This is a genomic window from Kluyvera sichuanensis, from assembly GCF_014218705.1.
GTDB lineage: Bacteria > Pseudomonadota > Gammaproteobacteria > Enterobacterales > Enterobacteriaceae > Kluyvera > Kluyvera sichuanensis.
Genome location: NZ_JABBJF010000017.1, coordinates 1 through 57,671, shown reverse-complemented (window position 1 = coordinate 57,671; position 57,671 = coordinate 1). Strand labels below are relative to the sequence as shown.

48 protein-coding genes (1 of these 48 running past the window's edge) are annotated in these 57,671 nt (G+C 56.0%); 14 read left to right on the top strand and 34 right to left on the bottom strand.

The genetic code is table 11. The features are described 5' to 3' along the window. On the top strand, positions 1 to 477 hold the 3' portion of the coding sequence (locus tag HII27_RS16460; RefSeq protein WP_185668901.1) for an HD domain-containing protein. The gene continues 165 nt to the left of window position 1, outside the view; only the last 477 of its 642 coding nucleotides appear in the window; its start codon lies beyond the left edge, outside the window; its stop codon occupies positions 475 to 477. A gap of 94 nt (positions 478 to 571) precedes the next feature. On the opposite strand, the gene der is transcribed toward HII27_RS16460, so the two are convergent. The 10 genes from der to HII27_RS16410 all read right to left on the bottom strand — a co-directional run bounded on the left by der (position 572) and on the right by HII27_RS16410 (position 17,053). Further along, positions 572 to 2,047, bottom strand: coding sequence for a ribosome biogenesis GTPase Der (der, locus tag HII27_RS16455; protein WP_185668900.1), 1,476 nt, complete (start codon positions 2,045 to 2,047; stop codon positions 572 to 574). 97 nt (positions 2,048 to 2,144) lie between these two features. Continuing rightward, positions 2,145 to 3,323 (bottom strand): outer membrane protein assembly factor BamB, encoded by a 1,179-nt coding sequence (gene bamB / locus HII27_RS16450; protein ID WP_185668899.1) that lies wholly within the window; start codon positions 3,321 to 3,323, stop codon positions 2,145 to 2,147. A gap of 10 nt (positions 3,324 to 3,333) precedes the next feature. After that, entirely contained in the window at positions 3,334 to 3,951 is a 618-nt protein-coding gene (locus tag HII27_RS16445) for a YfgM family protein (RefSeq protein ID WP_185668898.1), read from the bottom strand. Positions 3,952 to 3,984: 33 nt separating this feature from the next. Then, positions 3,985 to 5,259 (bottom strand): histidine--tRNA ligase, encoded by a 1,275-nt coding sequence (gene hisS, locus HII27_RS16440; protein WP_185668897.1) that lies wholly within the window; start codon positions 5,257 to 5,259, stop codon positions 3,985 to 3,987. Positions 5,260 to 5,350: 91 nt separating this feature from the next. Continuing rightward, positions 5,351 to 6,469, bottom strand: coding sequence for a flavodoxin-dependent (E)-4-hydroxy-3-methylbut-2-enyl-diphosphate synthase (gene ispG / locus HII27_RS16435; RefSeq protein ID WP_185668896.1), 1,119 nt, complete (start codon positions 6,467 to 6,469; stop codon positions 5,351 to 5,353). Between the two features lie 26 nt (positions 6,470 to 6,495). After that, positions 6,496 to 7,512, bottom strand: coding sequence for a cytoskeleton protein RodZ (gene rodZ, locus HII27_RS16430; RefSeq protein WP_185668895.1), 1,017 nt, complete (start codon positions 7,510 to 7,512; stop codon positions 6,496 to 6,498). Positions 7,513 to 7,791: 279 nt separating this feature from the next. Continuing rightward, positions 7,792 to 8,958, bottom strand: a complete 1,167-nt coding sequence (locus tag HII27_RS16425; RefSeq protein ID WP_185668894.1) for a bifunctional tRNA (adenosine(37)-C2)-methyltransferase TrmG/ribosomal RNA large subunit methyltransferase RlmN — start codon at positions 8,956 to 8,958, stop codon at positions 7,792 to 7,794. Positions 8,959 to 9,125: 167 nt separating this feature from the next. Continuing rightward, on the bottom strand, positions 9,126 to 9,557 hold the full coding sequence (gene ndk, locus HII27_RS16420; protein ID WP_185668893.1) for a nucleoside-diphosphate kinase: 432 nt from the start codon (positions 9,555 to 9,557) through the stop codon (positions 9,126 to 9,128). A 229-nt stretch (positions 9,558 to 9,786) separates the two neighbouring features. Beyond that, on the bottom strand, positions 9,787 to 12,105 hold the full coding sequence (pbpC, locus tag HII27_RS16415) for a peptidoglycan glycosyltransferase PbpC (protein ID WP_185668892.1): 2,319 nt from the start codon (positions 12,103 to 12,105) through the stop codon (positions 9,787 to 9,789). Between the two features lies 1 nt (position 12,106). After that, a complete protein-coding gene (locus HII27_RS16410) occupies positions 12,107 to 17,053 on the bottom strand; it encodes an alpha-2-macroglobulin family protein (RefSeq protein WP_185668891.1) in 4,947 nt (1,648 codons plus the stop codon). Positions 17,054 to 17,256: 203 nt separating this feature from the next. Here HII27_RS16410 and sseA point away from each other — a divergent pair, with 203 nt between their 5' ends. Continuing rightward, entirely contained in the window at positions 17,257 to 18,102 is an 846-nt protein-coding gene (sseA, locus tag HII27_RS16405; protein ID WP_185668890.1) for a 3-mercaptopyruvate sulfurtransferase, read from the top strand. A gap of 68 nt (positions 18,103 to 18,170) precedes the next feature. Here the strand turns inward: sseA and sseB are convergent, their stop codons facing one another. The 11 genes from sseB to trmJ form a co-directional block, all read right to left on the bottom strand. After that, positions 18,171 to 18,947, bottom strand: a complete 777-nt coding sequence (sseB, locus tag HII27_RS16400; RefSeq protein WP_035891377.1) for an enhanced serine sensitivity protein SseB — start codon at positions 18,945 to 18,947, stop codon at positions 18,171 to 18,173. 117 nt (positions 18,948 to 19,064) lie between these two features. After that, positions 19,065 to 20,351: an aminopeptidase PepB gene (pepB, locus tag HII27_RS16395; protein ID WP_185668889.1), complete on the bottom strand. Its 1,287-nt coding sequence runs from the start codon at positions 20,349 to 20,351 to the stop codon at positions 19,065 to 19,067. A gap of 52 nt (positions 20,352 to 20,403) precedes the next feature. Further along, on the bottom strand, positions 20,404 to 20,604 hold the full coding sequence (gene iscX, locus HII27_RS16390; protein WP_185668888.1) for a Fe-S cluster assembly protein IscX: 201 nt from the start codon (positions 20,602 to 20,604) through the stop codon (positions 20,404 to 20,406). A 9-nt stretch (positions 20,605 to 20,613) separates the two neighbouring features. Continuing rightward, the gene (gene fdx / locus HII27_RS16385; RefSeq protein WP_035891374.1) at positions 20,614 to 20,949 is read right to left on the bottom strand and encodes an ISC system 2Fe-2S type ferredoxin; all 336 of its coding nucleotides are present in this window, start codon (positions 20,947 to 20,949) and stop codon (positions 20,614 to 20,616) included. A gap of 1 nt (position 20,950) precedes the next feature. Further along, positions 20,951 to 22,801, bottom strand: a complete 1,851-nt coding sequence (gene hscA, locus HII27_RS16380; protein WP_185668887.1) for a Fe-S protein assembly chaperone HscA — start codon at positions 22,799 to 22,801, stop codon at positions 20,951 to 20,953. Positions 22,802 to 22,816: 15 nt separating this feature from the next. Continuing rightward, positions 22,817 to 23,332, bottom strand: a complete 516-nt coding sequence (gene hscB, locus HII27_RS16375) for a co-chaperone HscB (RefSeq protein WP_185668886.1) — start codon at positions 23,330 to 23,332, stop codon at positions 22,817 to 22,819. A gap of 78 nt (positions 23,333 to 23,410) precedes the next feature. Then, positions 23,411 to 23,734, bottom strand: a complete 324-nt coding sequence (gene iscA, locus HII27_RS16370; RefSeq protein WP_035891367.1) for an iron-sulfur cluster assembly protein IscA — start codon at positions 23,732 to 23,734, stop codon at positions 23,411 to 23,413. Positions 23,735 to 23,752: 18 nt separating this feature from the next. Continuing rightward, positions 23,753 to 24,139, bottom strand: a complete 387-nt coding sequence (gene iscU, locus HII27_RS16365; protein WP_005120408.1) for a Fe-S cluster assembly scaffold IscU — start codon at positions 24,137 to 24,139, stop codon at positions 23,753 to 23,755. A gap of 25 nt (positions 24,140 to 24,164) precedes the next feature. Continuing rightward, entirely contained in the window at positions 24,165 to 25,379 is a 1,215-nt protein-coding gene (gene iscS, locus HII27_RS16360; protein ID WP_185668885.1) for a cysteine desulfurase, read from the bottom strand. A 164-nt stretch (positions 25,380 to 25,543) separates the two neighbouring features. Continuing rightward, entirely contained in the window at positions 25,544 to 26,035 is a 492-nt protein-coding gene (gene iscR, locus HII27_RS16355) for a Fe-S cluster assembly transcriptional regulator IscR (RefSeq protein WP_035891361.1), read from the bottom strand. A gap of 243 nt (positions 26,036 to 26,278) precedes the next feature. Beyond that, positions 26,279 to 27,010 carry a tRNA (cytosine(32)/uridine(32)-2'-O)-methyltransferase TrmJ gene (gene trmJ / locus HII27_RS16350; protein WP_185668884.1) on the bottom strand — a complete coding sequence of 244 codons (732 nt, stop codon included), beginning with the start codon at positions 27,008 to 27,010 and terminating at the stop codon, positions 26,279 to 26,281. 120 nt (positions 27,011 to 27,130) lie between these two features. Here trmJ and suhB point away from each other — a divergent pair, with 120 nt between their 5' ends. Continuing rightward, positions 27,131 to 27,934, top strand: coding sequence for an inositol-1-monophosphatase (gene suhB, locus HII27_RS16345; protein WP_185668883.1), 804 nt, complete (start codon positions 27,131 to 27,133; stop codon positions 27,932 to 27,934). A gap of 142 nt (positions 27,935 to 28,076) precedes the next feature. Continuing rightward, entirely contained in the window at positions 28,077 to 28,505 is a 429-nt protein-coding gene (locus HII27_RS16340; protein ID WP_185668882.1) for an OsmC family protein, read from the top strand. Between the two features lie 55 nt (positions 28,506 to 28,560). Here HII27_RS16340 and HII27_RS16335 read toward each other — a convergent pair whose 3' ends face one another. Next, positions 28,561 to 29,541, bottom strand: a complete 981-nt coding sequence (locus tag HII27_RS16335) for a nickel/cobalt transporter (RefSeq protein ID WP_185668881.1) — start codon at positions 29,539 to 29,541, stop codon at positions 28,561 to 28,563. Further along, positions 29,532 to 30,170 carry a DUF1007 family protein gene (locus HII27_RS16330; protein WP_185668880.1) on the bottom strand — a complete coding sequence of 213 codons (639 nt, stop codon included), beginning with the start codon at positions 30,168 to 30,170 and terminating at the stop codon, positions 29,532 to 29,534. Before HII27_RS16330 ends, HII27_RS16335 begins: the two co-directional genes overlap by 10 nt. A gap of 116 nt (positions 30,171 to 30,286) precedes the next feature. Here HII27_RS16330 and csiE point away from each other — a divergent pair, with 116 nt between their 5' ends. Beyond that, a complete protein-coding gene (csiE, locus tag HII27_RS16325) occupies positions 30,287 to 31,564 on the top strand; it encodes a stationary phase inducible protein CsiE (protein WP_185668879.1) in 1,278 nt (425 codons plus the stop codon). On the opposite strand, the gene HII27_RS16320 is transcribed toward csiE, so the two are convergent. Beyond that, a complete protein-coding gene (locus HII27_RS16320; protein WP_185668878.1) occupies positions 31,561 to 32,697 on the bottom strand; it encodes a 3-phenylpropionate MFS transporter in 1,137 nt (378 codons plus the stop codon). The two genes, csiE and HII27_RS16320, sit on opposite strands and share 4 nt — an antisense overlap. A 360-nt stretch (positions 32,698 to 33,057) precedes the next feature. On the opposite strand from HII27_RS16320, the gene HII27_RS16315 reads away from it, so the two are divergent. Continuing rightward, positions 33,058 to 33,480, top strand: a complete 423-nt coding sequence (locus HII27_RS16315) for a DoxX family protein (RefSeq protein ID WP_185668877.1) — start codon at positions 33,058 to 33,060, stop codon at positions 33,478 to 33,480. Positions 33,481 to 33,560: 80 nt separating this feature from the next. On the opposite strand, the gene glyA is transcribed toward HII27_RS16315, so the two are convergent. Continuing rightward, positions 33,561 to 34,814, bottom strand: a complete 1,254-nt coding sequence (glyA, locus tag HII27_RS16310) for a serine hydroxymethyltransferase (RefSeq protein WP_035891344.1) — start codon at positions 34,812 to 34,814, stop codon at positions 33,561 to 33,563. A 330-nt stretch (positions 34,815 to 35,144) separates the two neighbouring features. Between glyA and hmpA the strand changes: the two genes are divergently transcribed. From hmpA to dtpD, 5 genes are all read left to right on the top strand, one after another. Then, positions 35,145 to 36,335, top strand: a complete 1,191-nt coding sequence (gene hmpA, locus HII27_RS16305; RefSeq protein WP_185668876.1) for an NO-inducible flavohemoprotein — start codon at positions 35,145 to 35,147, stop codon at positions 36,333 to 36,335. Positions 36,336 to 36,469: 134 nt separating this feature from the next. Continuing rightward, on the top strand, positions 36,470 to 37,987 hold the full coding sequence (cadC, locus tag HII27_RS16300; RefSeq protein ID WP_185668875.1) for a lysine decarboxylation/transport transcriptional activator CadC: 1,518 nt from the start codon (positions 36,470 to 36,472) through the stop codon (positions 37,985 to 37,987). Positions 37,988 to 38,340: 353 nt separating this feature from the next. Next, positions 38,341 to 39,672, top strand: a complete 1,332-nt coding sequence (gene cadB, locus HII27_RS16295; protein ID WP_185668874.1) for a cadaverine/lysine antiporter — start codon at positions 38,341 to 38,343, stop codon at positions 39,670 to 39,672. Positions 39,673 to 39,760: 88 nt separating this feature from the next. Next, a complete protein-coding gene (cadA, locus tag HII27_RS16290; RefSeq protein ID WP_185668936.1) occupies positions 39,761 to 41,905 on the top strand; it encodes a lysine decarboxylase CadA in 2,145 nt (714 codons plus the stop codon). 67 nt (positions 41,906 to 41,972) lie between these two features. Further along, positions 41,973 to 43,436: a dipeptide permease DtpD gene (dtpD, locus tag HII27_RS16285; RefSeq protein ID WP_185668873.1), complete on the top strand. Its 1,464-nt coding sequence runs from the start codon at positions 41,973 to 41,975 to the stop codon at positions 43,434 to 43,436. Positions 43,437 to 43,468: 32 nt separating this feature from the next. Here dtpD and glnB read toward each other — a convergent pair whose 3' ends face one another. The 5 genes from glnB to purL all read right to left on the bottom strand — a co-directional run bounded on the left by glnB (position 43,469) and on the right by purL (position 51,832). Then, positions 43,469 to 43,807 carry a nitrogen regulatory protein P-II gene (glnB, locus tag HII27_RS16280; RefSeq protein WP_002914032.1) on the bottom strand — a complete coding sequence of 113 codons (339 nt, stop codon included), beginning with the start codon at positions 43,805 to 43,807 and terminating at the stop codon, positions 43,469 to 43,471. A 68-nt stretch (positions 43,808 to 43,875) separates the two neighbouring features. Continuing rightward, entirely contained in the window at positions 43,876 to 45,213 is a 1,338-nt protein-coding gene (gene glrR / locus HII27_RS16275) for a two-component system response regulator GlrR (protein ID WP_185668872.1), read from the bottom strand. After that, positions 45,206 to 45,898, bottom strand: coding sequence for a two-component system QseEF-associated lipoprotein QseG (qseG, locus tag HII27_RS16270; RefSeq protein WP_396401474.1), 693 nt, complete (start codon positions 45,896 to 45,898; stop codon positions 45,206 to 45,208). The genes glrR and qseG overlap by 8 nt, the downstream gene beginning before the upstream one ends. A gap of 17 nt (positions 45,899 to 45,915) precedes the next feature. Then, positions 45,916 to 47,352, bottom strand: coding sequence for a sensor histidine kinase (locus HII27_RS16265; RefSeq protein ID WP_185668870.1), 1,437 nt, complete (start codon positions 47,350 to 47,352; stop codon positions 45,916 to 45,918). Positions 47,353 to 47,944: 592 nt separating this feature from the next. Continuing rightward, the gene (purL, locus tag HII27_RS16260) at positions 47,945 to 51,832 is read right to left on the bottom strand and encodes a phosphoribosylformylglycinamidine synthase (protein ID WP_185668869.1); all 3,888 of its coding nucleotides are present in this window, start codon (positions 51,830 to 51,832) and stop codon (positions 47,945 to 47,947) included. Positions 51,833 to 52,077: 245 nt separating this feature from the next. Between purL and mltF the strand changes: the two genes are divergently transcribed. Next, positions 52,078 to 53,616 (top strand): membrane-bound lytic murein transglycosylase MltF, encoded by a 1,539-nt coding sequence (mltF, locus tag HII27_RS16255; protein WP_185668868.1) that lies wholly within the window; start codon positions 52,078 to 52,080, stop codon positions 53,614 to 53,616. Here the strand turns inward: mltF and tadA are convergent. After that, the gene (tadA, locus tag HII27_RS16250; RefSeq protein WP_185668867.1) at positions 53,613 to 54,146 is read right to left on the bottom strand and encodes a tRNA adenosine(34) deaminase TadA; all 534 of its coding nucleotides are present in this window, start codon (positions 54,144 to 54,146) and stop codon (positions 53,613 to 53,615) included. The two genes, mltF and tadA, sit on opposite strands and share 4 nt — an antisense overlap. A 32-nt stretch (positions 54,147 to 54,178) precedes the next feature. Continuing rightward, positions 54,179 to 54,814, bottom strand: a complete 636-nt coding sequence (gene yfhb / locus HII27_RS16245; protein WP_185668935.1) for a phosphatidylglycerophosphatase C — start codon at positions 54,812 to 54,814, stop codon at positions 54,179 to 54,181. A 214-nt stretch (positions 54,815 to 55,028) separates the two neighbouring features. Between yfhb and HII27_RS16240 the strand changes: the two genes are divergently transcribed. After that, positions 55,029 to 55,877: a MurR/RpiR family transcriptional regulator gene (locus tag HII27_RS16240; protein WP_185668866.1), complete on the top strand. Its 849-nt coding sequence runs from the start codon at positions 55,029 to 55,031 to the stop codon at positions 55,875 to 55,877. A 282-nt stretch (positions 55,878 to 56,159) separates the two neighbouring features. Here the strand turns inward: HII27_RS16240 and HII27_RS16235 are convergent, their stop codons facing one another. Beyond that, positions 56,160 to 56,540, bottom strand: coding sequence for a HumD family translesion DNA polymerase (locus tag HII27_RS16235; protein ID WP_185668865.1), 381 nt, complete (start codon positions 56,538 to 56,540; stop codon positions 56,160 to 56,162). 78 nt (positions 56,541 to 56,618) lie between these two features. Between HII27_RS16235 and HII27_RS16230 the strand changes: the two genes are divergently transcribed. Continuing rightward, entirely contained in the window at positions 56,619 to 56,861 is a 243-nt protein-coding gene (locus HII27_RS16230) for a DinI-like family protein (RefSeq protein WP_149384873.1), read from the top strand. 93 nt (positions 56,862 to 56,954) lie between these two features. Here HII27_RS16230 and HII27_RS16225 read toward each other — a convergent pair whose 3' ends face one another. Further along, entirely contained in the window at positions 56,955 to 57,506 is a 552-nt protein-coding gene (locus tag HII27_RS16225; protein WP_185668864.1) for a recombinase family protein, read from the bottom strand. Positions 57,507 to 57,671: the final 165 nt, after the last annotated feature.

Below are 57,671 nucleotides of genomic sequence, written 5' to 3'. Positions count from 1 at the left end.
GAACTGCTGTACGTCGGCTGTATGTTCCATGATATTGGCCTGACACATGAGCATTGCAGTTGCGATAAGCGATTTGAAGTCGACGGCGCCAACGCCGCCCGCGCTTTCCTTGAGGGCCACGGTATTGCGACTGCTGATATTGATAAAGTGTGGACGGCGATAGCCCTGCACACCACGCCCGGTATTCCGGAATTTATGGCCCCGGAGATCGCACTGTTAACCGCAGGTGTGGAAATGGACGTGCTGGGAATTGGCTATGACGAGGTTAGCGATGCGAGTCGTGAAGCGGTCGTTCAGCAGCACCCGCGCCTGGATAACTTTAAAGAGAATATCATTAGTGCGTTTTATGATGGGATTAAAGGTAAAACCCAGACCACCTTCGGCAACGTGAAGGCTGATGTTATCTGCGATAAAGACCCTGGCTTTGTGCCCGGCAATTTCTGCAGCGTGATTCGTCAGTCGCGCTGGAAATCATAATAGCGCCGGATGGCACTTTGCTCATCTGGCCGACAACGGCCATAAAAAAACCCGCTCTCGCGGGTTTTTTGCTATTCGGCGCTTAAAGCATCGCTTATTTGCTTTTCTTAATGTGTCGAATCAGACGCTGACGCTTACGCATCTGGGTTGGCGTCAGCGTATTACGTTTGTTCGCATACGGGTTCTCGCCTTCCTTGAACTGAATGCGGATAGGCGTACCCATCACATCCAGCGATTTGCGGAAGTAGTTCATCAGATAGCGCTTGTAGGAATCCGGCAGGTCTTTCACCTGGTTACCGTGGATAACCACAATCGGTGGGTTATAACCACCGGCGTGCGCATATTTCAGCTTCACGCGACGACCGCGAACCAACGGCGGCTGGTGATCTTCCGTCGCCATGGTCATGATGCGGGTCAGCATCGCGGTACCCACGCGACGGGTCGAGCTGTCATACGCTTCACGGATAGATTCGAACAGGTTACCTACGCCGCTGCCGTGCAGTGCGGAGATAAAGTGCACGCGAGCAAAGTCGATAAAGCCCAGACGGTAGTCCAGGGTCTCTTTCACCTGCTCTTTCACTTCCATGCTCAGGCCGTCCCACTTGTTGACGACAATAACAAGTGAGCGCCCACTATTGAGGATAAAGCCCAGCAGCGACAGGTCCTGGTCAGAGATACCTTCACGGGCATCAATCACCAGCAGACAAACGTTCGCATCTTCAATAGCCTGCAGGGTTTTGATTACGGAGAACTTCTCAACCGTATCCGTTACCTTACCGCGCTTACGCACGCCTGCGGTGTCGATGAGGACGTATTCGCGCTCATCGCGTTCCATTGGAATATAGATACTGTCGCGGGTGGTACCCGGCATATCGTATACCACTACGCGGTCTTCGCCGAGGATACGGTTAGTAAGCGTAGACTTACCTACGTTCGGACGGCCCACGATAGCGATTTTGATTGGCAAGTCCTGCGGGTTGAAGTCGTCTTCCGGCTCTTCAACCGCTTCGCCATTCTCGGCTTCAAACTTCGCCCAGTACTCGGCATCTTCGTCCACTTCTTCCGGCGGGTTGACGTCGTCAACAAACGGCAGCAGAACGGTTTCCAGCAGCGTGGTTACGCCACGACCGTGGGAGGCCGCAATCGCGTGAATTTCACCGAGGCCCAGCGACCAGAAATCGGCAATTGCCTGATCCGGGTCAATCCCGTCGGTTTTGTTCGCCACCAGGAAGGTTGGCTTTTGACGAGAACGCAGATGTTTGGCGATACCTTCGTCCGCAGGCATCAGCCCCGCACGCGCATCCACCATAAACAGCACGACGTCAGCTTCTTCAATCGCCATCAGCGACTGTTCCGCCATGCGGGTTTCCACGCCCTCTTCCGTGCCATCGATACCGCCGGTATCGATACAGATAAACTCACGCCCTTCAACTTCAGCACGACCGTACTTACGGTCACGAGTCAGACCCGGGAAATCCGCAACCAGCGCATCACGAGTGCGCGTCAGGCGGTTAAAAAGCGTGGATTTTCCAACATTAGGGCGCCCGACAAGCGCGACCACAGGTACCATGTTAAAGCCTCATATACTCAAAATTTTGACAAAATCTATAAATAGCAAACGGCCCCTGAGCATTCAGGAGCCGTCCATTGCTGAATCAACGCCGCCGTTAACGCGTAATCGCGTAAACCGTACCGTCTTTCGCCTGAATCAGCAGTTTACCGTCAGCCACCACCGGCTCCGTCAGGAAGCCCGCGCTGTCAACCTTCTGCTGAGCGACGAAACGCCCATCTTCCGGGTTAATCCAGTGCATGTAACCTTCCGCATCACCCACCACCAGGCTGCCATTATACAGCGCCGGAGAGGTCAGCAGACGGTGCAGCAGATCGCTCTGCGTCCACAGGGTCACGCCACCGTCGGTGGTCAGCGCCAGCAGACGGTCGTTCTGGTCAACGATGTAGATACGGTTGCCGTCAACGATGAAGTCATTCACCGAGCCCAGCTCACGTTTCCACATGATCTGACCGCTGCGCAGATCCAGCGCCGTCAGGTTACCATTGTAGGCTAACGCGTAGACAACGCCATTCACGATAACCGGCGTAGTGTCTACATCGCTCAGACGATCGATTTCGGTTGAGCCAGTCGCCTGAGAAATACGCTGCTGCCAAATCATCTGGCCCTGCTGCATCAGTACCGCGCTCACGCGACCGTTATCGCCGCCAACAATCGCCGCGCCGAAGGCCACAGCCGGTGCAGATTCACCGCGCAGAGAGAGCGCAGGCATATCCAGGTTCACCGTCCATTTCACGACGCCGCTGTTTTCATCCAGTGCCTGCAGCTGACCGTTGCTGGTATGCACCAGCACCAGGCCATCGCTGACGGTTGGACGAGACAGTACTTCGCCTGCTGCCGTGGTTTTCCAGACAACGGAACCATCACCCGCATCCAGCGCATAAACCTGCGCTTTTTCGCTACCCACATAAACGTGGCCGCCGGCAACGGTCAGGCCACCGGAGAGCAGCGCTGGCTTACGAGAGAACCAGCCATCTTTTTCTGCCAGGTTGACGGACCACACTTCTTTGCCGTCATCCGCGTTCAGCGCTTTCACGGTACCTTTACGGTCAGCCGCGTAAACCACGCTGTCCGCATAAGCCGGATGCAGGTTAGAGTAGAAGTCACCGATACCGCTGCCGACGGAGACATCCCATGCGGTAGACGGCGTAAACTGGTTTTCTACGGTTGGCAGAGGAGACATTTTAACCACATCTTCTTCGCCGCTAAACAGTGAACAACCACTCAACAGAGTGACAGAAAGCAGTCCTGGCAAAAGTAATTTACGCAATTGCATCGGGTCCCTCTCAGACGGACAAATTATTAATTTTCATGCGCATCATTTCGCTCAGCGCGGGCGATGCATCGCTCTTAGCGCCAGCTTCCCACGCCGCACGTGCACCCTGCTTGTCACCTTTACTGAGCAGGATTTCCCCGCGTAAATCAGCAACAATCGCCGTCCAGCCTTCGCCCTTCACGCCTTCCAGCGTTTTCAGAGCAACGTCAGGCTGCTTCAGCTGTAGCTGAACGCGCGCCAGACGCAGGCTGATGACGGATTTCAGATTATCATCAGATGCGGCAGCCAGGCCCTGCTGCAGCTGTTTTTCAGCCTGAGCAAGGTCGCTTTTATCGACGAAGACCTGAGCCAGTTCCAGAGAAGCAAACGCACCATAGGTGTTTTTACTGTCGGCGGCAAATTTCTCCGCGGCGGCCAGCGCTTCCGGTTTCCCTGAACTCAGAGAAGAGACGGCGTTTTCATAAGCCGCAGAGGACTCACGGGCCGAATCTAACTGATGCGAGTTCCAGTAACGCCAGCCAACCAGCGCACCAATCCCCAGAATGACCCCAACGGCCAGCGCTTTACCATTTTCGGCAAAGAAGCTTTTAATCGCCTCAACCTGATCGTTTTCGTTATTAATTTCCACGCAGCCCTTCTCCTGATAATAATGTCCTGGAGATTAACCCAGAATAGTGCGCAAATGCGCGGCAACGCCTTCCTGCGTTACGGTTGTCTGCTCACCAGAGCGCAAATCCTTCACGACAACAGTGGCTTGCTCAACCTCAGACTCACCCAGAACCAGGGCAATACGGGCGCCCCATTTATCAGCGCGGGCAAACTGCTTCTTAAAGTTGCCGCCGCCGTGGTTGGTCATCAGCTTCACGCCCGGTAACGCATCACGCACCTGCTCTGCCAGACGCATGGCGGCTGACTGAGTATCGGTGCCTGAAGCGACCAGGTATATATCGACAACAGGATCGGCTTTAAATTCCGGATTAACTGCCTGAACTAATAAAACAAGACGTTCCAGACCCATCGCGAAGCCTACCGCTGGGGTAGCACGGCCGCCCAGTTGCTCAACCAGACCATCATAACGGCCACCTGCACAAACGGTACCCTGCGAGCCGAGGCTGTTGGTCACCCATTCGAAAACGGTGCGGTTGTAGTAGTCCAGACCGCGAACCAGACGCTGGTTAACGGTGTAGGCAATTCCAGCGGCATCCAGCTGTGCGCACAGGCCAGCAAAGTGCTCACGGGACTCTTCGTCCAGATAGTCGCCCAGCGCAGGAGCGTTGTTCAGCGGCGCCTGTACGTCTGGGTTTTTGGAATCCAGCACGCGCAGTGGGTTGCTGTACATACGACGTTTGCAGTCTTCGTCCAGCACTTCTACGTGCTGTTCAAGGAAGGCCACCAGCGCGTCACGATAGTTGGCGCGGGCTTCCAGAGAACCGATGGAGTTCAGCTCCAGATTCACGTGTTCTGCCATGCCCAGCGCACGCCACCAGCGCGCGGTCAGCATGATAAGCTCGGCGTCGATATCCGGCCCCTGCAGGCCAAACACTTCGACACCCAACTGATGGAACTGGCGGTAACGTCCTTTTTGAGGGCGTTCGTGGCGGAACATCGGCCCGATGTACCACAGACGCTGCTCCTGATTGTACAGAAGACCATGTTCGATGCCGGCGCGTACGCAGCCCGCAGTACCTTCCGGACGCAGCGTCAGGCTATCGCCATTGCGGTCTTCGAAGGTATACATCTCTTTTTCAACCACGTCGGTCACTTCACCGATAGCGCGTTTGAACAACGGGGTCTGCTCTACAATCGGCAAACGGATTTCGCTATAACCGTAGCTGCCGAGCACCTGCTTGAGTGTGCCTTCAATGCGCTGCCAGATGGCGGTCTCGCCAGGCAGATAATCGTTCATGCCGCGAATGGCTTGAATGTTTTTTGCCACGTTAATTCTCTTTATATATAAAAATGAACCCTCGGCGCGTTCGGCACCTGGGGTTCAATCATACACAGGAAGCAAGCCGCTTCCCATCTCGTTATTTTTCAACCTGCTGAACGTCGATACGGCGCGCTTCATCAAGCACCGACGCTTTCGCGCGGATCCTTGCTTCAAGCTGGCTAATCATATCGTCGTTATCGACGCGATCTTTACGCACGCCGTCTTCATACAGGCCGCTTTTTTTGTTGCCGCCGGTCACGCCGAGCGTTGACACCAGCGCTTCGCCAGGGCCGTTAACCACGCAGCCGATGATCGATACGTCCATCGGGGTGATGATATCTTCCAGACGCTGCTCCAGCGCGTTGACCGTCCCGATAACGTCAAACTCCTGACGTGAACAGGTTGGGCAGGCGATGAAGTTGATCCCACGAGCGCGGATGCGCAGTGATTTCAGAATATCGAAACCGACTTTGATCTCTTCAACCGGATCCGCCGCCAGCGAAACGCGCAGCGTATCGCCGATCCCTTCAGAGAGCAGCAGGCCCAGGCCAATGGCAGACTTCACGGAACCGCTACGCAGACCGCCCGCTTCGGTGATCCCGAGGTGCAGCGGCTGATCGATCTGTTTAGCCAGCAGGCGATAAGATTCCACCGCCAGGAAAACGTCGGACGCTTTCACGCTGACTTTAAACTTGTCGAAGTTCAGACGATCGAGGTGATCCACGTGACGCATTGCTGATTCCAGTAGCGCCTGCGGCGTAGGTTCGCCGTATTTTTCCTGCAGATCTTTTTCCAGCGACCCGGCGTTCACGCCGATACGGATAGGGATATTTTTGTCGCGAGCGCAGTCAACGACCATGCGAATACGCTCTTCGTTGCCGATGTTGCCCGGGTTAATACGCAGGCAGTCAACGCCATACTCCGCCACTTTCAGAGCGATACGGTAGTCGAAATGGATATCAGCAACCAGCGGGACGTTAACCTGCTGTTTGATAAGTTTGAAGGCTTCTGCGGCGTCCATCGTCGGCACGGATACACGAACGATATCCGCCCCCACGCGTTCCAACGCCTTAATTTGATTAACCGTCGCTTCAACGTCTGTTGTGCGCGTATTGGTCATCGACTGTACGGCGATAGGAGCCCCATCGCCGATCGGCACGTTCCCAACGTAAATGCGTGTGGATTTTCTACGTTGAATTGGAGCCTGGTTGTGCATGAAAAATCTCCCGCATTACGCGTCTGTTATTGTGCTGGTGATTGTTCAGCACTCACGGTCAGGCGCGCAACCTGGTTAGTTCTGATAAAGCGGCTCAGATCGACCGGTTTACCCTGGTAGGCGATCTGTACTGCGGCCGGTGCACCAATTTTCAGTTTGTAAGGCGCCTGGCCGCTCAGGTTCAGGTTACCACCTTTACGCTGCAGGCCGCTGAACAGCTTTTTACCGGTAGCGTCGGTCACTTCCAGCCAGCAGTCGGCGGAGAAGTTCATCACCAGCGCGTTAGCATCAGCAACCGGTGCGGCAGTTTGCGCCGGGTCGGTTGGCAGTGCGCCCGGCGTTGCGGTCTGCGGTGCAGGGGTGGTGGTTTGCGCTGCGGTACCGTCGACGTTAGCCTGAGACGGTGCCACAACGGCGTTGTTCTGTGCGGTCGCTACAGGTGCATCTGGAGCCGGGGTGGCATCCGCTGGTGCGGCAGTAGCGCTATCTGGGGTTGCTGCAGTATCGGTCGTAGCAGGAGCCTGCGCTGTATCCGCGCCGGTGTTCAGCGGGATATCCTGCGAGTCGTTGCCGCTCGCTTTCAGCTCAACGGAAGATTGATCGGCCATGGTGGTGATCTCTTCCTGCTGCGCTTTATGGTTCTGCCACCACCAGGCGACGGTTAACCCGACAACCACGAAGAGGACAAGCCAGGTAAAGCTCATCAGCCAGCCATCACGTTTTTTGCGACGCTTGCCCAGGGAGAAGGTCTGCATCGGAGCGACTTTCGCCGCGCGTACCGGTGCTTGCTTTTCCATCATTGGCAGCAGCTCTTCCTCGGGGATATGCACAAGGCGAGCGTAGGAGCGGATATAACCACGCAAGAATGTTGAAGCGAGTTCAGCAGGCGCCTTATCTTCTTCAATATCACGAACGGTGGAAACCTTCAGGCACAAGCGTTCTGCAACGGCTTGCTGGCTGAGTCCGAGTTGTTCACGGGCAGTACGCAGACGGACACCCGTGGTTTGTGCTTCTTGTTGGTCGTGGTTGGTTTCAGTATTCATTCGCTACAACTGCTGATTCGTGAAATTTAAGGTTCTGATGCGGAACCGTACCCGCACCGCGAAACATCCGATCGTTGCTATCGGACAGACCGACAAGCTGCCCGGTATACCCAACTTCAAAACAGCGTCAAAGGCCGTCGCTACGCTGTTGTTGCAACGCTACATACTGCCTCAATACTCATCGAAACGCACCGTAATTATTATCCAAATCAGTACGTTTCGCCTAATCCTTAAGCACTTGGCTTTACGTGCGCCTTTTCAGGCGCACGCCACGCTGAATTACAGCGCTTTCACGTCGATCGCTTCACCCTGCATACGCTTACGCATTGTACGCTTGGTGCGGTCGATAACGTCACCGGCCAGCTGGCCGCAGGCGGCGTCAATATCATCACCGCGCGTTTTACGCACAATGGTGGTAAAGCCATAGCCCATCAGCACTTTACAGAAACGGTCGATACGGCTGTTCGAGCTGCGGCCATACGGCGCGCCCGGGAACGGGTTCCATGGGATCAGGTTGATCTTACATGGCGTATCTTTCAGCAATTCCGCCAGTTCATGCGCATGCTCGGTACCATCGTTGATATGGTCCAGCATCACGTACTCGATAGTCACACGGCCCTGGTTGGCGTTGGATTTCGAGATATAGCCGCGAACAGATTCCAGGAAGGTGGCAATATTGTACTTTTTGTTGATAGGTACAATTTCATCACGGATGGTGTCGTTCGGAGCGTGCAGGGAAATCGCCAGCGCCACGTCAATCATATCACCCAGCTTATCCAGCGCAGGCACAACGCCTGAGGTAGACAGGGTTACACGACGTTTGGAGAGACCAAAGCCGAAATCGTCCAGCATGATTTCCATCGCTGGAACCACGTTGGTCAGGTTCAGCAGAGGCTCGCCCATGCCCATCATCACCACGTTGGTGATAGGACGTACGCCGGTCGCTTTGACGGCACCGACGATTTTCGCCGCGCGCCAGACCTGGCCGATGATTTCCGATACCCGCAGGTTACGGTTGAAGCCCTGCTGAGCCGTAGAGCAGAATTTACACTCTAACGCGCAGCCGACCTGTGAAGAGACGCACAGGGTCGCGCGGTCGTCTTCCGGGATATAGACAGTTTCAACGCGCTGATCGCCAACGGCAATCGCCCATTTGATGGTGCCGTCAGATGAACGCTGCTCTTCCACCACTTCAGGGGCGCGAATCTCAGCGACTTCTTTGAGCTTGCCACGCAGGACTTTGTTGATGTCAGTCATCTCATCAAAGTCGTCGCAGCAGTAATGATACATCCACTTCATCACCTGATCGGCGCGGAAGGGTTTTTCGCCTAAGTCTTTAAAAAACTCGCGCATCTGCGGACGGCTAAGATCCAGCAGGTTAATTTTTCCATCTTTGTTGGGAACCGCCGGGATGGCGCTCTCAGGCGTGACAATTTGTTCAGACATTTTCTATTCCGGCCTCGTTGTTACACGTTATGGCCCCTGGAGGGTTGATAAAAAGAAGCGCCCCAGGAAAGCGGTCTGCTCGTCCGGGGGCGCTGCATTGTACAAATTCTGGCGCATGGATGCCACGTCTGCACGCGGCATTCGCTAAATAAAGTGTAAACGTGCCCTTAGCGGGTACGTGGGCACACTTCGCCTTCTGCGAAGAAGAACGCGATTTCGCGCGCGGCGGATTCTACGGAGTCAGAACCGTGGGTGCCGTTTTCGGTGAAGCTGTCCGCGTAGTCAGCACGCAGGGTGCCAGCCAGCGCGTTGTCTGGGTTGGTTGCGCCCAGCAGGTCACGGTGACGCTGAACGGCGTTTTCGCCTTCCAGTACGGAAACCACGATTGGGCCGGAGGTCATGAACTCAACCAGACCGTCGAAGAACGGACGACCATCGTGCTCAGCGTAGAAGCCACGAGCCTGCTCAACGGTCAGGTGCAGCATTTTGGTGCCAACAATCTTAAACCCTGCTGATTCAAAGCGAGCGAAGATGCTGCCAATAACGTTTTTTGCCACCGCGTTTGGCTTGATGATGGAAAAAGTACGTTCAATAGCCATGATTACCTCTAATTTTATGTTGTCGTGCATACAGCTGTTGTATGACCTGGCGCGGATTATAAAGACCGGATGCGTCGTTGCCTATGGATGAAGGTAACATTTTTTTAAAATAAAACACTTTTAGGCAACACATTTTGTAACAAGCCCGGTTTGGCTATTGTGCGCCGGTTTTGCCCGATGGCGCTACGCTTATCGGGCCTACATCACGCTATCCACCCGGCAATATCACTCACTGCAGCGTAAAGTTCACCACCGACGTCTGCCCGGTTTCATCCATCACCACCAGTTGATAGCGCGTCGGGTTCGTCAGCGTTAAGGTCAGGCTATTCCCTGCGCTCATCTGTGGTTCACCGTTGAGAAACCACCAGCGTCGCCCTTCTCCACCACTCGCCTGTAGCACTATTTTTGCGTTCGGCTCCCCGGGCAAGCGCCGGATCACCGCGTCTTCACGAATACCGGAAAGCATCAGCGGGGCGGCATTCTGCAATTGACGCGGTGGGCAACGTGTCGAAACCGGCGGCAATCGCGCGGCACGTCGCTCACCGACGGGCAACCACGGCTCCAGCGGCAGCGGCCAGACGTCGAGCGTGATTTCACGAGCATCCGGGCAATCCGCGGCGACGCGCTTACCTTCGCCATCCAACCACAGTGGGAAGCGAATCCCCTGCATCCCTTCCTGCTCTGGCAGCAGCAGCGTCGGCGGCAGGCTGTTATCCAGTACCCAGGTGGACAGACGTCGACGGCAGTTGCTGTCTCCGGCAGGTAACGGCTGCCCGCCCGGCCAGCAAATTTCCGCTGAACTGACCGAGGTAGGGCGCGGATCGCGACCTTCCTGCTGGCGCGCACTATTCGCAAGCAGCAGGTTACTCACCTGATTGAGCAGCGGGATCGCGCTGGCAAACCCGAACTGCCCGGCAACCGGCGTGCCGTCTGGTCTGCCCGTCCAGATCCCGATGCTGTAGCGAGCATTTACGCCAATAGCCCATGCGTCGCGATAGCCATAGCTGGTGCCGGTTTTCCACGCCAGCGGCACCACTTGAGGCAACGACGCGTCCGGCACCGGCTGGGCTTCGCCGGCGAGGATACGGCGAATGATCCACGCCGCGCCGGGCGAAAGCAGCGGGCGTTCCACCAGCGGGTCACTCGCCAGCATACGTAATTTTCCGACCTTGCCGTGGCGAGCCAGAGCGCTATAGGCCGCGGTGATATCCGCCAATCGCGCGCCCGCACCGCCGAGGATCAGCGACAGATTCGGCTCCGCACCCGCAGGCAACATCAGCGGCAGCCCGGCATTACGCAAACGCGCGGCAAACTGTTTTGGCCCGTAGGCGTCCAGCACCTGTACCGCCGGGAGATTCAGCGAGCGCACCAGCGCCTCGCTCATGCTGACCGGACCGTGGAAACCGCTATCAAAGTTGCCGGGACGATAGTCGCCCACGCGCCGGGGGACATCCTGTAGCAGCGATTCAGGGTGAATCAGCGCGCTGTCGAGCGCCAGACCGTACAAAAATGGTTTCAGCACCGAGCCCGGTGAACGTACCGCCGTCACCATATCGACATGGCCAAAACGGCTGTCGTCAGTGATATCTGCCGAACCCACCCAGCCACGCACTTTCATATTGTGGTTATCCACCACCACCATCGCCAGCGAGCTGCGCGGCGGCAGGCGCGATTTCCAGTTCAGCGCCATCTCTTCCAGTTGACGCTGCAGCCCGGCATCCAGAGTGGTGACGACTTTCTCATCCCGGCTCTGCGCAAGTATATGGCGAGCAAACAGCGGCGCGAGCTGCGGCATCTGCCGAGGAAACAGCCACACCGGCTCCTCTTTGGCTTCTTTCACCAGCGCGGCGGACCAGACCTGCTGGGCCTGCATGCGGTCCAGCACTTTGTTACGTGCGGCCTGAGCCCGTTCGGGCCAACGGTCCGGGCGCAATCGGCTCGGCGCCTGCGGCAACACGGCCAGCAATGCAGCGTCGGCATAGCTTAGCTGGACGGGCGGTTTTCCGAGATAGGCCCAGCTTGCCGCACCAATGCCCTGCAGCGTGCCGCCAAACGGGGCGCGATTAAGATAAAGGGTAAGAATGTCACGCTTAGAGAGGTGCCACTCCAGCTGCATCGCGCGCCAGAGCTGACGAAATTTACCGCCGAAGGTTCGCGGGTGCGGGTCAAGCAGACGCGCGACCTGCATGGTCAGGGTGCTGCCGCCGGAGACGACGCGGCCAGAGGTCACATCCTGCCAGGCCGCACGGGCAATAGAAAACGGATTCACACCGGGATGATCCCAGAACCAGCGGTCTTCATACTGAATCAGGGCATCAAGATAGCGCGGCGACACCTCTTCGATGGTCACCGGGTAGCGCCAGATCCCCTGCGCATCGGCAAAACGCCACAGCGGGCTGCCATCCTCCGCCACCACCACCCTAGCGGGGGTGACTTCATGGAGCGGCAGCGGCCAGAGCTTATCCGCCAGCAAAATGCTGACGGATAATAATACGACCGCCCCGACAAGCCATCGCCAGACGCGGCGTATATTCCAGGCAAGACGCATCCTACGGCACAACGATCAGCATATCGTCAGCCGCCCCAACGGCGCGCCAGCCTGGTACATACATAGACTCAACCTGCGACGGCGGCACGCGGTAGGTTCCCGGCATCACCGCTCGAGCCAGATAGACCAGCGTGACCGGCTGATTCGCGCTGACGGCAACCGCCGCCACAAAGCGATCGTCACGGAACTCCATATGCTGGATATCTGCCTGCTGCATCTGGTTGAGCCACTCCTGCACTGCGGTGCCGTTGTCCTGCAGATTGGCGCTGCTGTTCGCAAGATTCTGATTTTCCAGCTCTAGCCCCGCTGGCAGCATATCGACAACCAACGCGTCTGGTACGTTTTGACTGGCGTTAACATCCAGCTTCACCAGCACCAGCTCGCCGCTGCGCAGGGAAGAGAGCGATTTACGCTGCCCGTCGGTACCGTAGAACTGACGCTCGATGTGCAGCACATTGCTGGACGCCGCAGGCGCATTTTCCGGGTATCCGTTGCTATCCAGGCGTAGCCACAGCGGCTGTTCGCCTTTGTTGGTCACCGTCAATGTAGAAAGCTGATCGCCGTCAAGATTCCGCGTCAGGGCCTTTTCTCCTTGCAGCGGCTGGCTTTCAAACGAGGTCTGCGCCTGCCAGTTGCCGGGGAGATCCAACACGCCTTTCGCCGCCAGGAACAGCGCATTGTTCTCCTGGGTTGACAGCCAGCGCTCGCTGAACGCCTGTTCAGAGAGCGTTTGCAGCAACGTATTTTGCGCGTCCGGCAGCAGCTTGTTCTCTTCCAGCAGCGAAAGCATCAGCGCGTTATCGCGAAGCACGCTGCCGTAGTCCGCCAGCCAGCGTCGCTGATCCTCACGTTTGGTGGTGAGCGAAAGCTGGATAGCCTGTTCGCTCCGTGGCGCATCCCCCATTGCTTTTAGCGCAATGCCTAGCTGCATTAACGGCAGGCCGGAACCCACTTGAGCGCGACGTTCCCACAATTCGCGCAGCGCGCCAAGCGGCGCTTTTTGCTGCCGCGCCAGCACCAGACCGGCATAGGACTGAATGGCGAAGCGGCTTGCCGCGTTATCATCGGTATAGCGTACGCTCATCAGCCCCGGCTCCTGCAAGTAGCGCAGCAGACGATTGTTACCGTTGTTAATCGCCTCTGCCGGTACGCTATAGCCCTGCTCGCCCGCGCGCACCAGGAAGTCCATCACGTAGGCGGTCAACCAATACTCTTCCGGCCCGTTTTTATCCCACAGCGCAAAGCCGCCGTTATCTTTCTGCATTTGCAGCAGGCGCGAGATACCGATATCGACCGCTGCACGGCGTTTATCGTCACTATCACCCACGATACCCAGCGTTTTCAGCTGCGCGGCGTTGGTATAAAGCTGCGGGAAGAGGCCGCTGGCAGTCTGCTCCAGGCACCCGTACGGATAGGCTTTGAGTTCACGAATATAGCGCGCCAGATTCAGCGGCGGTTTGCCGCTCAGCAGCAGTTGCCCCTGTAGCGTCACCGGAGAGAAATTCAGATGCTGATTTTCCGCAACGTTCCAGCTTTCACCCGGTTGCAGCACCGCACCGCTATTGACGGTTTGCGCCGGATAGGCCGGACGCACGCCGATTTTCCACTGTTTGTGGAGATCGGCCAGGGTTTCTCCTGGCAACGTCATGCCCGATACGCTTACGCTGATCTCGCCGTCACCAAAGCCTTCACCTGCGCTAACCGGGACAAAAAGCGTGTGACGCACGCCCGGCTCTAACGTGACCGGTTCCGGTGGTGTACTTTTCAGCTGCAGCAGGCCATTAGCCACTATCTGCACGTTGAGCGTCTGCGGTTTGTCCGTCAGGTTAGTGACGTCCAGCGTCAGACGCGCACTGTCGCCGCCGGCCATAAAGCGCGGCGTATTCAGTTCAACCACCACCGGCGCAGCGACCACGACCTTCGACTCGCTGCGGCCAAAATCTTCCGCCGTCCACGCCTGCGCCATCACTCTCAGCTCGCCGTTAAAATCGCCGATAGGCAGCGTAATGGTGCTCTCGCCGTTCTCATCAAGCGTTACCGGCTGCGCCTGTTCGGCAATAATGGTGACGTGGTTCACCGGCGGTTTGCCGCCACGATTAAGCTCATCACCATCGCCGCCAAAGCGCAGGCTCGCCAGTCTCCCCTGGCCTTCAATTACCTGACCGTAGATGTCGTAGATATCCGCACCGTAGCGTTTCTGACCAAAGAACGCCTGCCATGGATCGGGGGTGGTGTAGTCGGTAATACTCAGCACGCCGCTATCGACCGCTGAGAGCAGCACGTTTACTTGCTTCGGCGTATCACCCTCTTTGCGATTCACTTTAACCTTGACGGTCAACGGCTGGAGGGGACGCATTTTCTGCGGCCCCTCCAGCGTTACATCCAGACGACGCTGTTCATCGCCTAGCGGCAAATGCAATACGCCCACCGCCCGCTTCGGCGTAGCAGAGCGAGATTTATCCCCCGGACGCACCACCAGCGTGCTGAGATAGAGGTCGTGACGATTCCAGCTTTTATCCACCGGAATGGTGAGATCCAGCCCTTCGGCCGGAACGTTAATTTCCTGCCACCATAGCGGACCGTCGCTGGACTCCACCATCGCATAGCCTTTGCCTGCTGCCGGAGCAGCAACGTGCAGCTTGATGGTATCGCCAGGACGGTAGCTCGGTTTATCGAGTTTCAGCGTCACGCGATCCGGGCGCGCCGCGCCACTACCGTCGCTGTTGTCCTGCCAACTATAGCCTGCCCAGAAACGCACGCTGCTCACCGCATCGTTCGGTGCCTTCACTTCTAATCGATAAGCGCCCCACTCCACCGGGAAGCTGACTTTGCCGGTTTCGTCGGTTTTCAACGCCAGCGTCTCTTCACCTTCGACCAGATCTTTTTGATCAAAGCGGGACTGCCAGCCGTCGCTTTCCGACCAGTTCCAGTAGTAATCGCGGCGTTCGCGAATCAGCCGAACCTGGAGATCGGAAACGGCCTTTTTTTCACCCCTGGCATCGGTGTAGACGATATCAAACGCCGCCTGGCTGTTTTCTTCAACGATCGGCTGATTCACTGTAGTGTCGGTGCGGTAGTCATAGACCGCCTTGCTGGCGAACTGCGGGCGAATACCCGGCAATTCAGAGGCTGGCCAGATGGCCTGCGTGGCGCGGCGAGTGACTGGACGACCGCCGGACTCAAGCAGGCTGGCCTGTAGAATCACCTGCAGCGGCGAATGCGTTTCCTGCCACTGGCTAGCGGTGGTCACTTCGCCGTGACCTTTGGCATCCAGCGTCAGATTCATTTCATCAAGGCTGCGGGTGGTGTTTTGTTCGGCAATATCGCCAAACTGAAAGCCCGGCAGCGCGGCAACGGCCTCGCGCAGCGGGCGTAAAAACAGTTTCCCCTGCAGGCTATTGCCGTTAGCCGGTGCGCCGTAAAGATAGTAGCCCGACACGTCAAACTTCACGTCATCACTCGGTGCAAGCGGCGTCGGCTGCGGCGTCAGGTTGAGCGCCATACGTTCAGGCATAAAGTCTTCGACGTGGAAATCCCACTCGCGCGGCTGGTTATCGCCGGTGTTGGCGCGAATATGCCACATGCCGGTTGCCGCACTGCTATCCAGCGGATAGGTAAACTGATAGAGACCGTTCACCGGCTGGCTGACGACGCTGCGGATCACCTGCCCGTCAGGTTTCACCACCTCAAGTTTTACCGGCTGTTCCGGTAACGCTTTGCCATCGCCATCGCGCAGCAGGCCGTTGAGGATCACCGTTTCACCGGGACGATAAAGATCGCGCGGGCCAAACATAAAGAACTGCTTGCTGAAGCCAGGGTCACCTGCAACGTTAAACTCCGCCAGGTCGAGCGCCGGCAGTTTGAGATCAAGTAAGGTGGTTTGCCCCTCTTTGCGCGCTAGCAGCAGCGCAGCCTCTTTGTCGGTTTTCAGGACCGCATGTCCCTGAGCATCGCTGGTCGCCTGCGCCAGGGTTTGCCCTTTGTCGTTGAGCAGCGTGAGCTCAACCGCCGACTGGGCCCCGCCGTTTTCCAGGCTTTGCGTGAATACGTCAAGCTGGTTGTGATAACGGTGCAGCGACACGCCAACGTCGCTGAGAGTAAAGAGCGTGGCGGCATTACTGTAGCTGTACTGCCCCGCTGGGTTCATCACCGCGATATAGACGCCGGACTGCTGCAGCGGCGCAATATCTTTCAGCGGCAGCAGCAGTTTTTCCCGCGTGTTGCGTGCCGGGTTAAGGTCGAAACGTCCGGTGTAAACCAGATCCGCCATTTTCAGCAGTTCGTCAGATTCCCAGTTGCTAAGCGAACTGCGGTACTCCCACTGGCTGACAAACGACGCCAGCGACTCCGGCTTCACGCGGAAGAAGTTAACGTCTACATGCGGCACGTTAAGCACCATTACCGGCAGCCCGTCCACCACTTTGCCCGGCAGCAGCGAGCCACGGCTGGCGAAGCCAACGCTTGGGGCAATATCGCGGGTGGTCAGCGTTTTCTCCACGCTGGTGCCGAAGGTGGCCTTATTCAGCGCAGCAAGCTCTGGGTCAACGGTGACAATCAGGTCGCGCTTCGGCTCCAGATGACGCAGACGCAGCTCTTTCAGATTCGGCGCCAGCTCCCAGGCTCCGTCCACCTTGCCGCTTTTCTTATCCACCACGTGGACGGTCTTGCTGAAATCCTGCTCGGGATTGAGCGCAATAGAGAACGTCAGCACCAGCGTTGCCGCGCCGTCGAGCTGAACCTCTGAGGCATCCAGCAGCGTGAGCGCTTTACCCTCGCTCTGCTGGGCAAGTTTCGCCAGCTGTGCGGCATCCGGTTTAACCGGCGCAACGTTTTGCGACGCCGTCGAGGACGCGACGGGTTTGACATCCTGCGCTTTGTCGCTGTCGTCGCACCCGGACAGGAGCGAGGCGGCCAGCATAGCAAGCACGGCTAAACGGAACGGTTTCATCCTTATAACCTCTGACGTTAAGTCTCTATTTCGTTAATTGACATAGTATTATGTGCAAACGTGACTTTTACCAATAGCACGCTCATTACAGAGCCGATTTTCAGATTTCATATATAGCCTTAATCACAACCGCAGCGTTGCTAACTTGTCAGCTCTCCGGAAAACATCGACAATTCCTCTACGATTGCAAATGGAGGCACTCAATGACCACCTCTTTCTTTGTCGCCGCCGATTGGCTGGCTGAACACATAAACGATCCGGCAATTCAAATTATCGATGCGCGAATGGCGCCTCCCGGACAGGAACACCGGGATATGGCGGGTGAGTACCGTGCAGGCCATCTGCCCGGCGCGCGGTTCTTTGATATTGAAGCGCTGTCCGACCACACCTCGACGCTGCCGCATATGATGCCGCGCCCGGAAGCTTTTGCCGTCGCCATGCGCGAACTGGGCGTGAGCAGCGACCGCCATTTAGTGGTGTATGACGAGGGTAATCTGTTCTCCGCGCCGCGCGCGTGGTGGATGCTGAAAACCTTCGGCGTGGAAAACGTCTCTATTCTGGCGGGCGGCCTTGCAGGCTGGCAACGCGATGAACTGCTGCTCGAACAGGGCGATGTTGATGCCGGTGAAGGCGAGTTTGAGGTTAAGTTTAACGCCCACGCCGTTGCACGTCTGACCGATGTACTGCTGGCAAGTCATGAACGTTCGAAGCAGATTATCGATGCGCGCCCAGCCGGTCGCTTTAATGCCGAAGTGGATGAACCACGCCCTGGCCTGCGTCGCGGCCATATTCCCGGCGCGCTGAACGTGCCGTGGAGCGAACTGACTTTCAACGGCGAGCTGAAAACCACTGATGAGCTGGAAATGATTTTTGCTCGTCAGGGCGTAGACCTTAATCAGCCGATTATTACCAGCTGCGGCTCAGGCGTGACGGCAGCGGTGGTTCTGCTGGCGCTGGAGACGTTGGGGGCAAAAGAGGTCGTGCTGTATGACGGTGCCTGGAGTGAATGGGGCGCGCGCGACGATTTGCCGATTGAGCCTCAAAAGTAACGACGGGGCCGTGCCATCCCGGGGTCGGCGTGAACGCCTCGCCCGGGCTACCATAGAACCGGATCGGCTCAAATGATTCGGTTCTGCTTAAAATCACGCAGGAAACTGCCCCAGCGTTTTTCATAGAACGGCGTGATATGGGCGAGCATAAAGTGGCTAATGCCCTTCTCGCCTTCCACCACCTGGCAGATATCAATCGGTTCGTCACCCGGTAAGGTGTCGGTTGCTACGCTGCCCGCGGCGTGAATAATCTCTTCGATATCCCCTTCCGCTTCAATACCAATCAGCAGGTTCGGCTGTTCGTCCGCACGTTCTTTAATGGAGCAGATAAACGCACGTTTCACCGTTTTCAGGGTTTTGAACAGTGTGGTCAGCGACTCCACCATCTGGGCCGGTGGCTCTGCAACTTCAGAGAGCAGCAGCGCGCTGCCGCCTTCCAGCACTTCCTGCGTGCTGAGCGGGTTGCCCTCTTCACCAATCAGGTGGCTGATTTCACGCGGGGTGAACTCTTTGCCGGTCGGCAGCTTCGCGTTGAGGAACAAGGTTTCGCCAAGCGTCATTTCAAACAGCGTGCGCACCGGCATAACCACAAACGCCTGCTCGGTGGTGACCGCTTCTTTCAGCGCTTCCAGCGAGGTGAAGAACGGGATGACGGAGGTGCCGTCGTCTTTTTCCCAGTGCTGTAATTCTAAGGCGCTGTCATCAACAACCTGCTGGTCATCGGCTGCGCTGCCGGGAACCCAGACGGTGGACTCCAGTAAAGTGCGGAAAAAGGCTGGGCGATGAGCAGGTTCGGTTGCCGCCTGTTCCAGCAGCGTTTCGAGTTCGTTTTTGCTTTCAGACATAATGCTTCCAGAAGGTGTGAATACCCCTCACCCCGGCCCTCTTCCCAAAGGGGCGAGGGAGAAAACCGGACGGTCCCCTCTCCCCTTTGGGGAGAGGGTTAGGGTGAGGGGAAAAGATTACTCGGCGGTCAACAGATTCGCGATAGTCCGCACACCCAGCCCGGTGGCACCCGCCGACCACTGCTCAACGGCAGATTTGCGGTAGGTGGCAGAGCAGTCGATGTGCAGCCAACCCTGGTGGTAGTTTTCCACGAAGTGGGACAGGAAGCCCGCCGCGGTGCTTGCGCCTGCCGGGTAGGCTGCGCTGCCGGTGTTGTTCAGCTCAGCAAAGTTAGACGGCAGCTGGTTGCGGTGGAACTCGGCCAGCGGCAGACGCCAGAAGGCTTCGTTTTCCGCACTGGCGCTTACCAGCAGACGGTTCGCCAGCTGGTCATCAAAGCTAAACAGCGCGTGGTAATCGTTGCCCAGCGCGGTTTTGGCCGCCCCGGTCAGGGTTGCCGCATCGATGATAAGCTCTGGCTTCTGCGCGCTGGCATCAATCAGGCCATCGGCCAGCACCAGGCGACCTTCTGCATCGGTGTTCATCACTTCCACATTTTTACCGTTACGGTAGTGGATGATATCGCCAAGCTTGAAGGCGTTGCCGCTGATCAGGTTATCCGCACAGCATAGGTACAGTTTTACGCGCTTGTTCAGGCCGCGAGTAATCGCCAGCGCCAGCGCACCGGTCACGGTTGCGGCACCGCCCATATCGGACTTCATGGAGTCCATGAACGCGCTCTGTTTGATGCTGTAGCCGCCGGAGTCGAAGGTGATACCTTTACCGACCAGACAGGCGTAAACCGGCGCTTCTTTATCGCCGGTTGGATTGTAGTCCAGCGCCAGCAGAACCGGTGGACGTTCGGAACCACGGCCCACGGTGTGCAGGCCCGCGTAACCCTGCTCACGCAGATCTTCGCCTTTGGTGATGCGATATGAGACGTTGTCGCATGCCACGCCGCACAGCAGGTCAACCGCGCGCTGCGCAAGCTGCTCTGGGCCCAGCTCTTCCGCTGGGGCGTTGATGGTGTCACGTACCCAGTCAATGTAGGTCAGACGGTTGTCCAGTTCCTGGCGCTGCGCATCGTCCAGCTCAGGCCATTCAACCTGACGAGCGCCTTTCGGCCCTTTGTAGCCCGCCCAGAAAGCCCAGGCGAGGTCGACGTTCCAGCCTTCGCCAGACAGGTCAACGTGCTTGATGCCCATGCCGTCAATTTTACGCGCCGCGCGCTGGATAAGGCCCGCGTCGTCGCGGCCGGTCAGGTGCAGGATAATACCTTCATCATTAATGCTATAGGCCGCTTTTTCACCCCAGCGCGCATCGGCTGGCTGAGTAGAAAGGGTAATTTTCATGGCTTGTGTCATTTTTTTATCCTTATTAGCAAACGGGCCGCCGAATGGCAGCCCGTTATGTGACTTATTCTGCTTCATCCAACCAGACTAGCAGAATTGCCTCAAGGATTTTTTCATTTGATGCCTGAGGGTCATCATCAAAATCTTCGAGGTCGCAAATCCACTGGTGCATGTCAGTGAAGCGCACCGTTTTCGGATCGGTATCCGGGTAAGCATCGTACAGTGCTTCGCCGATTTCGCGGCTGTCAGTCCACTTAAGTCCCATACTATCCTCTTAGTGCTCGCGCGCGTGGTTAATTGTGTAACGCGGAATTTCGACCACCAGGTCTTCATCCGTGACGCGGGCCTGGCAGCTCAGGCGGCTATCTGGTTCCAGCCCCCAGGCTTTATCCAGCATATCGTCTTCGTCTTCGGTGCTTTCTGGCAGCGAGTCGAAACCTTCACGCACGATGCAGTGGCAGGTGGTGCAGGCACAGGATTTTTCGCAGGCGTGTTCAATCTCGATACCGCTACGCAGCGCAGCATCCAGAATGGTTTCACCGGTCTCAGCTTCCACAACGATGCCATCCGGACACAGGTCCTGATGTGGCAAAAAAACAATCTTTGGCATATTAAACCTCGTCCACGGATTGGCCTTTCAGCGCGACACGGACGGATTGGTCCATGCGGCGAGCGGCGAATTCCTGGGTTTGTTTATCAACGTTTTTAATGGCTTGTTCTATGGCGTCAGTGTCATTACCCTCGGCAACCGCACTCAGCACGGCGGCAGCCTCGTCAATCTCCTGACGCTCTGCGGCGCTTAACAGCGCGGCATCAGCGGCCAGCGCGCTGCGCAGGCTTTCCAGCACGCGAGCGGCTTCCACTTTCTGCTCTGCCAGCATACGTGCTTTCACGTCCTGCTCGGCATAGCTCATGGAATCCTGAATCATGGTGGCGATTTCGCCATCGGTCAGACCGTAGGACGGCTTCACCTGAATAGAGGACTCAACGCCGGTGGATTTCTCCATGGCGGTGACGCTCAGCAGGCCATCGGCGTCCACCTGGAAGGTTACGCGAATGTGCGCGCCGCCAGCCGGCAGCGCCGGAATCCCGCGCAGCGCAAAACGCGCCAGTGAACGGCAGTCCTGCACCAGTTCGCGCTCGCCCTGCATCACGTGGATGGACATCGCGGTCTGGCCGTCTTTGAAGGTGGTGAACTCCTGCGCGCGAGCCACCGGAATAGTGGTATTACGCGGGATAACCTTCTCTACCAGGCCGCCCATGGTTTCGAGGCCAAGAGAGAGCGGGATCACGTCGAGCAACAGCATTTCGCTGTCCGGCTTGTTGCCGACCAGAATATCAGCCTGCACGGCGGCGCCAATGGCGACCACTTTATCCGGGTCGATAGAGGTCAGCGGCGTACGGCCAAAGAACTCGCCCACGCGTTCACGCACCAGCGGTACGCGGGTTGAACCGCCGACCATGACTACTTCCAGCACCTCTTCGGCTTCCACGCCCGCATCTTTCAGCGCGCGACGGCAGGCCAGCAGTGTGCGCTTCACCAGCGCGGAAATCAGGTCGTTAAACTGTTCGCGGGTTACCTCGCCTTTCCAGCCAGCGACCTCAACGGTCACGCTATCGGCATCGCTCAGGGCGATTTTGGCGGCGATGGCGGCGTCAAGCAGTTCGCGCTGTACGCGGTTGTCGCTGCGATCGGCAATGCCCGCCTGTTCGCGGATATGGTCGGCCAGCAGGTGGTCGAAGTCGTCGCCGCCCAGCGCAGAATCCCCGCCGGTAGCCAGCACTTCAAACACGCCGCGGCTCAGGCGCAGAATCGAGATATCGAAGGTACCGCCGCCCAGATCGTAGACGGCAATCACCCCTTCCTGACCGGAATCGAGGCCGTAAGCGATAGCCGCGGCGGTCGGTTCGTTCAGCAGACGCAGTACGTGCAGGCCCGCCAGACGCGCGGCGTCTTTGGTGCCCTGACGCTGTGCATCATCAAAATAAGCGGGAACGGTAATCACCACGCCATCCAGCTCGCCTTCAAGCGTTTCGGTGGCGCGAGCCGCCAGCGCTTTGAGGATATCGGCCGAAACGCGGATTGGGTTCAGTACACCGGCCTTGGTCACCAGCATTGGCAGGCCGTTTTCGCTTGCCTGGAACTGGTACGGCAGATGTGGGTAGCGCGTCTGGATATCCGCCAGCGAGCGGCCCATCATGCGTTTTACGGAGCTGATGGTATTAGCGGGGTCAAGCGCGGCGTTGGTGCGCGCATCGTAGCCGACCACGTGGCCCTGCTCCTGATAGTGCACAACGGAAGGCAGCAGGTGACGCCCCTGATTGTCGGCCAGCGTTTCCGCCTGGCCGCTACGCACGGTAGCCACCAGGGAATTGGTGGTGCCTAAGTCAATGCCCACCGCCAGACGACGCTGGTGCGGCGCGGCGCTTAGACCCGGCTCACTAATTTGTAATAAGGCCATGTTAAGCTTCCAGAATCAGAAATCGAGCAGCTTTTCTTCGAGTAATTCAGCGCTGCTTTGGAGTTTATCGAGAAAACGCAGTTTACGGACGGTATCCGCCGCCGCTTCCCACGTTTGCGAATCGAGTTCCGCCACCATCTGCTGCTGGCGTTGGCTATACATTGCTTTGATGCGTTTGATAAGCCCTTCCAGGCGGTCGGTATCTTTTGCCTGTTCAATCTCGTCCAGCTCTTCACGCAGTTCCAGCTGTTCCATCAGGAACGCGGTATCGCGCACGGTGTGCTGTTCGGAGGCAAGATCAAACCCGTGCAGGGAGAGCAGATATTCGGCGCGCATCAGCGGGTGACGCAACGTTTGCCAGGCCTGGTTTATGTTCGCAGAACGCTGAACCGCTGCGAGCTGTTCAGCGTCGCTGCCGCTAGCAAATCGGTCGGGGTGGTTCTGACGCTGCAGGTCCTGGAAGCGTGCCGCGAGGGCCTGAGTGTCTACGTGATAACCGGCTGGCAATCCAAAGAGAGTGAAGTAATCCATGACGATCTCAGGGTTAACTATTTAAAACAAACCCCACGCACAGCGATAAACCATGGGTGGGGTTGGCAGGACTCAAAATCAGACGTTAAAGCTTTCGCCGCAACCGCACTCGTCTTTCACGTTCGGGTTAGTGAATTTAAACCCTTCGTTCAGACCTTCTTTCACGAAGTCGAGCTGCGTGCCATCAAGAAATTGCAGGCTCTTACCGTCGATGACAACCTTCACGCCTTTGTCTTCGAAAACGGTATCTTCTGCCGCCGGCTCGTCAACAAATTCCAGTACATAGGCCATACCTGAACAACCGGACGTTCTCACGCCAAGACGCAGACCAAACCCTTTACCGCGGTTTGACAGGAAGGTATTGACTCGCGCTGCTGCACTGTCGCTTAAGGTAATCGACATAAAAACCTCAACTCTTAATTATTTTGCTTCACGTTTGCTTTTGTAATCCGCAATAGCGGCTTTAATCGCGTCTTCTGCCAGGATAGAACAGTGAATTTTCACTGGTGGCAGTTCAAGCTCGTCTGCGATATCGGTATTTTTAATGGCCTGTGCTTCGTCCAGGGATTTCCCTTTTACCCACTCGGTGACGAGGGAGCTGGAAGCAATGGCGGAACCGCAGCCGTAGGTCTTGAAACGCGCGTCTTCAATGATACCTTCATTGTTGACTTTAATCTGCAACTTCATCACGTCGCCGCAGGCCGGAGCACCGACCATGCCGCTGCCGACGCTTTCGTCGCTGTTGTCGAAGGAACCTACGTTACGTGGGTTCTCGTAGTGATCGATTACTTTTTCGCTGTAAGCCATGATGAATTCTCCTTATCGGTACCGATTAATGATGCGACCATTCAATGCTGTTCAGATCCACGCCCTGTTTGAACATTTCCCACAGTGGAGAAAGGTCGCGCAGACGGCCAATGGAGTTGCGAACCAGATTGATGGTGTAGTCAATCTCTTCTTCGGTAGTGAAACGACCTAAAGAGAAACGAATGGAGCTATGCGCCAGCTCATCGGTCATGCCCAGTGCGCGCAGCACGTAGGATGGCTCAAGGCTTGCGGAGGTACATGCGGAACCGGAGGAAACCGCCAGGTCTTTCAGCGCCATAATCAGGGACTCACCTTCAACGTAGTTAAAGCTCACGTTGAGGATGTTTGGTGCGCCCTGCTCAAGATCACCGTTCAGGTAAACTTCTTCCATATCCTTCACGCCGTTCCACAGACGGTTACGCAGACCGCGCAGACGGGCCATTTCGGTCTCCATCTCTTCTTTCGCGATACGGTAAGCTTCGCCCATGCCGACGATCTGGTGAACAGGCAGGGTACCGGAACGCATGCCGCGCTCGTGACCGCCGCCGTGCATCTGTGCTTCGATACGGATACGTGGTTTACGACGAACGTACAGTGCGCCGATACCTTTTGGACCGTAGATTTTGTGACCGGAGAAGGACATCAGGTCAACTTTCAGCTGGCTCAGGTCGATAGGCAGTTTGCCCACGCTCTGGGTCGCATCAACGTGATAGATGATGGCGCGCGCACGGCACATTTCGCCGATGGTCGCGATATCCTGCACCACGCCGATTTCGTTGTTCACGTGCATGATGGAGACGAGGATGGTGTCGTCACGCATGGCTGCTTCGAGCTCTTTGAGATCGATAATGCCGTTGCGCTGTGGCGCCAGATAGGTGATTTCGAAACCTTCGCGCTCGAGCTGACGACAGGTGTCCAGCACGGCTTTATGCTCGGTTTTGCTGGTGATGATGTGCTTGCCTTTTTTCTGATAAAAGTTGGCTGCACCTTTAATCGCCAGGTTGTCGGATTCAGTCGCACCGGAGGTAAAGACGATTTCACGCGGGTCTGCACCCACGAGGTCAGCAATCTGGTTACGGGCGATATCTACCGCCTCTTCAGCCTGCCAGCCGAAACGGTGTGAACGAGAGGCCGGGTTACCAAAGGTCCCGTCCAGGGTCAGAAACTGCATCATTTTCTCGGCAACACGCGGGTCCACCGGCGTGGTTGCGGAGTAGTCGAGATAAATCGGTAATTTCATTGCTCTTTAACTCCGTACATCACTCAATGCAAGGAGTCAGGCAACCGGCTGGATGTACGACCGTGTTGACGGGACGCTGTCCCGGCCTGACTCTGAAATCTCATTTTTATCTATAACCAGCCCTGCTACGTGCGCCCGATAAGGCACACGGCAGAGCGGGTGGATTATGCACGTAACTTAACGTCGATAGCGTCTTGTACGCGGGTATTGCGGGAGGTGTCGTGCGAATGCTGGCGACCAGACACGTCCAGAACTTCCTGGTTATTGACCAGTTCACCGAGGGTGATGTTGTTCAGGAAGCCGGTCAGACGGTCGCTCAGATCGCGCCAGAGTGCGTGGGTCAAACATTTATCGCCGCCCTGGCAGCCACCTTTCCCCTGACAGCGGGTAGCGTCAACGGACTCGTCCACTGCGCTAATCACTTCACCCACTGCGATGTGGTTTGCTTCTTTACCCAGCAGATAACCACCGCCTGGTCCGCGTACGCTGGATACTAAGCCATTTTTACGCAGACGGGAGAACAGCTGCTCCAGATAGGAGAGTGAAATTCCCTGACGTTCAGAAATATCAGCCAACGGCACCGGGCCCGCTTCGGAGTTGAGTGCAACGTCCAGCATCGCGGTTACGGCATAACGCCCTTTAGATGTCAGTCTCATGTCTTACTTAACCTCAAACTCGCCCCTGCCCGGGGTTTTTAATAATATTGTGGGTATTGCATAGCAGGGCCAAGTCTGACATTCCCGACTAAAACAGTCAACTATTTACTTGAGTAATTTAGTCAGGTATTTGGCGTTCCGTGCGGTATTGATTCTGAGCCGTTTCCGGGGTCGGCCAGAGGCCTCGCCCCGGTTACAAAAGGGGTGTAGCCCGGCCAAACGGAGCACCGCCGGGAATGCACCTTACTCTTTGTTTTTCTGCTCAATAGACGCCAGAATCCCACGCAGGATGTTCAGCTCCTGGCTTTCCGGGCGCGCACGGGTAAACAGACGACGTAAACGGCTCATCACCTGCCCCGGATGGTTTTCGCGGATGAAGCCGGTAGCGAGCAGCGTCTGCTCCAGATGTCCATAGAAACGCTCAAGATCGTCCACCAACGGGTACGGCGTCTCTTCGTGCTCAACCTTCGGTTCGTTGCTTTCCTGCGTCGCCAGCCAGGCCATGCGCACTTCATAAGAGATAACCTGCACGGCCATCGCCAGATTCAGCGAGCTGTATTCCGGGTTAGCGGCAATCGCCACGTGGTAATGACATTTTTGCAGTTCATCGTTGGTCAGGCCAACGCGTTCACGACCGAACACTAGCGCCACCGGCGCATGTTCACCTTCTGAGACGCTTTTCAGACCGCACTCACGCGGGTCGAGCATCGGCCACGGCAGCGTACGGGAACGCGCGCTGGTGCCAACCACCAGGCTGCAACCGGCCAGCGCTTCATCGAGGGTATCGACGATCTGCGCGTTGCCAATCACATCGCTGGCTCCGGCTGCCAGGGCGATGGCCTGGGAGTCTGGTTTCACCAGCGGGTTGACCAGCCACAGGTTGGTTAACCCCATGGTTTTCATAGCGCGGGCCACGGAGCCCATGTTGCCGGTGTGGGAGGTTTCGACCAGCACGATTCGGATATTTTGCAGCATTGTCATTCTTCGTCTAAAGATTATTCAACCATATTACCATAAACCTGAGACAGAATCCGAATTCGCTGCTATGATATGCGCCGTTTTCCCCGTTCTTTAACATCCAGTGAGAGTAACCTGATGCATCCGATGCTGAACATCGCCGTGCGCGCAGCGCGCAAGGCGGGTAACCTGATTGCCAAAAACTACGAAACACCAGAAGCTGTTGAAGCGAGCCAGAAAGGCAGCAACGATTTCGTGACTAACGTTGATAAAGCCGCTGAAGCGATGATTATCGACACCATTCGCAAATCTTACCCGCAACACACCATTATCACCGAAGAAAGCGGTGAACATGTTGGCGAAGATCTGGATGTTCAATGGGTTATCGATCCACTGGATGGCACCACCAACTTTATCAAACGTCTTCCACACTTCTCCGTCTCCATTGCCGTACGCATTAAAGGTCGTACTGAAGTGGCTGTGGTTTACGATCCAATGCGCAACGAACTGTTCACCGCTACCCGCGGTCAGGGCGCACAGCTCAACGGTTACCGTCTGCGCGGCAGCACTGGCCGCGATCTGGATGGCACTATCATCGCGACCGGTTTCCCGTTCAAAGCGAAACAGCACGCTACCGCCTACATGAACATCCTCGGTAAAATGTTTACCGAATGCGCTGACTTCCGTCGCACCGGTTCCGCTGCGCTGGATCTGGCCTACGTTGCCGCTGCGCGCGTTGACGGCTACTTCGAAATCGGCCTGAAGCCATGGGATTTCGCCGCTGGCGAACTGATCGCTCGTGAAGCAGGCGCTATCGTTTGTGACTTCACCGGTGGCCATAACTACATGATGACCGGCAACGTCGTTGCAGGTAACCCACGCATCGTGAAAGCCATGCTGGCGAACATGCGTGACGAACTGAGCGAAGCGCTGAAGCGCTAAGTTCGGACTCCACGTCATTAAGAAGCCCCTTTGCGGGCTTCTTTTTTTTGTACCTACCCTTCCCCCAGAATTATCTCTATTCCCGTTGCCGCCAGATGCGTCGTCTATACTTAGCCTTTTGTTAGCCAAAAGGAGAACGAGAATGACCATTCACAAACACGGTTCGGCACACTGGTCAGGCGATATCAAACGCGGAAAAGGGACGGTCTCTACTGAAAGTGGCGTGCTCAACCAGCAACCTTACGGCTTCAATACTCGCTTTGAAGGCGCAAAGGGCACTAACCCGGAAGAGCTGATTGGCGCAGCGCATGCGGCCTGTTTTTCGATGGCGTTATCGTTGATGCTGGGTGAGGCAGGCTATACCCCTGATGCCATCAATACCACGGCAGACGTCTCATTGGATAAAACCGACGGCGGGTTTGCCATTACCAAAATCGCCTTACAGAGTAAGGTGAGCGTGCCCGGTATCGATCCGAAGCAGTTTGACGGCATCATCCAAAAAGCCAAAGCGGGTTGCCCGGTTTCCCAGGTTCTGAAGGCAGAAATCACGCTGGATTACACGTTGAACTAACGTTTTCAGGCAGCAGTAAGAACATGCTGGTCACCTTATTGACCAGCATTTCACTCTAGAACGGCCTTAACCCTCTGCTGACCGGCACTGCACTCACCCACATCACCACCGCCGCAGCGACCAGAACCGCGCCACCTGCCAGTGCCAAAGTTGTCCACCCCACCTGCCGCCAGAGTACCGGCGTTTTATTACCGCTGAGCTTCACCGCCAGGGTGCGAAAAACGTGGACCAGCAGCGCTAAAGAAGAGATGGTGAGCGACGTTCCTGCCGCCATCGCCAGCGCAGAGGCAACGCCCCAGCCAAACACGCCAATCACTTTACTGAACAGCAGCACCATAATGGCACCGGAACAGGGGCGCATGCCCATCGACAGTATAATCATCAGCCTCGCCCGCCAGTCTTCATCACGTTCAAGCCGTTTAGGGTCCGGCATGTGCTGATGACCACAGCCGCAGTGCTGGTCATGAACGTGATGTGGCGTAAAAGCGGTAAACTTCGGTTTGCGCAGCAGTACCCGCAGCTTTCTCAGCGCCCGCCAGCAGAGTAATAATCCCAGCACGCCCACCAGCGCATAGCTGCCCTTCTCCAGCCAGAAACTGCTGAGGTGCAGCTGGCGCGCCGGAAGTCGTAGCAGCGTCAGCACAACGATGACCAGGCCAATGGCTACCAGCCCCTGTAATAAAGAAGCCGCGAGCGTCAGGCCAATACTGGATTTTAACTTTGACGGATGGGTGGCCAGCCACGTGGTGATGACGACCTTACCGTGCCCCGGCCCCAGCGCGTGCAGCACGCCGTAGACAAAGCTGAACAGCAGCAGCGCCCCGCCCGCCTGAGTCGGATTTTCCGCCACGGCCTGTAACAAACCACTCATCTGCTGGTTCACGTCGCGTTGCCAGACCACGCTTTGCAGCATGACCTGTGGCCAGGCCTGCCAGAGCCATAGCAAGCCAATAACCGCAACCGCAAAAAACAGTAGCAGCGGCCAAAGCGACAGCCAGCGGCGCGAGGTGCGACGATTAACGGAGATTACTGACATGCGATGGTGACCTTCTGCGCAAACTGTTTTCCAAGATCCATATCTTCCGGAGGCGCATCCGCTTTATCGAGCGATTGCGCGTAGGAGAGCATCTCATCGTTGGGATGCGGGGTATGGACGCTGACCTTACATGCACCTTTAAAATCTGGCGCAAACGCCACGTCGCCGTCCTTCTCGTAGCTCATATCGACATAATAGGTCGGGTCGAAGGTGGAAAAGGTGTAAGTCTGTCCCGCCAGCGTTTGCGGCGTCGCCAGCGGTAAGGTGAAGGTCAGCACCGCCTGATGCCCCTGTCGCGCCAGGCCGTAGGCGGTAGGCAGGTTTTCGAACTTCACCTTTTTGCCGTCGTGCCAGAACTCGGTAAAGTAGTGCTGCCCCAGCACGTTCGCCATCACCTCAGCGGCCAGCTTTTTCCAAACCTCATCGCCCGGTTTTGCGTTGCCCGCGTCGTAGAGCAGATCCGCCGAGGTGAGTTCATCCATTACCCAGCGCATTTTCATGCCCGTCAGCTTGCCGTCAGCCACCACCAGCTGGTTAGTGATGGTAATAAAGCTGTGCGGATGTGCGCTGACGTTTAACGATAAAACCGTAAGAAATATCAGAACCGCGCATTGTTTCACTCTCTTCATCGGTTCCTCAGTGAAAAATTCTGTGACCGTCACCCGCATTCCTTAGCTAAAGCTCATTAGCTGCCGTTATCTTTTGTCTATTCTTATGCTCATAACCTGCTGCTGGATCCCAACAGATGATGACCGTACTCGAACCGCCATCTGTGCTTTCCAGTCCGCAGCGCCGCTGCCAGGCGCTGCTGATGCTCTATCTCCCTGGTCATTCCATCACGGCGGAATACATTGGCATGGTGAATAATGTCGATGTTTCCACCGCCCGGCAAGATGTCATTGAAGCCGGAGAGGAGGTTGAGCGTTACCATCGTCTGGCGATCGCCACTCAGGCGGATGGCTGCTATCGGATTGAAGGCACAACCCTCGACCTGCGCCTGTGCTTACTGCACTGGCTTCGCCGCGCATTGCGTCTGTGTCCGCACTTTGTGACGCACCATTTTACACCAGCGCTGAAAACGCAGCTCAGGCAGTTGAAGATCCCGCGTACGCTATATGATGAAACCAACCTGCAGGCGCTGGTGAACCGCTGCGCCCGAAGCCTGCAGCGCGATTTTGAATGTCGTGACGTGCAGTTTTTACGCCTCTATCTCCAGTACTGTTTATTACAGCATCATCAGGGAGAAAGCCCTATTTTTAGCACGCTGCAAAGCGCCTGGACGCAGTCCACGCTGGAATATCAGATGGCGGCGGATATTGTCCACCACTGGCAGAGGCGGGTAATGCAAACGCCAAACCGCAACGAGCAGCACTTCCTGGCGCTGCTGTTTATGCTGCTGAAAGTGCCAAATCCCCAGTTTGATGGACGCGAGCAGGACCAGCAGCTACATCTGGCGATTGCCCGGCTGGTCGACCGTTTTCAGCATGAGGCGCACTGCCATTTCACCAATGAACGCAGCCTGCACGATCAGCTCTACGTTCACGTAGCGCAGGCGCTGAACCGCTGCGTGTTTGAGATCGGCATCGATCATCACCTGCCGGAAGAGATCCACCGACTCTATCCGCGATTGATCCGCACCACTCGTGCGGCGCTGAGTGATTTTGAAACCCGCTATACCCTGCACTTCAGCGACGATGAAGCGGCGCTGATTGCGGTGATTTTTGGCGCCGGATTAATGCAGGAGAGCGAACTTCACGAGAAACAGGTGGTGCTGTTAACCGGCGATAACCCGGCGCTGGAGCAGGAGATTGAACAGCAGTTGAGGGAACTGACGCTGCTGCCGCTCACCGTGAAGTACCTGACGGTCAACGTCTTCCAGAAAGAGGGCGCGCCGAAAAACAGCACGCTCGTGATTTCACCTTACGCGATTGCCCTGCCCCTATTTTCACCGCCGCTGATCCACGCCGAGCAACCGCTCAGCGAGCATCAGCAGCAGCATATCTGCAAGATACTGGAAACCTAGCGGGCGACCGTTTTTGGTCGCAGCACCAGCGCAGGCAGCGCCACCAGCGCCATCACCCAGAACAGCCCCTGATGAAGATGCTGATAAAGGAAGCCTGAGAACATGGTCATCACCGCAATGCTGCCGCCCATTGCCACCGCCGAGTAGACCGCCTGCAGGCGGATAACTTCGCTCCCCTGACGGGCGGCAATATAGCGCATCGCCGCCAGATGGCAGACGGTGAAGGTGCCGCAGTGCAGGATCTGAATCAGAATCAGCCACGGCAGACTCGTCGTCCAGCCCATCAGCCCCCAGCGGATAACGCCGCAAATGGCCGACAGCAGCAGCAGATCCCGGGCGCTAAAGCGACGGAATACCTTTTTACTCAGCGCAAAGGTGACCACTTCGGCCACTACGCCCAACGACCACAGATAGCCAATAGCCGACGCCGAGTACCCCGCCCCTTCCCAGAAGATAGCGCTGAAACCGTAATAGGCGGCATGTGCCCCCTGAAGCAGGCTCACGCAGGCAAGAAAGCGCCAGTTTTGCGTGACTAAGGAACGCCAGGCCGGCCAGCCAACGCTCTCCTGATGGCGGGATTCACCGAGCGGCATCACCGACGGTTTTAGCAACATCCCCAGCAGCATTGACGCGACGCCAAGACTCAGCATCACCAGGATGACGTGGTAATCGAACAGGCTCACCAGCTTACCGGTCAGCGCAGAACCAATCACGAAAGCAATTGAGCCCCACAGGCGCACCCGGCCATAGTCCATCGTTATCTGTTTTTGCCAGGTGTTCGCCAGCGCATCGGTAAGCGGCACCAGCGGCGAGAAGAACAGGTTGAAACCGATCATCACCACCATCAACCAGGCAACCTGCGTACCCGCCCAGAACGCGGCGGCGAACAACAGCGTCATCAGCGCCAGAATGCGCAGCACGCTTATCAAGCGCGAAGGATCGCTCACTCGCGGCGCTATCAGCAGGCTGCCGAGAAAACGAGCGACCAGCCCCGCCCCTAACAGTAGACCGATAGTTTCGGGCGACAGCCCAGCGCCTTTGAGCCAGACGCTCCAGAAGGGAAGAAAAATGCCGTAGCTAAAGAAATAGGTGAAGTAACTGAGCGCCAGCCAGCGCGTGGAGTGCAAAACCATGGGTCCTCCCGTTTTGGAGCCCCTAGTCTAATGACTCAACCCACATTCTGAAGAGCACTACTCCTCACATTAACAAAATAATTGTGATGAAAATCACCTTTAGCTGTTTTTGCGTCAGTCATCCGTCCGCACAAACGGTTACCGCGCTCGCTTCTCGCTGCCCCCCGACAAGAGCGCACAGAAAAGCGACGAACTTCGTATTAGAAATATTCATATAACCGGGCATCAAAGCGGGGTTATCGTCCTGCCATGGTGCGGTACGTACGTTACAGCCATAAGACTGATTTATGTGCGCGCGGTGGCAGGGAGCAACATTGTGTATTACGTTTAAATCACACGTACTTACACCATGGAATGACCATGAACGCTCTCCGTTATCTCGACTTTGGCGCATCGCGCGACTTGCTGTTGCTGATTGCGCGTATCGCTATCGTGCTGCTGTTTATTCTCTCCGGCTATCCCAAAATGCTTCACTACGATGGAACGGTGCAGTATATGGCATCCATCGGCACGCCAATGCCTGCGCTGGCGGCCATCATTGCCATTCTGATGGAAGTGCCGGCCGTTATTCTGGTGATTCTGGGCTTCTTTACCCGTCCACTGGCGGTGATTTTTATTTTCTACACTCTGGGGACGGCGGTGATTGGTCACCACTTCTGGAACATGACCGGCGATGCGGTGATGCCTAACATGATTAACTTCTACAAGAACATCAGCATTTCAGGCGCATTCCTGCTGTTGGCGATTGTCGGGCCGGGGAAAATTTCTCTGGATCGGCGCTAAGTATTGCCCGATGGCGCGACGCTTATCGGGCATAAAAAAAGGCCGCTTGCGCGGCCTTTTTTGCATCTTACGGTTAGCGATTACGCGTAAACCGGGAAGCGAGCGCAGATATCCAGTACTTTCGCTTTGACGCTTTCGATAACGGACTCATCGTTGATGTTGTCCAGCACGTCACACATCCAGCCAGCCAGCTCTTTCACTTCCGCTTCTTTGAAGCCACGGCGGGTAACAGCCGGGGAACCGATACGGATACCGGAAGTCACGAACGGGCTCTTCGGATCGTTTGGCACGCTGTTTTTGTTCACGGTGATGTTCGCACGACCCAGAGCGGCGTCTGCTTCTTTACCGGTCAGGTTTTTATCAACCAGATCCAGCAGGAACAGGTGGTTTTCAGTACCGCCGGAAACCACTTTGTAGCCACGGTTCAGGAACACTTCCACCATCGCTTTGGCGTTTTTAGCAACCTGCTGCTGGTAAACCTTGAACTCTGGCTCCATCGCTTCTTTCAGCGCAACCGCTTTACCAGCGATAACGTGCATCAGAGGGCCACCCTGCGCGCTTGGGAACACCGCGGAGTTCAGTTTTTTGTACAGCTCTTCACTACCGTCTTTCGCCAGGATCAGGCCACCGCGTGGACCTGCCAGGGTTTTGTGAGTAGTGGTAGTCACAACATGAGCGTGTGGAACCGGGTTCGGATAAACGCCCGCGGCAATCAGACCGGCAACGTGCGCCATGTCGACGAACAGGTAAGCACCGATGCTGTCAGCGATTTCACGCATTTTTGCCCAGTCTACAACGCCGGAGTATGCGGAGAAGCCACCGATGATCATTTTCGGTTTGTGGGTCTGAGCCAGCTTAGCCATCTCGTCGTAGTCAATTTTACCGGACTCATCAATGCCGTAAGGGATGATGTTGTACAGTTTACCGGAGAAGTTAACCGGGGAGCCGTGAGTCAGGTGGCCGCCCTGCGCCAGGTTCATACCCAGAACGGTATCGCCCGGCTGCAGCAGCGCGGTGTAGACCGCGAAGTTAGCCTGAGAGCCAGAGTGCGGCTGTACGTTAGCGTAGTCTGCGCCGAACAGTTCTTTCGCGCGGTCAATCGCCAGCTGTTCAACGATATCAACGTATTCGCAACCGCCGTAGTAGCGTTTGCCTGGGTAACCTTCAGCGTATTTGTTGGTCAGCTGAGAACCCTGCGCCTGCATCACGCGAGGGCTGGTGTAGTTTTCGGAGGCGATCAGTTCGATGTGCTCTTCCTGACGTACTTTTTCCTGCTCCATAGCCTGCCACAGTTCGGCATCATAATCGGCAATGTTCATTTCACGCTTTAACATCCGCATCTCCTGACTCAGCTAACAATTAAATTTTGGCCTGAAAAGGCAGTCCAATTGGACAACGGCCAACAGTATAACTGATTAGTTCTGCGATAACAGGTCTTGACAAACGAAATTACGCAAACGTTTTCCTCCGCGCCGCACAAGGGATTGAGGAATAAAGGGCTGAGGCAGGGAAACGGATTTCTTTTCAGGATTGTGATGTGAATAATTCATGTTGTAACCGCAATGGTGCATTCTTTCAAAGAACCATTTACAAAACAGGGGTATTTTTATAAGATGCATTTAACATGCAACATTAGATAACATTGATTGAAAGGAAGACCTGCCATGCTTGACGCTCAAACCATCGCCACCGTAAAAGCCACTATCCCCCTGCTGGTTGAAACCGGCCCGAAGCTCACCGCCCACTTTTATGATCGGATGTTCACCCACAATCCGGAGCTGAAAGAGATTTTCAATATGAGCAACCAGCGTAACGGCGACCAGCGTGAAGCGCTGTTCAACGCCATTGCCGCCTACGCCAGCAATATTGAAAACCTGCCCGCACTGCTGCCGGCGGTAGAGAAAATCGCCCAGAAGCACACCAGCTTCCAGATCAAACCAGAGCAGTACAACATTGTGGGCGCGCACCTGCTGGCGACGCTGGATGAGATGTTTAGCCCAGGCCAGGAAGTGCTGGATGCCTGGGGCAAGGCCTATGGCGTGCTGGCGGGCGTGTTTATCAACCGTGAAGCTGAGATTTATCAGGATAACGCCAATAAAACCGGCGGTTGGGAAGGTACCCGTGCGTTCCGCATCGTCAAAAAGACCCCGCGTAGCGATCTGATTACCAGCTTCGAGATGGAGCCGGTAGATGGTCAACCGGTGGCCGATTATCAGCCGGGCCAGTATCTGGCGGTATGGCTAAAGCCGGAAGACTTCGAGTATCAGGAGATTCGTCAATACTCGCTGACCCGCAAGCCGGACGGTAAAGGCTATCGCATTGCCGTGAAACGTGAAAACGGCGGCCAGGTCTCCAGTTGGCTGCATAACGCGGCAAAAGAAGGCGATGTGGTCTATCTGGCCGCGCCTGCCGGAGATTTCTTCCTTAACGTCACCCCGCAAACCCCGGTTACGCTGATCTCCGGTGGCGTGGGGCAAACGCCAATGCTGGCCATGCTGGATACGCTGTCAAAAAACCGCCATCCGGCACAGGTGAACTGGTTCCACGCGGCGGAAAACGGCAGCGTCCACGCCTTTGCCGATGAGGTGAAAACGCTGGGTAGCGCGCTGCCGAACTTCACCTCACACCTATGGTATCGCACCCCGACCGACGCAGACCGCCAGTCCGGCGCGTTCGACAGCGAAGGGCTGATGGCGCTTTCAGCGCTTGCCGATAAGCTGCAGGATCCGCAGATACAGTTCTACCTGTGCGGCCCGGTGGCCTTTATGCAGCATGCGGCAAAACAACTCGTTGAGCTTGGCGTCAACGCCGACAGCATCCACTACGAATGCTTCGGCCCCCATAAAGTCCTGTAATCTTTTCTTTCCAGGCGGGTAGGAAACTCCCCGCCTTCCCGCCTTTCTTCGCTCGTCCCAGTCAAAAAATAGAGTAGTGAGCTGTGTTATCATTACCCACTTATCTATTTCTTTTCCTTTGGTGATTCATTTTTATGCAACAACCGTTTGTGCGCGTTGGGGAATGGCTCGTCACGCCTTCAGTGAATCAAATAAGCCGCCCTGGACGCCAGCTCACTCTGGAACCTCGATTAATCGATCTGCTGATGTATTTTGCCCACCACCCAGGGGAAGTGCTCAGCCGCGACGAGCTTATTGATAACATCTGGATGCGGAATATTGTGACCAGCCATGTGGTCACGCAAAGTATTTCTGAACTGCGTAAATCGCTGCGCGACGGTGGCGATAGCCACGCCGAATACATTATTACCGTGCCCAAACGCGGCTACCAGCTTACGGCCCCGGTGACCTGGCTTAGCGAGTCTGAAATACAAGATCAAGCCGCAGAGATACAGCCTACCACCGCCCCTGAGAGCGCACCGGTAGCCCCCACGAAAAGCCCTTCGCCTGCCGCCACCGTAGAGCACAAACCACGCCGCTGGTTCGCCAACTTCTGGACCCAATGTGCCTTTTTACTCTCGCTTGGCGTGCTGATTGCCATGGTCCTGTTAAGCGTGGTGCGCCCGCATCCGCAGGTCACGCGTGCACATCTGCTGCTGAACCCGCGCGATATTGACGTTCGCTTTGAACCGGGATCCTCCTGTAATAACTGGGCCTCGCAGCAGTCTTATGCCATCGGCCTCGGCACGCTGATTACCACCTCGCTGAACACCTATTCCACCTTTATGGTTCACGACAAAACCAACTATAACGTCAATGAACCGAGCAGCTCCGGGAAGACGCTGACCATCAGCTTTGTGAATCAGCGCCACTACCGCGCCCAGCAGTGCTTTATGTCGGTGCTGCTTATCGACAACGCCGACGGCTCAACCATGCTCGATAAGCGCTATTTTGTCACTGATAGCAACCTGGTCTCTATCCAGGGCGATCTGTTCGATAGCCTCTCCAGCGCACTGGCCCAGCCGTGGCCAGAGGGGATGCAAAAGGAACTGACCCGGCTGAAGCTGCCGGAAACGCAGTCACTGGCGCAGTTTTACCAGGCACTGCAGCTGGTTTCTGTCGGCGATGCGCCGTCGTTAAATAAGGCCAGCACGCTACTGACAAACATTACTAAATCCTCACCTCATTTTGCCTATGCCTATGCGCAAAAGGCGATGGTGGATGTTTTACGCCAGTCGCAGCAGCCTTTTGATAACCAGCAACTGGTCGCGCTGAATGAAGAATTAACGCGCGTAGAACAAATGCCGGATATTCAGAACAGCGCCATACTGTATCGAATTAAAGCTATCGACTATTTAAGCCACGGTAGTATCGATAACGCCTTCGAGGCGGTGAATAAAAGCATTGAAATTGAGATGTCATGGCTTAACTACGTGCTGCTGGGTAAAGTTTACGAAATGAAAGGCGAGAGTCGTCTGGCGGCTGATGCCTATATTACGGCCTTTAATTTACGTCCAGGTGAGAACACGCTGTACTGGATTCAAAACGGTGTATTCCAGACCTCGATTGAAAAAATAGTCCCGTATTTGCAGTCTTTTTTAGCTAAAGAGTAATCGTTAGCCCAATAACTCGATTATCATGGTTAAATAATCACCCTTAAGATGTAATATTGATGTTGTCACAAGGTGTTATTTGTTACTTTGTGACAACATTAACCTTCTTAAAATACCACCACCTAACCAATTGTAATTAGTCACTATTTACCTTTTCCTGATATAAAGTTTTTATCCTGACGTGTTACGTTAAAAAGGTAAAGACCTCATTTTTTCTATGTTTGTTTTTACTTCACCTTTACTTTAGGACTTCTCTTAGCCTGCTCAGTAATAATTGCCGTCAGTTGGTCGGGTCATTCGTCATTTCTCATCTCGCGATCCGGTCCTAAAAATACTGTTCAGGAGAAACGAACATGAGTTCTGCCAAAAAGATCGGGCTATTTGCCTGTACCGGCGTTGTTGCCGGGAATATGATGGGGAGCGGTATCGCATTATTACCCGCGAACCTCGCCAGTATCGGTGGTATTGCCATTTGGGGCTGGGTTATTTCTATTATTGGTGCCATGTCACTGGCTTACGTTTACGCTCGACTAGCAACGAAGAACCCGCAGCAGGGTGGCCCCATTGCGTACGCTGGTGAATTATCTCCCGCTTTCGGCTTCCAGACCGGCGTCCTTTATTACCATGCCAACTGGATCGGTAACCTGGCTATCGGTATTACCGCCGTCTCTTATTTATCCACCTACTTCCCGGTATTAAACGACCCGATTCCTGCCGGTATCGCGTGTATCGCCATCGTGTGGCTGTTCACCTTTATCAACATGCTGGGCGGTACCTGGGTGAGCCGTCTGACCACTATCGGCCTGTTCCTGGTGCTGATCCCGGTTGTACTGACCGCCGTGGTGGGCTGGCACTGGTTTGACATGGCGACCTACCACGCCAACTGGAACACCTCTACCACGACCGATCCACACGCGGTGATTAAAAGTATTCTGCTGTGCCTGTGGGCGTTCGTCGGCGTGGAATCTGCCGCAGTGAGCACCGGCATGGTGAAAAACCCGAAACGTACCGTACCCATGGCAACCATGCTCGGTACCGCGCTGGCCGGTATCGTTTATATCGCTGCCACTCAGGTTATCTCCGGGATGTATCCCGCTTCCGTGATGGCCTCTTCCGGTGCGCCGTTTGCCGTCAGCGCCTCAACCATTCTGGGTAGCTGGGCCGCACCGCTGGTTTCCGCCTTCACCGCCTTTGCGTGCCTGACTTCTCTGGGCTCCTGGATGATGCTGGTAGGTCAGGCGGGTGTGCGTGCCGCCAACGACGGTAACTTCCCGAAAGTGTACGGCGAACTCGATAAAAACGGCATTCCTAAAAAAGGTCTGCTGCTGGCTGGCCTGAAAATGACCGGTCTGATGATCATCATCACCGTGATGAACTCCAACGGCGGTAAAGCTTCTGACCTGTTCGGTGAACTGACCGGTATCGCCGTGCTGCTGACCATGCTGCCTTACTTCTACTCCTGCGTTGACCTGATTCGCTTCGAAGGCATCAACGTTCGTAACTTCGTCAGCCTTATCTGCTCCGTGCTGGGCTGTGCGTTCTGCTTCATCGCGTTGATGGGTGCAAGCTCCTTCGAACTGTCCGGTACCTTCATCGTCAGCCTCGTTATCCTGATGTTCTACGGTCGCAAAATGCACCAGCGTCAGCATAACGACGACGAAAACAACACGGCTCAAGCGCTGTAATCATCCCCTAATTTCTCTAAAGGCTCCTCCTTCACCTGCCACATCGTGGCGGGAGGGGCCTTCTTTATCCGGAAACATGACTATGACTATGAACGTTATTGCTATCATGAACCACATGGGCGTCTATTTTAAAGAAGAGCCTATTCGTGAGCTTCACCGCGCGCTGGAAGGCCTGAACTTCCGCATCGTTTACCCAAATGACCGTGAAGACCTGCTGAAGCTGATTGAAAATAATGCCAATCTCTGCGGCGTGATTTTTGACTGGGATAAGTACAACCTTGAGCTGTGCGAAGAGATCAGCGCACTGAACGAGTACATGCCGGTTTACGCTTTTGCCAACAGCTACTCCACGCTGGACGTCAGCCTGAACGATCTGCGCATGCAGGTTCGCTTCTTCGAATACGCCCTGGGCGCCGCGGCTGACATTGCGGCGAAAATCCGCCAGAGCACCGACGAATACATCGACGCCATTCTGCCACCGCTGACCAAAGCGTTGTTCAAATACGTACGTGAAGGTAAATACACCTTCTGTACCCCTGGCCACATGGGCGGCACCGCCTTCCAGAAAAGCCCGGTCGGCAGCATTTTCCATGATTTCTTCGGCCCTAACGCCATGAAGTCAGACATCTCCATCTCCGTTTCCGAGCTGGGCTCTCTGCTGGACCACTCCGGACCGCACAAAGAAGCTGAAGAGTATATCGCCCGCGTCTTTAACGCCGAGCGCAGCTACATGGTGACCAACGGTACCTCTACGGCGAACAAAATCGTTGGCATGTATTCCGCACCGGCGGGCAGCACCGTGCTTATCGACCGTAACTGCCATAAATCACTGACGCATCTGATGATGATGAGCAATATTACGCCGATCTACTTCCGCCCGACCCGTAACGCTTACGGTATTCTCGGCGGTATTCCGCAGAGCGAATTCCAGCGCGCGACCATTGAAAAGCGCGTGAAAGCCACGCCTAACGCAACCTGGCCAGTGCATGCGGTGATCACCAACTCCACCTATGATGGTCTGCTGTACAACACCGACTACATCAAGAAGACGCTGGATGTGAAATCCATCCACTTCGACTCTGCCTGGGTGCCTTACACCAACTTCTCGCCAATCTATGCGGGTAAATGTGGGATGAGCGGCGACCGCGTTGAAGGCAAAGTGATTTATGAAACCCAGTCCACGCACAAACTGCTGGCGGCGTTCTCTCAGGCATCAATGATCCACGTGAAGGGCGATATCAACGAAGAGACCTTCAACGAAGCCTACATGATGCACACCACCACCTCTCCGCACTACGGCATCGTCGCCTCTACTGAAACCGCCGCGGCGATGATGAAAGGCAATGCCGGTAAGCGTCTGATCAACGGTTCTATCGAGCGGGCAATCAAGTTCCGTAAAGAGATTAAACGTCTGAAAGGTGAATCCGAAGGCTGGTTCTTTGACGTCTGGCAGCCGGAGCACATCGATGGCCCTGACTGCTGGCCGCTGCGTTCTGACAGCGCATGGCACGGTTTCAAAAATATCGACAACGAACATATGTACCTCGACCCGATCAAAGTCACCATCCTGACTCCGGGCATGAAAAAAGACGGTACCATGGACGACTTCGGTATTCCGGCGAGCCTGGTTGCCAAATACCTCGACGAGCGCGGCATTATTGTTGAGAAAACCGGTCCTTATAACCTGCTGTTCCTCTTCAGCATCGGTATTGATAAAACCAAAGCGCTGAGCCTGCTGCGCGCGCTGACCGAGTTCAAACGCGCCTTTGACCTGAACCTGCGGGTGAAAAATATTCTGCCTTCGTTGTACCAGGAAGCGCCTGAATTCTATGAAAACATGCGTATTCAGGAGCTGGCGCAGAGCATCCATAAATTGGTTGAGCACCACAACCTGCCGGACCTGATGTTCCGCGCGTTTGAAGTGCTGCCAGCTATGGAAATCACCCCGTACGAAGCGTTCCAGAAAGAGCTGCACGGCGAAACGGAAGAGGTCTATCTGGATGATGTGGTTGGTCGCATCAACGCCAATATGATCCTGCCGTATCCTCCAGGCGTGCCACTGGTGATGCCGGGCGAGATGATCACCGAAGAGAGCCGTCCGGTGCTGGAGTTCCTGCAGATGCTGTGCGAAATCGGCGCACATTACCCAGGCTTCGAAACCGACATCCACGGCGCCTACCGTCAGGCGGATGGTCGTTACACGGTTAAAGTGCTGAAAGACGCTAAAAAATAATTAAAACAACAGAGGGAAGCGGCTTGTCGCTTCCCTTTTTCGTGCATCCACACAGCAAGGAATCGACATGAAAACACCCTCACAACCGCGCGCGATCTACTACATCGTGGCGATTCAAATCTGGGAATATTTCAGCTTCTATGGCATGCGTGCCCTGCTCATCCTTTACCTTACCCACCAGCTTGGCTTCAACGACAGCCACGCTATCGACCTGTTCAGCGCCTACGCGTCGCTGGTCTATGTCACCCCTATTCTGGGCGGCTGGCTCGCCGACCGCTTGCTCGGTAACCGAACCGCCGTCATATCCGGCGCACTGCTGATGACGCTTGGGCATATTGTGCTCGGCGTGGAATCGGATTCCACGTGGAGCCTGTACCTCGCATTGGGGATTATCATCTGCGGCTACGGCCTGTTTAAATCCAATATCAGCTGTCTATTAGGCGAGATGTACGCCCCCGACGACAACCGCCGCGACGGCGGCTTTTCGCTGCTGTATGCGGCAGGCAACATCGGCTCCATTGCGGCGCCTATCGCCTGCGGGTTGGCGGCGCAGTGGTACGGCTGGCACGTTGGCTTCGCGCTGGCGGGCATCGGCATGTTCATTGGCCTGATCGTCTTCTTAAGCGGCCATCGCCATTTCCTCCATACGCAAGGGGTGAACAAACCGGCGCTGCGGGCGGTGAAGTTTGTCCTGCCGACCTGGGGCTGGCTGGCGCTGACGCTATGCATCGCGCCGCTGTTCTTCACCCTGCTGCTGCAAAACGACTGGTCAGGCTATCTGCTGGCGATCGTCTGCGCGGCCGCCGCCGTTATCGTGGCGCGCATTATGCTGCGCTTCCCGGCGCAGCGCCGCGCCCTATGGCAAATCATTTTGCTGATGCTGACCGGCACGCTGTTCTGGGTACTGGCTCAGCAGGGCGGCAGCTCTATCAGCCTGTTTATTGATCACTTCGTGAACCGTCGCTGGCTGAACATTGAAGTGCCAACCGCCCTCTTCCAGTCAGTTAACGCGATTGCCGTGATGACGGCAGGCGTGGTGCTGGCCTGGCTGGCACGTCCGGAAAGCAGCGTTAGCTCTGCTCTGCGGGTATGGCTGAAGTTCGCATTCGGGCTGGTGCTGATGGGTGCAGGCTTTATGCTACTGGCGCTGAACGCGCGCGGCGCACAGCTGCACGGTCAGGCTTCGATGGGCATGATGATCGCCGGGCTGGCGCTGATGGGCTTCGCCGAGCTGTTTATTGACCCGGTGGCGATGGCGCAGATTACCCGTTTGAATCTGCCTGGAGTGACCGGCGTATTGACCGGTATCTACATGCTGGCAACGGGCTCGGTCGCTAACTGGCTGGCAGGCGTGGTAGCGCAGAAAACCACCGAATCACAAATTAGCGATACGGCTATCGATGCCTATAGGCACTTTTTCTCGCAAATGGGGGAATGGACGCTGGGCGTGGTGGCGCTGATTGTGGTGCTGGTCGCGTTGAAACGTCTGCTGGGTTCGTCCAGCGTAACGCTGGCACAGGCCGACGAGTAATGAAAAGGCGGCCGATGGCCGCCTTTTACTGATTAGATTGCTGCGTCGTCTTCTTCGCCGGTACGGATACGAATCACGCGCGCCACGTCGAAGACAAAGATTTTGCCGTCGCCGATTTTACCGGTCTGCGCGGTACGGATAATGGTATCCACACAGGTATCGACGATATCGTCGGTCACCACGATCTCAATTTTCACCTTCGGCAGAAAGTCCACCATGTACTCCGCACCGCGGTACAGTTCGGTGTGGCCTTTCTGACGGCCAAAGCCTTTCACTTCCGTTACCGTCATCCCGGTGATGCCAACTTCCGCCAGCGCCTCACGTACGTCATCCAGTTTGAAGGGTTTAATAATCGCATCAATCTTTTTCATGGTGTTCCTGTCGTTTTTATCGCGTAACCGGTTGCTCACCGTATCATAAATCAGACGTATTTCGGGTGCTACTCTTTAAAATCGTTCGCATCCAGTTCATGGCGGGAGAGCAATTTGTAGAACTCGGTGCGGTTGCGCCCGGCCATACGCGCAGCATGGGTGACGTTGCCTTTGGTGATTTGCAGCAGCTTGCGCAGGTAGTTGAGCTCAAACTGATTGCGTGCTTCCACGAAGGTCGGCAGCGCAGTGTTCTCACCTTCCAGCGCCTGCTCAACCAGCGCATCGCTGATGACCGGCGATGAGGTCAGCGCCACGCACTGCTCAATCACGTTAACCAACTGGCGCACGTTACCCGGCCAGTTAGCCGCCATCAAGCGCTTCATGGCGTCGGTGGAAAAGGCGCGCACGAACGGCTTATGCCGATCCGCCGACTGACGCAGCAGGTAGTTTGCCAGCAGCGGAATATCTTCGGTGCGTTCGGCAAGCGTTGGGATCTTGAGGTTCACCACGTTCAGGCGGTAGAAGAGATCTTCACGAAACTCGCCGCGGGCCATCGCTTTCGGTAGATCCCGGTGGGTCGCCGAAATGATACGCACATTGATGTCGAGATCGCGGTTGCTGCCAAGCGGGCGCACTTTGCGCTCCTGCAACACACGCAGCAGTTTCACCTGCAGCGGCGTGGGCATATCGCCTATTTCATCAAGAAACAGCGTACCGCCTTCCGCCGCCTGGAACAGCCCTTCCCGGTGGCTGACCGCGCCGGTAAACGCACCGCGCGCGTGGCCGAACAGTTCAGATTCCAGCAGTTGCTCCGGCAGCGCCCCGCAGTTAATGGCTACAAACGGCTTCGCGTGGCGCGGGCTGGCATTGTGAATGGCCTGCGCCAGGATCTCTTTCCCGGTGCCGCTCTGGCCGTTAATCAGCACGCTGACGTCCGACTGCGCCACCATCTGCGCCTGTTCCAGCAGACGCAGCATCAATGGGCTGCGGGTGACAATCGCTTCCCGCCACCGTTCATCGTTTGTCGGTGACGTGCGCTCCAGCGCTTCGTCGATGGCTTTATACAGCGCGTCTTTATCCACCGGTTTGGTTAAGAAGCTGAACACGCCCTGCTGGGTCGCTGAGACCGCTTCCGGGATAGAGCCGTGGGCGGTCAGAATAATCACCGGCATCCCCGGCTGCACTTTCTGAATTTCGCTGAACAGCTGCAGGCCGTCCATCTCATCCATCCGCAGGTCGCTAATCACCAGGTCGATACGCTCTTTCGCCAGCACACGGAGCCCCTGCGGGCCGCTTTCTGCCGTAACGACCCGATAGCCTTCGCTGGTCAGACGCATCCCGAGAAGCTTCAACAGGCCGGGGTCGTCATCCACCAGCAGCAGATGCGCAGGTTTACGGTTAGTCATGCTTATCCTCGTCAGATGCCGCGCCGTGAGACATATCGGCGCCCGGTTTGCGGGTAGAGAGTTGGCGTTCGATATCCGTCAGGTTTTGCAACTTACGGGTGGTTAAGTCCAGCTCACCCTGTAGTTGTTGCTGCTGCAGGCGCAGCGCGTCCAGTTGGCCGTCGCTGGCCTCCTGCAGTTTGCTGTAACGTTGACGCTCTTCGGACAGCGACAGCTGCAATACCTGCCCATCGCGCCAGAGTTGGTACAGCGGGCGAATGCGGACCGGAATTTGCGGGCTGAGGGTATCAATCGCCGTGACCACCTGCCGACGCTCGGTCGGGGTGATTTTGGCATTAGCCAGCAGGATGCCGCGCTTAAACGCGCCCTGCCAGGTATCCGCCGTCAGCGGGCTGGCTTCCGCGCGTGCGCGAGCTGCAGACAGACGATTGGCGCAGTCCACGCTGCGCAGCCAGTAAAGAGGGTTGTTCTCTGCGGTATCGCCATCCAGTGACCAGATATCGTCGCAGTTAGTCGACAGATAATCCGCTACTTGCTGGCGCGGTTCGCTGCCTTCAGCGCTGCTGCCGAGACTGTGCGGCGTCAGTGCGCTATTACATCCGGAGAGCATCAGGCAGGTGAGCCCAAATAGCCCGCCGCACCACCGCCGTGGTATCCGACTCGTCCGTGCTAAGAATTGGGGCATAGTGACTCGATTTCGATTCATGTGGTTGTTTTTTCCAGCCCTGGTACCGGGAGTTCGATGCGAAAACAGACGTTGCCGTCCTGGGTGTCGAGAAGCTGTAGTTCGCCGTGCATTTTCCGAACGGAGTCGCGTGCAAGGCTCAATCCCAGGCCGCTTCCCTTCACCGCACCTTTGCGCTGATGGCTCCCCTGAAAGAAAGGCTCGAAAATCATTAATTTTTCGCTATCCGGGATCGGCGTTCCGGTATTGATAACGTCTATGGCTATCCGCGAACCGTCCCGATGGCTGCGGAGATAAATGTTACCGGATTCAGTGCCATAGTGCACCGCATTCGAGTAGAGATTATCCAGCGCATTCAGCAGAAGAGTCGGTTCCGCCAGGCAAGCCGGTGCCTGCAGGTCGACCAGCGTGTGCATCAGTTTAGCCCTTGCCGGCAAACTGTGCGCAGAAACCACCAGCTCTACTAGCGGTGCCAGCGCGACGTACTCCATGCGCACGGCGGTTTCACTGAGTTTACGGTTGTAGTCCAGCAGCTGTTCAATCAGGGTTTGTAGATTGCGGCTACTGCTGTCGAGAATATCCACCACCTCTTTTTGCTCCGCCGTCAGCGGCCCCACCACCTGGTCGGCTAACAGTTCGGTACCCTCACGCATGCTGGCGAGCGGCGTTTTCAGTTCATGGGAAAGATGGCGCAGGAATTGGTGACGCTGCGACTCCAGCCAGGAAAGCCGGTCGCTAAGCCAGATAATTCGCTGCCCGACGGAGCGCAGCTCGCGGGGGCCACGGAACATCACCTCACCGTCCAGCGTCTGCCCTTCGCCCAGCCGGTTAATCATGCTCTCGATGCCCTTCACCGGGCCGATAATCATACGGGTAAACAGCAGCACCATCGCCAGGCTGACCAGGAATAGCACCAATGCCTGCCAGCCAAAGAACTGGCCGCGTTCGGCAATCGCCTGCTGGAGCTGCTGCCCACGGGAGAAGACCACGGTACGGGTAGCTTGTACCAGCTCACCGTTAGCGGTGGAGAAGGCTTCAAGCTTCGCCACCGCCTGCTTTTCCGGGCCGCTGTTGGTGCACTGTAGAGCCGTCAGGTCGTGAAGATTCTGCCGCAGCCGCTGGTAAAGCGTGTCGTCCGGCAGCACGCCCGCGTGCGCCTCCAGCATATCGCTGTAGCGCTTACGCTGACTCTGGTACACCTTCGCCAGCGTCGGGTCATCCAACACGCAGTACTGGCGGTAGCTGCGCTCCATATCCAGCGCAACGTTCGCCATCGCTTCGCTACGTCGGGCATCCATCAGCGTGGTGCGGTTGGTCTGTTCGGCCTGCGCGCTGAGCATGTTGAGGCTCTGCCATGCCTGCCAGGCAAGCACCAGCAGCGGCAGCAGAATCAGCAGGAAAGCCAGCGTCACCAGTTGGCGAAGCGATCGTGGAGAGAGCGAGGGGCGTTTCAAAAGAGGTATCTCAGTAAATCAACGTACTGGAATGCTAACTGAGGATATCGATGAGGGAAAGGCCAGAAACAACAAAGCCGGGCAGAAGCCCGGCTTTGTTATGGAATAAGGCGGTGCCTAACTCAACGTTTCGCCCGATGGTTGATAAAGCTACGCTATTATCAGTTGCTGGACGGCAGGCACCTTGTTGTGCGTCATTCGAAGTTTATGTAGCACGTCCCGAAGGGGCTGACATAAGAAGGTGAATGAGCCACTGGTTAATATTATGCATGATGCGTGCCATAATGCAAAACAATAAATTAACACAATGATAAATATAGAAAATATATGAAACAGGTCAGAAAAGTGGTGAAGGCTGTTTTTGGGCATTGTGTCGCTAATTAGCAACACCCATTGGCGAATAATAAAAACATCTTATAAATCATTAAATTAAGTGTCTCCATTTAGCGACAGCGCAATACCACCAATGTCGGGGTTTCCCGACACACCTTCACCGTACCGAATGTAGCCCAGCCGAGCAACGCGGCATGAGGGATGTGCAGAAACAAAAAAGCCCCTCACCAGGAGGGGCTTGATGCATTAAGCGTCTAACTTAACCAAGCTGCTTACGCGCATTGCGGAAAATACGCATCCACGGGCTGTCCTCGCCCCAGTTTTCCGGGTGCCAGGAGTTGGAAACCGTACGGAACACACGCTCCGGGTGCGGCATCATAATGGTGACGCGACCGCTTTCGTTGGTTACCGCGGTGATCCCATTAGGAGAACCGTTCGGGTTCGCCGGATAGGCTTCGGTGACTTTACCGAAGTTATCCACGAAGCGCAGCGCCACCAGCCCTTTGCTTTCCAGCTGAGCCAGATGCGCACCGTCGCGAACTTCCACATGACCTTCACCGTGAGAGACGGCGATTGGCATACGTGAGCCTTCCATACCGGCGAGCAGCAGCGATGGGCTGCTGGCGACTTCGACCAGGCTGAAGCGCGCCTCAAAACGGTCGGAGTGGTTACGCACAAAGCGCGGCCACAGGTCGCTGCCCGGGATCAGCTCATGCAGGTTAGACATCATCTGGCAGCCGTTACAGACGCCCAGCGCCAGGGTCTGCGGACGGTGGAAGAAGGTCGCAAACTCATCGCGAACGCGGTTGTTGAACAGAATGGATTTCGCCCAACCTTCACCCGCGCCCAGTACGTCACCGTAGGAGAAGCCGCCGCAGGCCACCAGCGCCTGGAAGTCTGCCAGACCGGTACGCCCTGCCAGCAGGTCGCTCATGTGCACGTCAATGGCGTCAAAGCCCGCACGGTGGAAGGCCGCCGCCATCTCAACGTGGGAGTTCACGCCCTGCTCGCGCAGTACCGCGACTTTCGGACGCGCCCCGGTGGAGATGTAAGGTGCTGCGACGTCGGCGGCGATATCGAAGGTGAGCTTCACATTGAGGCCCGGGTCGTTATCGTTGGCTTTCGCGTCGTGTTCCTGATCGGCACACTCTGGGTTATCGCGCAGGCGCTGCATCTGCCAGGTGGTTTCTGCCCACCACATACGCAGCGTAGTGCGGCTTTCACTGAATACCGGCTGGCCGTTGGCGGTCAGGGTGAAATGGTCACCTTCAACGGCTTTACCGAGGAAGTGCACGCAATCAGCCAGGCCGTTGGCCGCCAGAATCGCCTCTACCGCTTCACGGTCTGCAGCACGAATCTGAATCACCGCGCCCAACTCTTCGTTGAATAGCGCCGCCAGACGATCGTCGCCGAGGGTTGCCACGTCAGCTTCCACGCCGCAGTGACCGGCAAAGGCCATTTCAGCCAGGGTAACCAGCAGGCCGCCGTCGGAGCGGTCGTGATAGGCCAGCAGCTTACGCTGTGCAACCAGTGCCTGAATCGCCTCGTAGAAGCCTTTCAGCTGTGCCACGTCACGGACGTCGGCTGGCTTATCGCCCAATTGACGGTAAACCTGCGCCAGTGCGGTGGCGCCCAGCGCGTTATGACCCTTACCGAGGTCAATCAGCAGCAGAGCGTTATCTTCGGTTACCAGCTGCGGCGTGATGGTGCGGCGCACGTCTTCAACGCGAGCAAAGGCGGAAATCACCAGCGACAGCGGCGAAGTCATTTCGCGCTGTTCGTTGCCTTCCTGCCACCGGGTTTTCATCGACATGGAGTCTTTGCCCACCGGAATGGTCAGACCCAGCTGCGGGCACATCTCTTCGCCGATCGCTTTCACCGCTTCGTACAGACCGGCATCTTCGCCAGGGTGACCTGCAGCTGACATCCAGTTTGCCGAGAGCTTAATGTGTTTGATGTTACCAATCTGGGTTGCGGCAATGTTGGTCAGCGCTTCGCCTACCGCCAGGCGGGCGGAGGCCGCAAAGTCCAGCAGCGCAACCGGCGCTCGTTCGCCGATAGACATCGCTTCGCCGTAGTAGCTGTCGAGGCTAGCGGTGGTCACCGCGCAGTTCGCTACCGGAATCTGCCATGGGCCAACCATCTGGTCGCGCGCGACCATACCGGTCACCGTACGGTCACCGATAGTCACGAGGAAGGTTTTTTCCGCCACGGTTGGCTGGTGCAATACGCGGTTCACCGCGTCGGCCAGCGTGATATTTTCACGAGCAAGCGCTTCGCCTTTCGCTTTCAGCGTCTGCACGTCACGAGTCATCTTCGGCGTTTTGCCAAGCAGCACGTCCAGCGGCATGTCGATTGGCTGGTTGTCGAAGTGGCTATCGCTCAAGGTCAGATGTTTCTCTTCGGTGGCTTCGCCGATCACCGCATACGGCGCACGTTCACGTTTGCACAGTTCGTCGAACAGCGGCAGCTGATCGGCGGCGACCGCCAGTACGTAGCGTTCCTGAGATTCGTTACACCAGATTTCCAGCGGGCTCATGCCCGGCTCATCGCTGAGGATGTCGCGCAGCTGGAATTTACCACCGCGCCCACCGTCGCTCACCAGTTCCGGCATGGCGTTAGACAGACCGCCCGCGCCCACGTCGTGGATAAACAGAATCGGGTTGGCATCGCCCAACTGCCAGCAACGGTCGATAACTTCCTGGCAGCGACGTTCCATTTCCGGGTTGTCGCGCTGTACGGAAGCGAAGTCGAGATCAGCATCAGACTGGCCGGAAGCCATTGAAGAGGCAGCACCACCGCCCAGGCCAATGTTCATCGCCGGGCCGCCGAGGACGATCAGCTTCGCCCCTACCACGATCTCACCTTTCTGTACGTGATCGGCTCGGATGTTGCCGATCCCGCCTGCCAGCATGATCGGTTTGTGGTAACCGCGCAGCTCTTCGCCGTTGTGGCTGTTCACTTTTTCTTCGTAAGTCCGGAAGTAGCCGGTCAGCGCCGGACGTCCAAATTCGTTGTTGAACGCCGCGCCGCCCAGCGGGCCATCGGTCATGATGTCCAGTGCGGTAACGATACGATCCGGCTTACCGAAATCTTCTTCCCACGGCTGTTCAAAGCCAGGAATACGCAGGTTGGACACAGAGAAGCCCACCAGCCCCGCTTTTGGTTTGGCACCGCGACCGGTAGCGCCTTCATCGCGGATTTCACCGCCGGAGCCGGTTGCGGCGCCAGGCCATGGAGAGATAGCCGTCGGGTGGTTATGGGTTTCCACCTTCATCAGGATATGCGCAGGTTCCTGATGGAAATCGTAGCGACCGGTTTTGTGGTCGGCGAAGTAACGGCCCACTTCAGAGCCTTCCATCACCGCGGCGTTGTCTTTATAGGCAGACAGCACGTGATCCGGCGTGGTTTCGAAAGTGTTTTTGATCATCTTAAACAGCGACTTCGGCTGCTGTTTACCGTCGATAATCCAATCGGCGTTAAAAATCTTGTGACGGCAGTGCTCAGAGTTCGCTTGCGCGAACATGTAGAGCTCGATGTCGTTCGGGTTGCGGCCCAATTTAGTGAACGCATCCTGCAGGTAGTCAATTTCGTCGTCCGCCAGCGCCAGGCCAAGACGGATGTTGGCGTCGATCAGCGCCTGACGGCCCTGCCCCAGCAGGTCCACGCTGGCAACCGGTGCTGGCTGATGGTGAGCAAACAGTTTTTCGGCATCCTGCAGCGAGTCAAATACGCTCTCCATCATGCGGTCGTGCAGTTCGGCCGCCACGGCGCTCAGCTGTTCGGCGGTCAGGCTAGCGGCATCAACATAGTACGCCACGCCGCGCTCAAGGCGCAGAACCTGTGAGAGGCCGCAGTTGTGGGCGATATCGGTAGCTTTTGAAGACCAGGGGGAGATGGTGCCAGGGCGAGGGGTGACGAGCAGCAGTTTACCGGTAGGGTTATGGCTATTGAGGCTTGGACCATACTGCAACAGTCGCTCAAGTCGGGCTCGCTCTTCTTTATTAAGCGGCGCGTCCAGGTCGGCAAAATGGACATACTCGGCGTAAATGTTGCTTACCGGGAGGTTGGCTGCCTGAAACCGCGTCAGCAGTTTGTTAATACGAAATGCAGACAGTGCAGGCGAACCACGCAGAATTTCCATCATAAGTCTCTCGTCTTCTCAGCTTTCAGTGTGCGCAATGGGGGAGAACGGGCGCTATTATAGAGAATCCTGCGCCCCGACGAAACCGTTTGCGTCGAAATAAACACATCTCTTTTCTTTATCAATAGATGTGACGTATATCTCGAATAAGTTGCCAACTGGCGCAATGTTAAGCAAAATGCCGCTCATTCTATAACAAGGCTTTAGATTATCTGGAACAATTTCTGACAGCGCAGTGAATTAACCATTTGAAAAAACTAAAGATTAATTACCTGCTTATCGGCTTTGTGACGTTGCTGCTCGCAGCGGCGCTCTGGCCCTCTCTTCCCTGGTTTGGAAAACCAGAGAATCGCATCGCCGCTATCAAAGAGCGGGGGGAGCTGCGCATCAGTACCGTGCAATCTCCGCTGACCTACACCGTCGTCAATAATAAGGACTACGGGCTCGATTATGAGCTCGCCCAGCAGTTTGCCAACTACCTGGGCGTGAAGCTGAAAGTGACGGTGCGACAGAACATCAGCCAGCTGTTTGACGATCTCGATAACGGCAGCGCCGACATGCTGGCCGCCGGTCTGGTCTATAACAGCGAGCGCGTAAAAAGCTACCAGGCGGGGCCGACTTACTATTCGGTATCACAACAGTTGGTGTATCGCGTTGGTAATACGCGTCCACGCAGCCTTAGCAGCGTCTCCGCAGACCAGCTCACCATTGCCCCAGGCCAGGTGGTCATCAGCGATTTGCAAAACCTACAGGCGAACAAATACCCGGACCTCGGCTGGACCGTCGATGAGAAACGCAGCTCAGCCGACCTGATGCAGGCGGTGATCGACGGCAAGCTTGATTACACCATTGCTGATTCAGTGGCGATTGGTCTGTTTCAGCGCGTACACCCGGAACTGGCGGTTGCCCTCGACGTGACCGACGAACAGCCGGTAACCTGGTTTAGCCTGCAGGACGACGACAATACGCTTTCCGCTGCAATGCTTGATTTCTTCGACAACATAAATGAAGACGGCACCCTTGCCCGCCTTGAAGAGAAGTATCTCGGCCATGGCGACGACTTCGACTATGTTGATACTCGCACCTTCCTGCGCGCGGTAGATAGCGTGCTGCCTGACCTGCAACCGCTGTTTGAGAAGTACGCCAGCGAAATCGACTGGAAGCTGCTGGCGGCTATCTCTTATCAGGAGTCCCACTGGGATCCGCTTGCTACCTCGCCTACTGGGGTACGTGGCCTGATGATGCTCACCAAAAACACCGCCCAGAGTCTGGGCTTGAGCGACCGTACCGATGCCGAGCAGAGCATCAGCGGCGGGATGCGCTACCTGCAGGATATGATGAGTAAAGTGCCGGATAGCGTGCCGCAGGAGGAACGAATCTGGTTTGCGCTGGCGGCCTATAACATGGGATATGCCCATATGCTGGATGCCCGTGCCCTCACCGCTAAGCAGAAGGGCAACCCGGACAGCTGGGCCGACGTAAAGCAGCGCCTGCCGCTACTCAGCCAGAAATCGTGGTACAGCAAACTCACCTATGGCTATGCACGCGGGCATGAAGCCTATGCCTACGTCGAAAATATCCGTAAGTATCAGATAAGCCTGGTGGGGTATTTGCAGGAAAAAGAGAAAAAAGCAGAGGAAGAGATGGCGATAGCGCAAGCCTATCCTACCGTTTCGCCAAATGAGCTACAGCATAGTGAAAATGATACGGGGATATTTTCATTCCTGCGTCGAGGCGATCGCGATAACAGCGATACGCCGCTGCTGCGCTTCACCTCGAAAAACTAGCAGCCCTTTTCTGCCTGCCTTAACGCTTTTTTCTGCTGCCGCCGTTCGCGGAAGAAATCGCTCAGCATTCCCGCGCAATCCTCAGCCAGCACCCCTTCGGTGATCTCAACGCGGTGGTTCATTCCTGGATGATGCAACACATCAATCAGCGAACCCGCCGCGCCGGTTTTGGCATCGCGAGCGCCGAAGACCAGATTGCCGATACGACTATGCACCATCGCCCCCGCGCACATCACGCAAGGCTCCAGGGTCACATACAGCGTGGTATCTATCAGCCGGTAGTTTTGCAGCACCAGGCCGCCCTGACGCAGCGCCATGATCTCCGCGTGCGCGGTGGGATCGTGACGCCCAATAGGACGGTTCCAGCCCTCACCTATCACCTGATTATTGTGAACCAGTACGGCGCCTACCGGCACTTCGCCTTCATCCCAGGCTCGGCGGGCAAGTACAAGCGCGTGGCGCATCCAGTATTCGTGGTTCAGTTCAGTGTCGGACAACGTGAGGACTCCAGATGATAAAACGCCGCGCATTATACACAATATCCATCAAAGCGCAGCGCCGACTATTCCAGTTGCTCCAGCTCGCCGCGCGCAGTGACCCGCCAGCGATGCTCACAAAAAAAGAGTAGCGGGTTATCCTGCTTGCTGTCGCTATAGCCGCTGTACAAGCGTAACGGCGCACCGAGGCGCTGTTCAAGCTGGGCCACTTTTTCATGGCCCAGGCAGCGAACTGACAGCACCCGCCCGCCAAACCCCCTCTGCATCTGGCTGCCAATCAGGTTGACGTGCGTCATCCAGGGTGCATCGGCATAGGCGCGTTCCACCAGCGTCTGCGGCGACCCGGTGATAAGCCAGACATCGGCATCCTGATGCTGGAGATAGCCGTCCAGCCGCTGCTGCACGACGGGAAACGGCGTGACGGTCGCACGAAACCAGAGGGTGAAGCTCGCTTCTAGCGCCTTTAGCGTTGCCTCGCGTCGGCCAAAGGTGCTTCCCCACAGCAGCACGCTTACCGGCCAGCGCGCCGCGCGCCCCTTCACCAGCATCGCCGCGCCAACGATCGGCAGCAAGGGCATCACCAGTAAGGCGTTAAGCGGTAATCGGCATAATAGATAGCGTAAAAAAGCGCCAAAGAGATCCTGCTGATGCAGCGTACCGTCGAGGTCGAAAAACACCACGCGGCGACAGTGACTGACCAAATGCATCTCCCGTTATCATCAATTCATTCGTGACCAGACTACCAGATAGCCCCTCAGGTTTCGCCCGATAGCGATCCCCCCGAGAATTGCTGCTATTTTACAATCACATAGCACATTTAATTCGATATATTCCGTTATAATAGAATACAAAATTCTTGCAAACGAGCAGAATGGTGGCCTGGCACATCGTGGTCATTGTGCCCGTGAGGTTATTATGAATTGTTTACTGAGTATTCGTCAGCGTTATCCGCAGTTGGCACAAAGCGACAGAAAGCTGGCTGATTTCATTCTGGCACAGCCGGATTTAGCCCGCCATTTAAGCTCCCAGCAGCTCGCCAGCCAGGCGGGTGTGAGCCAATCCAGCGTGGTGAAGTTCGCCCAGAAGCTTGGCTTTAAAGGCTTCCCGGCGCTTAAACTGGCGCTGAGTGATGCACTCGCCAGCAACGTCAACCCGCACTCCGTCCCGGTACATAACCAGATTTGCGGCGACGACCCGCTTCGCCTGGTCGGCGAAAAGCTGATTAAAGATAACGTCGCGGCGATGCATGCCTCGCTCGACGTGAACACCGAAGACAAGCTGCTGGAGACGGTCAATATGCTGCGCAGCGCGCGTCGTATCGTGCTGACAGGCATTGGCGCATCGGGGTTAGTTGCCCGTAACTTTAGCTGGAAGCTGATGAAAATCGGTCTGAACGCCGTTTCCGAGCAAGACATGCACGCCCTGTTGGCTACCGTGCAGGCGATGACCCAGGATGATGTGATGCTGGCGATTTCTTACTCCGGGGCGCGCCGGGAGATTAATCTCGCTGCCGATGAGATGTTGCGCGTAGGCGGTAAAGTGGTGGCGATCACCGGCTTTTCCCCCAATGCCCTTCAGCAACGGGCGACGCACTGCCTGTACACCATTGCCGAAGAGCAGGCGACGCGCAGCGCAGCTATCTCTTCAACCAGCGCGCAGATGATGCTGACGGATCTGTTGTTTATGGGGCTGGTGCAGCAGGATCTGGAAAACGCGCCGGAACGCATTCGTCATAGCGAAGCGCTGGTGAAAAAGCTGGTTTGATCGGCGGTGCTATTACCACAGAAAAGGTATGGCCTGGCGGTAAAATGAGCGTATAATGCGCGCCCTGTTTATTTCGTTTCTGAGAATGTCCTGATGGCGCTGTTAATCACCAAAAAATGTATCAACTGCGATATGTGAAACAAAACAAATAAAAACCAATATTTTCAATGAAATACAAAAGCGTGTTACTGATTGCGTTGCTGGTTTTTGTGGATAAAATATTTTTAAACCTAACCCAGCAACACAAATTTTAAGTCGGTCCGACACCAAGTTTTTGGTCGCCTACATAACAGGACAATCATCAAACTCCGCCTGCCTGGCATCGTTGATAATGTATGTAAGCACACCAAAGACAGGACGGGTAGTGTCGTCCTCATCAGGTAACGCCTCCTTCTTCCCGTTCTCCAGATTTTCGAGATGAGGCCTCGGGTGTTTCCGGTAGCGCTTAATCTTGAATTCTCCATCCAGCGCGCATACCAGGAGTGAGCCATCACATGGTGATAACGCCATATCGACGACGAGCAGCGCTCCCTGGACAATGCCCTCTCTGTAATGTGAACAACCTGCCCTCATAAAATATGTCGAGTTTGGTCGGCTTATCAGTTTCTCATCAAGCGAAATTCGTGTTTCCGCATAATCTGCCGCTGGGGATGGAAAGGCCATGGTTAAACCCTCTCTTTATTACTGGATATAAACACAGTATAAATACTGTATATCCAACCAGTAAAGAGGTAACGCGTAATGTTTGTGGAACTCGTTTATGACAAAAGGAATTTTGATGGTTTGCCCGGTGCGAAAGACATCATTCTGGGGGAGTTGAGCAAAAGGGTGCAGCGCATCTTCCCTGATGCTGATGTGAGGGTGAAACCTATGATGACGTTGCCGGCGATCAATACTGACGCCAGCAAGCATGAGAAGGAGCAGATTAGCCGTGTGGTTCAGGAAATGTTTGAAGAAGCAGAGTTCTGGCTTGTTGCTGAATGAGTGATTCCCCCTATACTTGCGCCAGCGCCACGGCATGAACACCTGGCCTACAGCTGTGGGTCGTGGCGTAAAATCACGGCCCACAGCAACTATCTAGCATCCAGCGGGAAACTTCTTATACAGCGTGGACATGCCAACATTATACCTGCTGGCAATACTCTGTCTGGATTCTCCGGCAGCTATCAGTTCACCAATTTCCTTCCACTGATCGTCAGTAAACTTTGGTCTTCTGCCACCAACACGACCTTTTGCCATGGCAACAGCTAAACCCGCCAAAGTGCGCTCACTATTAAGGTCGGATTCGTATTGTGCCGCAGAGAGGATGTTGCGAAAGTTATAGCGACCACTGGCTGTTTTGAGATCAACACCATCTGTAATACTTCGGAAGTTAATGCCCTTCTCCTGTAGTTGCTGAAACATCAGCAGCGCATGTAAAACGTTACGCCCAATCCTGTCCAGCTTCCAGACCACCAACTCATCTCCCGTATGCATAGCCTTAATTAGGCGCTTCAGTACGGGGCGGTTTGATTTTCTACCGCTGGCATGCTCTTCCATTATTTGTTCGCACCCTGCTGATTCGAGCGCGATTCGCTGAAGTTCGGTGTCCTGGTGGTTTGTTGATACTCGGGCATAGCCGTAAATCATGGGTATTTCTCCTGTTGTGAAAACAGGAGAAACGGCGAGAGATCGCCAGATACTTGAGGGTTTTAAAAAGGTTGGTTTAGGAAGTTTGCCAACATTCGGAACGGCAGCATCAAAAGATGTTGGTACCGGAGCTGGTCAAATCCCAGATATGAGCTACTTCGCTGC

Bases quoted from the DNA above. Each gene is read 5' to 3' on its own strand.
- der (WP_185668900.1), bottom strand. From the start codon at position 2,047: ATGGTACCTGTGGTCGCGCTTGTCGGGCGCCCTAATGTTGGAAAATCC.
- bamB (WP_185668899.1), bottom strand. From the start codon at position 3,323: ATGCAATTGCGTAAATTACTTTTGCCAGGACTGCTTTCTGTCACTCTG.
- ispG (WP_185668896.1), bottom strand. From the start codon at position 6,469: ATGCACAACCAGGCTCCAATTCAACGTAGAAAATCCACACGCATTTAC.
- rodZ (WP_185668895.1), bottom strand. From the start codon at position 7,512: ATGAATACTGAAACCAACCACGACCAACAAGAAGCACAAACCACGGGT.
- HII27_RS16425 (WP_185668894.1), bottom strand. From the start codon at position 8,958: ATGTCTGAACAAATTGTCACGCCTGAGAGCGCCATCCCGGCGGTTCCC.
- ndk (WP_185668893.1), bottom strand. From the start codon at position 9,557: ATGGCTATTGAACGTACTTTTTCCATCATCAAGCCAAACGCGGTGGCA.
- pbpC (WP_185668892.1), bottom strand. From the start codon at position 12,105: ATGCGTCTTGCCTGGAATATACGCCGCGTCTGGCGATGGCTTGTCGGG.
- HII27_RS16410 (WP_185668891.1), bottom strand. From the start codon at position 17,053: ATGAAACCGTTCCGTTTAGCCGTGCTTGCTATGCTGGCCGCCTCGCTC.
- sseA (WP_185668890.1), top strand. From the start codon at position 17,257: ATGACCACCTCTTTCTTTGTCGCCGCCGATTGGCTGGCTGAACACATA.
- sseB (WP_035891377.1), bottom strand. From the start codon at position 18,947: ATGTCTGAAAGCAAAAACGAACTCGAAACGCTGCTGGAACAGGCGGCA.
- pepB (WP_185668889.1), bottom strand. From the start codon at position 20,351: ATGACACAAGCCATGAAAATTACCCTTTCTACTCAGCCAGCCGATGCG.
- iscX (WP_185668888.1), bottom strand. From the start codon at position 20,604: ATGGGACTTAAGTGGACTGACAGCCGCGAAATCGGCGAAGCACTGTAC.
- fdx (WP_035891374.1), bottom strand. From the start codon at position 20,949: ATGCCAAAGATTGTTTTTTTGCCACATCAGGACCTGTGTCCGGATGGC.
- hscA (WP_185668887.1), bottom strand. From the start codon at position 22,801: ATGGCCTTATTACAAATTAGTGAGCCGGGTCTAAGCGCCGCGCCGCAC.
- hscB (WP_185668886.1), bottom strand. From the start codon at position 23,332: ATGGATTACTTCACTCTCTTTGGATTGCCAGCCGGTTATCACGTAGAC.
- iscA (WP_035891367.1), bottom strand. From the start codon at position 23,734: ATGTCGATTACCTTAAGCGACAGTGCAGCAGCGCGAGTCAATACCTTC.
- iscU (WP_005120408.1), bottom strand. From the start codon at position 24,139: ATGGCTTACAGCGAAAAAGTAATCGATCACTACGAGAACCCACGTAAC.
- iscS (WP_185668885.1), bottom strand. From the start codon at position 25,379: ATGAAATTACCGATTTATCTCGACTACTCCGCAACCACGCCGGTGGAC.
- iscR (WP_035891361.1), bottom strand. From the start codon at position 26,035: ATGAGACTGACATCTAAAGGGCGTTATGCCGTAACCGCGATGCTGGAC.
- trmJ (WP_185668884.1), bottom strand. From the start codon at position 27,010: ATGCTGCAAAATATCCGAATCGTGCTGGTCGAAACCTCCCACACCGGC.
- suhB (WP_185668883.1), top strand. From the start codon at position 27,131: ATGCATCCGATGCTGAACATCGCCGTGCGCGCAGCGCGCAAGGCGGGT.
- HII27_RS16340 (WP_185668882.1), top strand. From the start codon at position 28,077: ATGACCATTCACAAACACGGTTCGGCACACTGGTCAGGCGATATCAAA.
- HII27_RS16335 (WP_185668881.1), bottom strand. From the start codon at position 29,541: ATGTCAGTAATCTCCGTTAATCGTCGCACCTCGCGCCGCTGGCTGTCG.
- HII27_RS16330 (WP_185668880.1), bottom strand. From the start codon at position 30,170: ATGAAGAGAGTGAAACAATGCGCGGTTCTGATATTTCTTACGGTTTTA.
- csiE (WP_185668879.1), top strand. From the start codon at position 30,287: ATGATGACCGTACTCGAACCGCCATCTGTGCTTTCCAGTCCGCAGCGC.
- HII27_RS16320 (WP_185668878.1), bottom strand. From the start codon at position 32,697: ATGGTTTTGCACTCCACGCGCTGGCTGGCGCTCAGTTACTTCACCTAT.
- HII27_RS16315 (WP_185668877.1), top strand. From the start codon at position 33,058: ATGAACGCTCTCCGTTATCTCGACTTTGGCGCATCGCGCGACTTGCTG.
- glyA (WP_035891344.1), bottom strand. From the start codon at position 34,814: ATGTTAAAGCGTGAAATGAACATTGCCGATTATGATGCCGAACTGTGG.
- hmpA (WP_185668876.1), top strand. From the start codon at position 35,145: ATGCTTGACGCTCAAACCATCGCCACCGTAAAAGCCACTATCCCCCTG.
- cadC (WP_185668875.1), top strand. From the start codon at position 36,470: ATGCAACAACCGTTTGTGCGCGTTGGGGAATGGCTCGTCACGCCTTCA.
- cadB (WP_185668874.1), top strand. From the start codon at position 38,341: ATGAGTTCTGCCAAAAAGATCGGGCTATTTGCCTGTACCGGCGTTGTT.
- cadA (WP_185668936.1), top strand. From the start codon at position 39,761: ATGAACGTTATTGCTATCATGAACCACATGGGCGTCTATTTTAAAGAA.
- dtpD (WP_185668873.1), top strand. From the start codon at position 41,973: ATGAAAACACCCTCACAACCGCGCGCGATCTACTACATCGTGGCGATT.
- glnB (WP_002914032.1), bottom strand. From the start codon at position 43,807: ATGAAAAAGATTGATGCGATTATTAAACCCTTCAAACTGGATGACGTA.
- glrR (WP_185668872.1), bottom strand. From the start codon at position 45,213: ATGACTAACCGTAAACCTGCGCATCTGCTGCTGGTGGATGACGACCCC.
- qseG (WP_396401474.1), bottom strand. From the start codon at position 45,898: ATGCCCCAATTCTTAGCACGGACGAGTCGGATACCACGGCGGTGGTGC.
- purL (WP_185668869.1), bottom strand. From the start codon at position 51,832: ATGATGGAAATTCTGCGTGGTTCGCCTGCACTGTCTGCATTTCGTATT.
- tadA (WP_185668867.1), bottom strand. From the start codon at position 54,146: ATGCGCGGCGTTTTATCATCTGGAGTCCTCACGTTGTCCGACACTGAA.
- HII27_RS16240 (WP_185668866.1), top strand. From the start codon at position 55,029: ATGAATTGTTTACTGAGTATTCGTCAGCGTTATCCGCAGTTGGCACAA.
- HII27_RS16235 (WP_185668865.1), bottom strand. From the start codon at position 56,540: ATGGCCTTTCCATCCCCAGCGGCAGATTATGCGGAAACACGAATTTCG.
- HII27_RS16230 (WP_149384873.1), top strand. From the start codon at position 56,619: ATGTTTGTGGAACTCGTTTATGACAAAAGGAATTTTGATGGTTTGCCC.
- HII27_RS16225 (WP_185668864.1), bottom strand. From the start codon at position 57,506: ATGATTTACGGCTATGCCCGAGTATCAACAAACCACCAGGACACCGAA.